At 61.6% G+C, this 57,671-nt stretch carries 45 protein-coding genes (1 of these 45 running past the window's edge); 31 read left to right on the top strand and 14 right to left on the bottom strand.

The window, feature by feature from the left end:
* From VJS46_RS03685 to VJS46_RS03645, 9 genes are all read left to right on the top strand, one after another.
* Window positions 1-33 carry the 3' end of a CHAT domain-containing protein gene (locus tag VJS46_RS03685; RefSeq protein WP_324057993.1) on the top strand. It extends 3,033 nt beyond the left edge of the window, so the window shows 33 of its 3,066 coding nt (coding positions 3,034-3,066); the start codon falls outside the window, past its left edge; its stop codon occupies window positions 31-33.
* Window positions 30-2,012, top strand: a complete 1,983-nt coding sequence (locus VJS46_RS03680) for an adenylate/guanylate cyclase domain-containing protein (protein WP_324057992.1) — start codon at window positions 30-32, stop codon at window positions 2,010-2,012. The genes VJS46_RS03685 and VJS46_RS03680 overlap by 4 nt, the downstream gene beginning before the upstream one ends.
* Complete coding sequence (locus VJS46_RS03675; protein ID WP_324057991.1) at window positions 1,999-2,769, top strand: hypothetical protein; 771 nt, start codon at window positions 1,999-2,001, stop codon at window positions 2,767-2,769. Before VJS46_RS03680 ends, VJS46_RS03675 begins: the two co-directional genes overlap by 14 nt.
* 224 nt (window positions 2,770-2,993) lie before the next feature.
* On the top strand, window positions 2,994-4,727 hold the full coding sequence (locus VJS46_RS03670; protein ID WP_324057990.1) for a ShlB/FhaC/HecB family hemolysin secretion/activation protein: 1,734 nt from the start codon (window positions 2,994-2,996) through the stop codon (window positions 4,725-4,727).
* The gene (locus VJS46_RS03665; protein ID WP_324057989.1) at window positions 4,727-8,983 is read left to right on the top strand and encodes a hypothetical protein; all 4,257 of its coding nucleotides are present in this window, start codon (window positions 4,727-4,729) and stop codon (window positions 8,981-8,983) included. Before VJS46_RS03670 ends, VJS46_RS03665 begins: the two co-directional genes overlap by 1 nt.
* Before the next feature lie 160 nt (window positions 8,984-9,143).
* Complete coding sequence (locus VJS46_RS03660) at window positions 9,144-10,505, top strand: multiheme c-type cytochrome (protein WP_324057988.1); 1,362 nt, start codon at window positions 9,144-9,146, stop codon at window positions 10,503-10,505.
* Complete coding sequence (locus VJS46_RS03655; protein ID WP_324057987.1) at window positions 10,505-12,472, top strand: heme-binding protein; 1,968 nt, start codon at window positions 10,505-10,507, stop codon at window positions 12,470-12,472. The genes VJS46_RS03660 and VJS46_RS03655 overlap by 1 nt, the downstream gene beginning before the upstream one ends.
* A complete protein-coding gene (locus VJS46_RS03650) occupies window positions 12,472-14,421 on the top strand; it encodes a hypothetical protein (RefSeq protein WP_324057986.1) in 1,950 nt (649 codons plus the stop codon). The genes VJS46_RS03655 and VJS46_RS03650 overlap by 1 nt, the downstream gene beginning before the upstream one ends.
* Window positions 14,422-14,534: 113 nt before the next feature.
* Window positions 14,535-18,497 carry a hypothetical protein gene (locus tag VJS46_RS03645; RefSeq protein WP_324057985.1) on the top strand — a complete coding sequence of 1,321 codons (3,963 nt, stop codon included), beginning with the start codon at window positions 14,535-14,537 and terminating at the stop codon, window positions 18,495-18,497.
* Window positions 18,498-18,535: 38 nt separating this feature from the next.
* Here the strand turns inward: VJS46_RS03645 and VJS46_RS03640 are convergent, their stop codons facing one another.
* The 6 genes from VJS46_RS03640 to pabB all read right to left on the bottom strand — a co-directional run bounded on the left by VJS46_RS03640 (window position 18,536) and on the right by pabB (window position 23,583).
* Window positions 18,536-18,997: a DUF192 domain-containing protein gene (locus VJS46_RS03640; protein ID WP_324057984.1), complete on the bottom strand. Its 462-nt coding sequence runs from the start codon at window positions 18,995-18,997 to the stop codon at window positions 18,536-18,538.
* Window positions 18,998-19,167: 170 nt separating this feature from the next.
* Window positions 19,168-19,965: a DUF72 domain-containing protein gene (locus VJS46_RS03635; protein ID WP_324057983.1), complete on the bottom strand. Its 798-nt coding sequence runs from the start codon at window positions 19,963-19,965 to the stop codon at window positions 19,168-19,170.
* Window positions 19,966-19,967: 2 nt separating this feature from the next.
* Complete coding sequence (locus tag VJS46_RS03630) at window positions 19,968-20,315, bottom strand: GFA family protein (protein ID WP_324057982.1); 348 nt, start codon at window positions 20,313-20,315, stop codon at window positions 19,968-19,970.
* A gap of 177 nt (window positions 20,316-20,492) precedes the next feature.
* On the bottom strand, window positions 20,493-21,695 hold the full coding sequence (locus VJS46_RS03625) for a pyridoxal phosphate-dependent aminotransferase (protein ID WP_324057981.1): 1,203 nt from the start codon (window positions 21,693-21,695) through the stop codon (window positions 20,493-20,495).
* 65 nt (window positions 21,696-21,760) lie between these two features.
* Window positions 21,761-22,393, bottom strand: coding sequence for an aminotransferase class IV (locus tag VJS46_RS03620; protein ID WP_324057980.1), 633 nt, complete (start codon window positions 22,391-22,393; stop codon window positions 21,761-21,763).
* 32 nt (window positions 22,394-22,425) lie between these two features.
* The gene (gene pabB / locus VJS46_RS03615) at window positions 22,426-23,583 is read right to left on the bottom strand and encodes an aminodeoxychorismate synthase component I (protein WP_324057979.1); all 1,158 of its coding nucleotides are present in this window, start codon (window positions 23,581-23,583) and stop codon (window positions 22,426-22,428) included.
* Window positions 23,584-23,956: 373 nt separating this feature from the next.
* On the opposite strand from pabB, the gene rpsM reads away from it, so the two are divergent.
* The 5 genes from rpsM to VJS46_RS03590 all read left to right on the top strand — a co-directional run bounded on the left by rpsM (window position 23,957) and on the right by VJS46_RS03590 (window position 29,011).
* On the top strand, window positions 23,957-24,325 hold the full coding sequence (rpsM, locus tag VJS46_RS03610) for a 30S ribosomal protein S13 (protein WP_317083809.1): 369 nt from the start codon (window positions 23,957-23,959) through the stop codon (window positions 24,323-24,325).
* 115 nt (window positions 24,326-24,440) lie between these two features.
* Complete coding sequence (rpsK, locus tag VJS46_RS03605; RefSeq protein ID WP_184052493.1) at window positions 24,441-24,830, top strand: 30S ribosomal protein S11; 390 nt, start codon at window positions 24,441-24,443, stop codon at window positions 24,828-24,830.
* A 96-nt stretch (window positions 24,831-24,926) separates the two neighbouring features.
* Window positions 24,927-25,988: a DNA-directed RNA polymerase subunit alpha gene (locus VJS46_RS03600; RefSeq protein ID WP_324057978.1), complete on the top strand. Its 1,062-nt coding sequence runs from the start codon at window positions 24,927-24,929 to the stop codon at window positions 25,986-25,988.
* A gap of 174 nt (window positions 25,989-26,162) precedes the next feature.
* Window positions 26,163-26,588, top strand: a complete 426-nt coding sequence (rplQ, locus tag VJS46_RS03595) for a 50S ribosomal protein L17 (protein ID WP_324057977.1) — start codon at window positions 26,163-26,165, stop codon at window positions 26,586-26,588.
* 245 nt (window positions 26,589-26,833) lie between these two features.
* Window positions 26,834-29,011, top strand: a complete 2,178-nt coding sequence (locus VJS46_RS03590; RefSeq protein WP_324057976.1) for a prolyl oligopeptidase family serine peptidase — start codon at window positions 26,834-26,836, stop codon at window positions 29,009-29,011.
* A gap of 54 nt (window positions 29,012-29,065) precedes the next feature.
* On the opposite strand, the gene ppc is transcribed toward VJS46_RS03590, so the two are convergent.
* Both ppc and pyk read right to left on the bottom strand, forming a co-directional pair.
* Window positions 29,066-31,750 (bottom strand): phosphoenolpyruvate carboxylase, encoded by a 2,685-nt coding sequence (gene ppc / locus VJS46_RS03585; protein WP_324057975.1) that lies wholly within the window; start codon window positions 31,748-31,750, stop codon window positions 29,066-29,068.
* A 55-nt stretch (window positions 31,751-31,805) separates the two neighbouring features.
* The gene (pyk, locus tag VJS46_RS03580) at window positions 31,806-33,269 is read right to left on the bottom strand and encodes a pyruvate kinase (RefSeq protein ID WP_324057974.1); all 1,464 of its coding nucleotides are present in this window, start codon (window positions 33,267-33,269) and stop codon (window positions 31,806-31,808) included.
* Window positions 33,270-33,375: 106 nt separating this feature from the next.
* On the opposite strand from pyk, the gene VJS46_RS03575 reads away from it, so the two are divergent.
* The 14 genes from VJS46_RS03575 to pal all read left to right on the top strand — a co-directional run bounded on the left by VJS46_RS03575 (window position 33,376) and on the right by pal (window position 42,544).
* Entirely contained in the window at window positions 33,376-33,660 is a 285-nt protein-coding gene (locus tag VJS46_RS03575) for a DUF1244 domain-containing protein (protein WP_414707962.1), read from the top strand.
* A 62-nt stretch (window positions 33,661-33,722) separates the two neighbouring features.
* Window positions 33,723-33,965, top strand: a complete 243-nt coding sequence (locus tag VJS46_RS03570) for a DUF2312 domain-containing protein (protein ID WP_324057972.1) — start codon at window positions 33,723-33,725, stop codon at window positions 33,963-33,965.
* 137 nt (window positions 33,966-34,102) lie between these two features.
* Window positions 34,103-34,846 (top strand): YebC/PmpR family DNA-binding transcriptional regulator, encoded by a 744-nt coding sequence (locus VJS46_RS03565; RefSeq protein WP_324057971.1) that lies wholly within the window; start codon window positions 34,103-34,105, stop codon window positions 34,844-34,846.
* Between the two features lie 96 nt (window positions 34,847-34,942).
* Window positions 34,943-35,434, top strand: a complete 492-nt coding sequence (gene ruvC, locus VJS46_RS03560) for a crossover junction endodeoxyribonuclease RuvC (RefSeq protein ID WP_324057970.1) — start codon at window positions 34,943-34,945, stop codon at window positions 35,432-35,434.
* Complete coding sequence (ruvA, locus tag VJS46_RS03555) at window positions 35,431-36,036, top strand: Holliday junction branch migration protein RuvA (RefSeq protein WP_324057969.1); 606 nt, start codon at window positions 35,431-35,433, stop codon at window positions 36,034-36,036. Before ruvC ends, ruvA begins: the two co-directional genes overlap by 4 nt.
* 41 nt (window positions 36,037-36,077) lie before the next feature.
* Window positions 36,078-36,329, top strand: a complete 252-nt coding sequence (locus VJS46_RS03550; RefSeq protein WP_324057968.1) for a type II toxin-antitoxin system ParD family antitoxin — start codon at window positions 36,078-36,080, stop codon at window positions 36,327-36,329.
* On the top strand, window positions 36,322-36,627 hold the full coding sequence (locus VJS46_RS03545) for a type II toxin-antitoxin system RelE/ParE family toxin (protein ID WP_324057967.1): 306 nt from the start codon (window positions 36,322-36,324) through the stop codon (window positions 36,625-36,627). The genes VJS46_RS03550 and VJS46_RS03545 overlap by 8 nt, the downstream gene beginning before the upstream one ends.
* 61 nt (window positions 36,628-36,688) lie before the next feature.
* Window positions 36,689-37,714: a Holliday junction branch migration DNA helicase RuvB gene (ruvB, locus tag VJS46_RS03540; RefSeq protein WP_324057966.1), complete on the top strand. Its 1,026-nt coding sequence runs from the start codon at window positions 36,689-36,691 to the stop codon at window positions 37,712-37,714.
* Between the two features lie 325 nt (window positions 37,715-38,039).
* Complete coding sequence (locus VJS46_RS03535) at window positions 38,040-38,507, top strand: YbgC/FadM family acyl-CoA thioesterase (RefSeq protein ID WP_414707960.1); 468 nt, start codon at window positions 38,040-38,042, stop codon at window positions 38,505-38,507.
* Complete coding sequence (gene tolQ / locus VJS46_RS03530; protein WP_324057964.1) at window positions 38,504-39,211, top strand: protein TolQ; 708 nt, start codon at window positions 38,504-38,506, stop codon at window positions 39,209-39,211. Before VJS46_RS03535 ends, tolQ begins: the two co-directional genes overlap by 4 nt.
* 115 nt (window positions 39,212-39,326) lie before the next feature.
* The gene (gene tolR, locus VJS46_RS03525) at window positions 39,327-39,773 is read left to right on the top strand and encodes a protein TolR (RefSeq protein WP_324057963.1); all 447 of its coding nucleotides are present in this window, start codon (window positions 39,327-39,329) and stop codon (window positions 39,771-39,773) included.
* 12 nt (window positions 39,774-39,785) lie between these two features.
* Entirely contained in the window at window positions 39,786-40,607 is an 822-nt protein-coding gene (locus VJS46_RS03520; protein ID WP_324057962.1) for a cell envelope biogenesis protein TolA, read from the top strand.
* Window positions 40,607-41,935 (top strand): Tol-Pal system beta propeller repeat protein TolB, encoded by a 1,329-nt coding sequence (tolB, locus tag VJS46_RS03515; protein WP_414707961.1) that lies wholly within the window; start codon window positions 40,607-40,609, stop codon window positions 41,933-41,935. Before VJS46_RS03520 ends, tolB begins: the two co-directional genes overlap by 1 nt.
* Window positions 41,936-42,034: 99 nt before the next feature.
* Entirely contained in the window at window positions 42,035-42,544 is a 510-nt protein-coding gene (gene pal, locus VJS46_RS03510) for a peptidoglycan-associated lipoprotein Pal (protein ID WP_324057961.1), read from the top strand.
* A 443-nt stretch (window positions 42,545-42,987) separates the two neighbouring features.
* Here the strand turns inward: pal and VJS46_RS03505 are convergent, their stop codons facing one another.
* Window positions 42,988-43,290: a hypothetical protein gene (locus tag VJS46_RS03505; RefSeq protein WP_324058075.1), complete on the bottom strand. Its 303-nt coding sequence runs from the start codon at window positions 43,288-43,290 to the stop codon at window positions 42,988-42,990.
* The gene (locus tag VJS46_RS03500; protein WP_324057960.1) at window positions 43,290-46,184 is read right to left on the bottom strand and encodes a pitrilysin family protein; all 2,895 of its coding nucleotides are present in this window, start codon (window positions 46,182-46,184) and stop codon (window positions 43,290-43,292) included. The genes VJS46_RS03505 and VJS46_RS03500 overlap by 1 nt, the downstream gene beginning before the upstream one ends.
* A gap of 184 nt (window positions 46,185-46,368) precedes the next feature.
* Here VJS46_RS03500 and clpB point away from each other — a divergent pair, with 184 nt between their 5' ends.
* A complete protein-coding gene (gene clpB / locus VJS46_RS03495) occupies window positions 46,369-48,948 on the top strand; it encodes an ATP-dependent chaperone ClpB (RefSeq protein ID WP_324057959.1) in 2,580 nt (859 codons plus the stop codon).
* A 54-nt stretch (window positions 48,949-49,002) separates the two neighbouring features.
* On the opposite strand, the gene VJS46_RS03490 is transcribed toward clpB, so the two are convergent.
* From VJS46_RS03490 to xseA, 3 genes are all read right to left on the bottom strand, one after another.
* Window positions 49,003-51,927, bottom strand: a complete 2,925-nt coding sequence (locus tag VJS46_RS03490) for a TonB-dependent receptor plug domain-containing protein (protein WP_324057958.1) — start codon at window positions 51,925-51,927, stop codon at window positions 49,003-49,005.
* Between the two features lie 734 nt (window positions 51,928-52,661).
* The gene (locus tag VJS46_RS03485; RefSeq protein ID WP_324058074.1) at window positions 52,662-52,871 is read right to left on the bottom strand and encodes a DUF2093 domain-containing protein; all 210 of its coding nucleotides are present in this window, start codon (window positions 52,869-52,871) and stop codon (window positions 52,662-52,664) included.
* A 40-nt stretch (window positions 52,872-52,911) separates the two neighbouring features.
* Window positions 52,912-54,414, bottom strand: coding sequence for an exodeoxyribonuclease VII large subunit (xseA, locus tag VJS46_RS03480; RefSeq protein WP_324057957.1), 1,503 nt, complete (start codon window positions 54,412-54,414; stop codon window positions 52,912-52,914).
* On the opposite strand from xseA, the gene purD reads away from it, so the two are divergent.
* Window positions 54,413-55,693, top strand: a complete 1,281-nt coding sequence (purD, locus tag VJS46_RS03475) for a phosphoribosylamine--glycine ligase (RefSeq protein ID WP_324057956.1) — start codon at window positions 54,413-54,415, stop codon at window positions 55,691-55,693. The genes xseA and purD overlap by 2 nt on opposite strands.
* Window positions 55,694-55,720: 27 nt before the next feature.
* Window positions 55,721-56,203, top strand: coding sequence for a hypothetical protein (locus VJS46_RS03470; protein ID WP_324057955.1), 483 nt, complete (start codon window positions 55,721-55,723; stop codon window positions 56,201-56,203).
* A 48-nt stretch (window positions 56,204-56,251) separates the two neighbouring features.
* On the opposite strand, the gene VJS46_RS03465 is transcribed toward VJS46_RS03470, so the two are convergent.
* A complete protein-coding gene (locus tag VJS46_RS03465) occupies window positions 56,252-56,836 on the bottom strand; it encodes a GNAT family N-acetyltransferase (RefSeq protein ID WP_324057954.1) in 585 nt (194 codons plus the stop codon).
* Between the last annotated feature and the right edge of the window lie 835 nt (window positions 56,837-57,671).

The following is a 57,671-nucleotide window of genomic DNA, read 5'->3' as shown; positions in this document are numbered from 1 at the left end:
GGCGACGGCGCGCGTCCCCTGCTTTCGCGGTGAAATCCTTCCTCGCTCAGCCAGACAAGCTGCTGCGCAATATCGGCACTGTCCGGCTTGCGGGAACCTTGCTGTTCGTTCTGCTGGGCGTGCTGGTGGCGCGCTATAGCTGGTATCTGCCGCTTGTCGGCCAGGCGGAGCGCGCCTTCTACGACCTGCGCATGACGGCAACGGCTCCGCATGTCGAGCAGGACGACCGGATCGTGATGATCGTCTATACCGACGACACCCTCATCGAAACGAAGAAACGATCACCGCTCGACCGGGCGACCTTGGCGCGGGCGCTCGCGAATATCGATGCCATGGGTGCGAAAGCCATTGGTATCGATATTCTCATCGATCAGCCGCAGGATGAGGACCAGCAACTGCTATCCGCTTTCGCAGCGATGAAGACGCCGACCTTCCTCGCCTATGCCGATATCGCCACCAATGCGGGCAATATCGAATATCGCCAGCAGCAGTTCCTCGACGGGTTCATGCGCCGCCTCAAGGGCACCGGCGTCAAGGCTGCGAGCATCAGGCTGGAGGTAGACGGGGACGGCGTCGCGAGGAGCTGGCCAGTGCAGCCTGCTCACCTGCCGCCGTTGCTGGCGCTCGCCATGGCGGAAAATGGTGGAGGGTTTCAGGACTATACGGGTTCCATCCGTTACCGCCTGCCACTATCGCAGGACCGCCCCGTTATCGCCTCCTTCCCGATCGATCTGTTCGCCAATCCGGATACGGCCGCCGCCTTCGCCGATCAGGTACGGGGCCGCCATGTGCTCATCGGGGGCGATATTGTCGATCTCGACCAGTTCGAAACCCCAATGACAGCCATCACCGGCGAACGGATGATCGGCCTGGAGGTCCATGCCAATATCCTTGCCCAATATCTTGACGGCTACCGCCCCAATCAGACCTCGCCCTGGGCGCTATGGACCGCCGCCATTCTGGTGGCCGTGGCGGGCATCTTGACCAGCCTCATCGAAGGAAAGAACTGGAAAATTGCCCCGCTGATACTCGTCCAGCTCGCCTTTTTCATTGCCCTTCCCTTCTATCTCCAGGCCCATGGCACCGACACGCAGTTCCTGCCGGGCAGCGGCTGGGCGCTGGGCTGGTTTATCGCCTATGTCTCGGCCGGTTCGGCGGCGCGGGCGGTGGGGTCGGAACAGCGGAAATTCGCTCAGGCAGCGCTTGGCAAATATCTGCCCCGCGACATAGCGCAGGAAATATTGGAAGATCCCGACCGCCTCGCCCTGCATGGGGAAAAGCGCAATATCTTCGTAGTGTTCACCGATCTTGAAGGCTTCACCAAATTATCCCACGCCATTCCGCCTGAAATGGTGGCAAGCCTCCTCAATCGTTACCTCGACATGCTGAGCGATGTCGTGCTGGAATATGGCGGCACAATCGACAAATTTGTTGGCGATGCCGTCGTGGCTTTCTGGGGGGCACCGATCTCCCGCTCCGATGACGGGGAGCGCGCGGCAAGGGCCGCCTATGCCATGTGGCAGGCGGGCGAAGCCTTCCGCCAGGACATTCCCGAGGGCGTTCCCCCGATTGGCCGCACCCGGGTCGGCCTGCACTATGGCGAAGCGATTGTCGGCAATTTCGGCGGAGAGGGCCGCATCCAGTACACCGCGCTGGGCGACAGCATGAACACCGCCGCCCGGCTGGAGGCCGCCAACAAGCAGCTCGGCTCCTGCGTCATCGCAAGCCGGGAGGCGGCGGAACGTTCAGGGCTCGATTGGTGGCGGCCGATGGGGCGGGTCGTGCTTCGCGGCCGAGCGACGCCCGTCGACATTTTTGAACCCAGACCCGATCTCGACACAAGTGACCTGCATCACATACGGGACATGGTGAATCAGTTATCAACCAATAGGGGTAGCGCCGTTGCAGCCCTTTCGGCCTATGCCGGCAGGCATAGCAATGACGCTGCCCTCGCCAATCTGCTATACCGCCTGGAAAATGGCGGGGCTGGAGGGGAATATGTTCTTGACTAGGAAGTTCCGCATCAACGCCTTCAAATCCGCGGCAATGGCGATGGCCGTGCTAACTGTCCCCGCTGCGCTTGCCGAAACCATCGTCGTAAGGTCGGGCGGCCCCTCGGCGGGCAGCTATCCTCCGGGCAGGAAGATAGCGGACAACAGCGTCCTGACCTTGCAGGCAGGCGACGTGCTGACCATCCTTGACGGACGCGGCACGCGTACATTGAAAGGGCCGGGGCGCTTCAATACAAGCGCCGCCTCTTCCGGTGTCAGCGACACGCGCAACAGCCTTTCCGGGCTTCTTGGAACGCAGCGAGTCCGGCGGGCCCGAACGGGGGCCGTACGTGGTGGAGCGGACGAAGGCCGGATGCCGCGCAGCCCCAATCTTTGGTATGTCGACATCAGCCAAAGCTCCAACGTCTGCATAGCGGACACCAATAATGTGCAGCTTTGGCGGCCTGATCTTACCCAGGCGCTGACGGTCACCGCCCGCGACGAGAAGAGCGGCAAGAGCGCGGCCATTCCCTTTGAAAAGGGACAGTTTCGCGCGACCTGGCCAGCGGCGTTGCCGGTGACGGAGGGAAGCAGCTACACTTTAAGCTGGCCGGGGCTTCAAAGACCGGTGAAGATCGCCTTTTCGATCATGAACGCCACTGACGAGGGCCTGGAGAGCATGGCCTCCATGCTGATCAGCCGCAAATGCGATGCGCAGCTCAACCTTCTGGTGGACACGGTCGCGTTGCCCGATCCGCAGCCCGCGCCAGAGGGGTAGGTGCATCAAGACTTTGCGCATGAAAAAGCAATGGAATTCAGCCTCCTTGCTTGCACCAGAGGGGCATCGCTGATAGCAGGCGGGAAATAGAAAAGACCGTACGGAAGCGGTAACTCCAAAGTCGAAAACTGATTGCAAAGATCAATTATCATCCTCCTTTCGCGGGAGGATTCGGGGGCATAGGTCCGGCCGCAAAAATGCGGCGGGCAACAAGGGGACGGAAGATGGGCTTTGGCCGGGCGTTGGCATTTGTTCTGATGGGCTCAGCGCTGCTGCCCGCCAATCTTATGGCGCAGACAACCGGTGCGCCGACCCGTGAAGAAATCGAACGCGGCCGTGCTCCCGTCACTGAACCGCAGCGCCCCACGCGGCTCACGGTGGAGGGCGATGTGGAGCGCGCGCCCTGCCCCCTCGCGGACCCGCAATATGCCAATCTGACCGTTTCGATTTCCGCCGTTCAATTCGAAGGACTGCAGGGCCTCTCGCCCGAGTTGCTCCGCCCCGCCTGGGAAGGCCATGTTGGCCGTGACATGCCCATCGCCGAGCTATGCGAGATCCGGGACAATGCGGCGACGATCTTGCGCCGCGAAGGCTATCTGGCTGCCGTTCAGGTTCCCCCGCAGCGGATCGAAAAGGGCGGCACGGTCCGTTTCGACGTGCTGCTTGCAAAGCTCGTCGCTGTTCAGGTGCGGGGCGATGCGGGGCGGAGCGAGGAACTGATCGCGGCCCATCTGGAAGCGATCAAGGACCGGCCGCTCTTCAACATATATGAGGCGGAGCGTCATTTGCTGCTTGCCGGGGATCTTCCCGGCTATGATGTGCGGCTGACCCTGCGTCCCGCCAATGCCGCGCCGGGCGAAGTCATCGGCGAGGTTCGCGTCACCCGCCAGCAATTCCAGGTCGATGCCAATATTCAGAATTACGGATCACGGGACACCGGCCGCTGGGGCGGGCTGGCGCGGGTGCAGATCAATGATCTGACCGGGCTTGGCGACATGACGACGCTCAGCCTGTTCAACACCGCCGAAATTTCGGAGCAGACGGTGCTACAAGCCGGCCACAGCTTCGCCATCGGCCATGACGGCCTGCGCTTGGCAGGCGACTTCACCTATGCCTGGACCCGGCCAGACATCGGCATCGACCTTGATTCGGCCACATTGATCGCGAGCCTTGCCGCCAGCTATCCCCTGATCCGCAGGCAGTCGCAGAATTTGCTCGGCACGGTCGGTTTCGAGCTGGTCGATCAGAAAGTGGATTTCGGTGCGGTGACGCTGAGCGAGGACAAGCTGCGCGTCCTCTATGCCCGTGTCGACTATGACATGATCGACCGCGCCAGTCTGGGCAGCACGATCGGCTATAGCGGCGCCGAACCGCGCTGGCGCTTGGGCGGATCGGTGGAAGCACGCCATGGCCTCTCCATTTTCGGCGCCAGCAATAGCGGCGACCGCATCAGCAAGCTGGAGGCAGACCCCACGGCGCTGGTCTTGAGGGCGGCGGCATATGGCGAATTCCGTCCAATACCCAAGATCACCTTCAGCCTTTCGCCCCGCTTCCAGTACAGTTCCGACCCGCTGCTCAGCTATGAGGAGATGTCGGCGGGCAATTACAGCTTCGGGCGCGGCTATGATCCCGGCACGATCATTGGCGACAGTGGCGTCGGCTTTCAAGCGGAGGTCCACTATGGCAGCATCATGCCGAAGGGCGCGAACGCGATTGCGGTGCAGCCTTTCCTGTTTTTCGACGGCGGCTGGCTCTGGAATGAAGACAGCGCCTTTGTGGGCCTTGACCCGCAGAAGCTTTTTTCGGCGGGCGCCGGCATTCGGGGGGCCTGGGGCAATCACGCTCGGGTGGACCTGACCCTCGCCGTTCCGATGGAGCGCGCGGGTTTCCTCAACCGAAGGGGCGACCCCCGGCTGCTGCTGTCCCTGACCACCAAGCTTGTTCCGTGGAGGCAGTGATGATGAAGTCCAGCATTCACAACGCCCCTCGCCTCAAAACACCGCTGCTTCAGGGATGCGCCCTTATTGCCATCGTGCTCGCCGCGGCGGCGCAGGTCCCGCAGGCCGGAGCAAGCGGTTTCCAGGGCACCGGCGCTGTCGTCTCCGGCTCCGGCTCGGCCTCCATCGTCCAGGGCGCGACCAGCGATACCATTACGGTGGATACGAGCGAGGTGGTCATCGACTGGACACCAACCGATACCGGCGGCACCGGCACCATCGATTTCCTGCCGACAACCAATTCGGTCCTTTATGTGGACAATTCTTCTGCCGGGCTTTCGGGCTATACCGTATTGAACCGTATCCTGCCGGTCGACGGCAGCGGCAATCCCGTGACAAGCCGCCCGGTCGCCTTCAACGGAACTGTGACGACGCAGCTTGGCGCCAATAATTTCCCTGTCGGCAATGTGTGGTTCTATTCGCCCGGCGGCATCATCGCAGGACCGACGGCCGTTTTCGACGTCGGCTCACTTGTCCTGACCAGCAGCGACATCGACGACACAGCTGGTTTTGGCTCCAGCGGGAGCATCAATTTCACCGGGACGCCCAACAGCTCTTCGCACGTCACCATCCAGCCTGGCGCGCAGATCAATGTCAGTGCGCCGGGAAGCTATGTCGCCCTCGTCGCCCCCTCGATACAGCAATTCGGTACGGTCAACGTCAACGGCTCTGTCGCCTATGTGGGTGCGGAGGCAGCGACGATCACGATCAATAGCGGCCTTTTCGACATCGCCATCACCACCGGCACCGACGACGCCAATGGTGTGGTCCATACTGGCACGACCAACCTGACGCCCGACGCCGGGCCGCAGCGCGCCTTCCTTGCGGCTGTGCCGAAGAACAGCGCACTTACCATGCTTCTTTCGGGGGATTTCGGCTATACTCCCGCAGCGGTCGCCGCGACGCAGGACAGTGCGGTCATATTGTCCGCCGGGCACGACATCCTCTCTGGGCAGTCGCTGGGCACGCCCAATAGCAGCACCAGCGCAGCAGCCAATATTTCCATCGGTAATGTGAGCGACACCGGCTTCGTTTCTGCCGTAGATGGTCGTGCAACAGGGTCGATCACGATCAATCCGGTGCCTTCGGGAACCGTCACCTTCAATCAGAACGCGAACTTCAAGGCGGCAACGTCGATCACCGTCGGCGCCGACAATGGCGAAACCATTGATGCCGATGCCAACCTGTCGCTCGATGCAGGGCTTGGCGCCATCGGCGGAATCGCGGCCCTCTATGCCGATGGTTCGGGCCAGGTCACCGTCGGCGGCGCCTTGACGGTCGGCGCCAGCGCTGTGGGCCTCGACAATTTCACCGCCGGAGGAACCGGCGGCAGCGCAACCGGCGGCACCGCTGAAATCCGCACCAATGGCGGCAGCATCTCGGCGGGAAACATAGAGCTGTTCTCGACCGCGAGGGCGGGCCTTGGCGGTCTCAGCTCAGGAACCGCGAGCGGCGGCACGGTTCGCATCGCCATGACCGGCGGCAGCATCACCACCAGCGACATCCAAATGGATGTGTCGGCAGGGCAGCAATTCTCGACCTCCATCACCTCTCTCAACGGCGGCAACGCCACAGGCGGAAATGCTGAGATCAGCGTCAATGGCGGCACCCTCAGCTCAGGTACAATGTTCATCAACGCTGAGGCCAGCGGCGGCGATGCCGATACCAGCGGCACTTCCGGAAACGCCACGGGGGGCACGGTCAATATCGCGGTAAGCGGACTGGGCCAGTTCGCTCTCACCGGCTGCGCGAACGGAACTTGCGATATCTCCGCCAATGCAAGGGGCGGCCAGGGCTTTGTCGGCGGAAGAGGCATCGGCGGCACGATCACGATGACGGCCCAGGACGGAATATTCGCATCGGACGGCGACTTGTTCCTATCGGCCGATGGCTTTGGCGGGTATGAGATGACCGGCGGCATGGCGGGTGATGGGACCGGCGGCACGGTCCTGCTTCAGCTATTGCCGGGCACCGCCAACAGCGCCGCGATGACCTTCGGCAATCTCGACGTCCACGCCGATGGCTATGGCTTGCCCATTCCCGGCGATTATTTCGGCAGTGGCAATGGCGGCACCGGCAGGGGCGGCTCTGTCCGTGCCGATGTGCTGGGTGGTCTGCTGAGTGCACAATCGATCATGCTTGGCGCGGTCGGTCTGGGCGGAGAGGGCGGGGAAAGCACCGGCGCCACCGCCTTTACCGCAGGCGACGGGTTTGGCGGGACGGCCACCTTCAACGTCAATGGCGGATTTGCGGATGTCACGGGCATGCTCGCCCTTTCGACACTGGGCACCGGCGGCTTCGCAAGATCGCCGAGCAGCCCCGGCAACCTCATGGCCGCTGGCGGAAATGGCACAGGCGGAACGTCGCAACTGATGGTAGCCAGCGGCACGCTGAATGCGGGAGACATTTTCGTCCACGCCTATGGCCTTGGCGGGGACACGGATCAGGTGTCAGACAGCGATGCGACATCGGGAGGCAATGGATTTGGCGGCACAGCGGCTGTTGCCCTGAATGCCGGCGCCAGCGTCACTGCAACTTCCCTGGAAATTCTCGCCAGTGGCGAAGGCGGCGCCGGCGGCGACAGCTTCGGCTTTGGCAATGCGGGGTCCGGCGGCGACGGCACGGGCGGTTCAGCGGCGTTCGACGCGCAGGGTGCGAGCTATGACTTCCCCACCTTGTCCCTGGAAGCGCAGGGCATTGGCGGCGCGGCAGGCGCGGCAGGCAGCGGCCTCGCCGGGACGGTTGGCAACGGGACTGGCGGCACTACGCGGTTCAGCAACGGCGGCACGGCCGCTCCCACAGGTGCGCGCAGCGTGGGAAATCTGAGCTTCAACGTCAGCGGCACAGGCACCACCATTCGTTCCGGCCGCATGGAAGTCAGCGACACGGCCGGTTCCGGGGGCGGATTGGCCATTTCCGGCAGTTTGACCGGCACAGGCTTTGGACCCGCCGCCAACGCTTCATCCGGTTTTTATTACACCAGCCTTGGCGACGTGAAGGTCACGACTGTTACGGCTCCGGTCATTGACATCAATGCCATGGGCGCCGTTACGGTCGACGGACTGCTTAGCGGCACCAACATCGCCATTGCCTCAAACGATCTCATTATCGGATCGGGAGGGCAGATCGGTTCCCGGTCAGGCACAGTGACGCTGGAACTGACGAACAATGACGACAGCCGCCGGACCTATATCGGCGGGACCGGCAATAGCAGCGGTTACAGCTTGTCAGCAGCCGAAATCCTGCAACTATTCTCGAACCTGATCAGCATAACCGGTCCGCAACTTGCCTCTCAAAGCACCGCCTCCGTGGGGTCTTCCAGAGCCCCGGACGTGATCGTCGACAGCTTCACGTTAGGTGCGGGCAGCGGCGGCAATCTCGGCCCCAGCGGCATCCTGTCAATCTCCACTCCGGGCAAGTTGCGGGTCATTGGCGCTGTCACGCTTAACGATTTCAATGCCGGGAACCTGTTCGACATCAGTGCGGGCGACGCACTTGAAGTCATAGCTGGTCAAGGCAGTGTCGACATGCGCAATGCCAATGGCGCGCTTACCGGAACGCTGCGGCTGGCCTCGGATGATGTGATCGTCGCAACAGCCGCCGCCATAGCCGATGTAGCAGGAGCCGCCGGTATCGGAGCCATTAATCAGCGGCTTTCCCTGAATGACGGGATAATCCTGGATGAAGGGGCGTTGAGGGCCGGCACGATCAGCTTTGACGTGGTAAACGGTCTTTATGTGCAGAATCTCGGCGCATCGGATGCGGTATCCGACAGACGTGGCTTTACCGCCAACACCTTGGACATCACCACGGCCAGCGACACGGCACGTATCGCCATCAATGGCCGTCTGGTGGGAGGGGGCAGCTTCATAACAGGCGCGGATGTGATCCCGCTGGCCACGACGGACGGGAGTTACGATCCTCGCTCAACGATTAACGGCTGTTTTATCGCCAATCCATCGCTTTGCGGGCCCGTCACCTTTGTCGACGACGGCCTTAGCCCACCGCCTCATGACGAGATCCTGGAACCCCTGGAGGCGGGCGAAAGCGGCACCGGGTCGGACCTTTTCCCGACCATGGTGGTGGAATTGAAGGACTTCGAACCCTTCGGTTATCCACCGCTGATCGATGAGCCCGTAACGGGCGCCGGCAATGACGATCTGTGGATGCCGGCCTGCGAAACCGGCGGCGAGGCGGCGGGCTGCGCGGAACCCTGACAGGTTTGACCTTAGGGAAAGGCCAAAAGGCTTGAAAGCAATGGCTTGGCCCGGCAATAGGCACTCACAAGGGGCCGATAAGCACAACGCAGCGGTCAGGGGGGATCAACGAACAATGCCATGGGGAAGAGACACAGCCAAGCATCGCACCTTATGGGCGGTGGCTGTCATTCTCCTCGTCCTGGCGGGTTTCATCCTGTTCTCCGGGGCTTCTCCCACCACCGCGCCGGTTGATGCGGCGACTTCAGGCGACAGGAATATTCATCTGGGCGTCGCCTCCTGCGCGGGGACGACCTGCCATGGCCGCATGGAAGCCGACGGCAGGATTGTGCGCCAGGATGAACTGATGCGCTGGCAGGAGCCGTCCACCCCGGGCGGCGCGCATAGCCGGGCCTTTGCGGTGCTTTCCAACATGCGCAGCCGCCAGATCGCCCGCAATCTCGGCATCGGAAACGCAAGCACGTCCCCCCTGTGCCTTGGCTGCCATGCCGATCCCGCGCCCGCCGGAAAGCGAGGCGCCCGGTTCCAGCTCTCCGACGGCGTCGGCTGCGAAAGCTGCCATGGCGGGGCTTCCGAATGGATTTCCAGCCATTATGCGGTGGGCACAACCCATGCAGCCAATATCGCAAAAGGCATGATCCCGCTGGATGATCCCCGCGCGCGGGCTTCGGTCTGTCTCGACTGCCATTTTGGCAGCGCCAATGGCGGGCAGTTCGTCACGCACCGCATCATGGCGGCGGGGCATCCGCGGATCAGCTTTGAACTCGATCTCTTTTCCACGCTGCAGCAGCATCATAATGAGGATGGCGATTATGCCCGGAGAAAGGGGCGGACGAACAATGTGAAGCTCTGGGCAGTCGGGCAGAGCATGGCGCTCCAGCGCTCACTAGCGCTCTATACCGACCATGACACGGGCAATGACGGGGTCTTTCCTGAATTCTACTTCTTCGATTGCCACAGTTGCCACCGGCGCATCTATGACAGCGATGAGGCGGTGCGGACGTTCGAGAGCAATCCGGCGCGGTCCATTCCGGGCGGAATGCCGCCCTATAATGACGAGAACATGATCATGCTTTCGGCCGCGGCAAAGATAGCCGCCCCGGCACTGGCCGCCCGTTTCGATGCCGACAGCCAGGCTTTCCATGCAGCCCTGGCGAAGGACCGCGCGGCGGCTGTCGGCGCCGCCAGCAAGCTGCGGCAATCGGCGGCCGCACTGACCGATGCCTTTGGGTCTGCCGCCTTCGGCCGGGATCGGACATTCGCCATTATCGACACGCTTGCCGGAAGCGCCGTTGCGCCGCGTTTTACCGACTATGAGGGCTCGGTGCAGGCAGTGATGGCGGTGGACACGCTGCTCAATGCGCTCGTCAGTTCCGGCGAAGTGACGGTGGGCGCAGCGGCGAGCATCCGGGCCAATATCAACCGCGCCTATGCGGCGGTGAAGGACCCCAATGGCTATCGTCCCGGCGAGTTCAGGGCAGCGCTGGGCAGCGCGGCGGCAAGCATAAGGGCGCTGCGCTGATGGGGTGCCTGGCCTTAAATCGCTTTTGCGCGAATGGCGGGAAAAGGTGGCTCACCACTTTCCTCACGGGAGCCGCCTTCCTCCTCTCCTCCTGCGGCGGAGGCGGCTCGGATAGCGGCGGAACGTCCGCGCCGACACCCGCACCTACGCCTTCCCAGCTTTACACCGCGCCTGCGCAGGAGGCGCTATCAGTCGCCAATGTGGAGCAGATTATCGCTAATGCCGCCGCCGAAGCGAGTGCGCGGAATCTGCCAGCCGTCATCGCAGTGACCGACCGGGTCGGCAATGTGCTCGCCGTTTTCCGCATGCCCGGAGCGCGGGCGAATGCCACCACCAGCGCCGCGCCCAACGGCGCCAATATGGACGCGCAGAATGCCAGCTTTCCCGCCGAAGCAGGCGCAATCGCCAAGGCGATCACGGGGGCATATCTGTCGAGCGGCGGCAATGCCTTTTCCACTCGCACGGCCAGCATGATCGTGCAGGAGCATTTCCCGCCCGCACCGGGAACGGCGGGATTGGAAAGCGGCCCCCTTTTCGGAGTGCAGTTCAGTCAGCTTCCCTGCTCCGACCTTGCCGCGCGCCATGTATCGGCGGGCACAGGCGCATTGATTGGTCCCAAGCGCTCTCCGCTGGGGCTCGCTGGCGATCCGGGTGGGTTCCCCCTCTATAAAAATGGCGTGCTGGTAGGCGGCATCGGCGTGATGGCCGATGGTGATTATGGTGTCGACAGCGATATCACGGATACCGACAGCGATCCGGAAGAATTTATAGCGCTTGCCGGAACGCTTGGCTTTGCAGCGCCCGAAAGCATCCGCGCCAACCGCATTACCGTCGATGGAACGGCGCTCCGTTACGCGGATGCCAGCTATTCGGCGCTCCTGACCAGCGGCAATGCCAGCTACGCCGCAACCTCAGGATCGCTGGTGGCGGTGACCGGCTATTATGGCACCCCTACCCCAGCAGTGATCGCAGGCACCCCTTATGGCAGCGAGGCGTCCGGCATCCGCGCGTCGACCTCCGCCGAGTTCAGCAACCGCGACGCCTTTGTCCTGACTGACGGCTCGGGCGCCAACCGCTATCCCATCCGCGCCGGGACCGATGCCGTTGCCCAGCCCCTCTCCGCCGCCGAAGTCCGCGCGCTGCTGGAGGAAGCCTTCTCCACCATGAGCCGCGCCCGCGCCCAGATCCGTCAGCCGCTCGACAGCCGCGCGCAAGTGAGCATCTCGGTAGTGGACACCAACGGCGCGGTGTTGGGTATCGTCCGCTCGCCCGACGCACCAATCTTCGGCACAGACGTTTCGCTGCAAAAGGCGCGCACGGCGGCTTTCTTCTCCGGTCCCAACGCCGCGAGCGACCTCCAGGCCAATCCGAGCAGCGACGTAGGGAATTTTATTCAGGCGATGCGCACGTTTCTTGATGACCAGACGGCGCTCAATGGCAATACCGCCTTTGCTGATCGCTCCATCGGCAATCTGGCCCGCCCATATTTCCCTGATGGTGAAGTGGGTCAGCCCAACGGGCCGCTGTCGCGCCCCATCGCACAGTTCAACCCCTTCTCCACCGGCCTCCAGTCGGCACTCATCGCCGGCAATCTGGTCGAGCATCTGAATTTCGTGGTTGGTGCGAGTGCCACAGACACGCCGCAAGCCTGCACCGCAACACCTGGGACTAACCGGCTTGCCAACGGCATTCAGATATTTCCCGGCTCAGTGCCTATCTATCGGGGCAATGTGCTGGTCGGTGCGATTGGCGTTTCGGGCGACGGCATTGATCAGGACGACATGATCAGCTTCCTTGGCGCCCACAATGCCGGAGCGCGGTTAGGAGGCATCGGCAACGCGCCCAAAGAGATCAGGGCGGATCAGATCGTGGTGGATGTGGGGGCAGGGGTACGGCTGCGCTATGTGAGCTGCCCCTTTGCGCCCTTCCTCGACAGCACGCAGCAGAATGTGTGTGACGGTCTGTGATGTTGGGCGTCTCGCTTCTGGCACTGGCGGCTCACGAAATCCTCCCCGGCACGGGGAGGGGAACCGCGTCGCATGGCGGCGTGGTGGAGGATATCCCCTTCATAGGCGCTGCGCCAGGACGATTTCCCACTCCACCATGCTTCGCATGGTCCCCCTCCCCATCCCGGGAAGGCTTCAAAGCATCCTTCGCCCCTGACGAACAAACCCAAGCTCCATCGACTGCCGACGAAGCCCTGATAGAAGGCCGCAAACGCCCCGGCCATCAGCGCACCCTGCCGGAGCGGGTCACTCAGGACAATGAAGACGCAGTCCGCCCGCCGCCGCCCGAGGCCTTTCCGACCGACCAGTTCCCCATCCCCGACCGCTGGCGGCTCATCGAATCCCTTGGCGTGGTGAAGGAACGCTGGTTCGATCCCTATCACCAGAACACCCTGAAAGGCGACCGCCCCATCGACCGCGCCAAGGTCCCCTGGCTCCCCATCAAGGGCGACGACTGGTTCTTCGTCGTGAACGCAGTCAGCGACACGGTGATAGAGCCGCGTACCTTCCCCATTCCAGTCGGCGTGCAAACGACTGAGCGGCCCGGCAGTCTTGACGTATTCGGCAAGGATGCGAGCTATGTCCTGTCGCAAACCTTCATCGGCGGCGTGGCTCTCATCAAGGGCTCAACCGCCTTCAAGCCGCCGGAAATCGAATATCGCCTGACGCTGGCCTACAACATCAATCATGTGAATGTGCCCGAACGGCGCGTACTGTCCGTCAAGCCGTCGCGGCCGAGCCACCGAACCGACCATTTTCTGGGCGTGCAGGAAGCCTTTGTGGATTATCACCTGCGCAACAGCTCCGACCGTTATGATTTTGAATCCATCCGCGCCGGTATCCAGCCTTTCCAGAGCGATTTCCGCGGCTTCTTGTTCAATGATCAGCAACTCGGGATTCGCTTCTTCGGCAACCGTGACAATAACCGCTTTCAGTTCAACCTTGCGGCCTTTTGGCGGTTGGAGAAGGACACCAATAGCGGCCTCAACAGCGTTGTCCAAAGCCCTCGCGATGATTTCATCTTCCTCGCCAATCTTTACCGGCAGGACCTTCCCTTTCCCGGCCTTACCAGCCAGCTAACGGCGGTCTACAACCGCAATCGGGAGGGGAATGACATCGAAGTCGATGATAATGGGTTCCCGGTGCGCCCGGCGCTCTTGGGCGACTTGCGCGGGCGGGACTATGACGTCCTTTATCTCGGCTATAACGCTGATGGGCGCATCGGCCGCCTGAACCTCACCGCGTCCCTTTATGGCGCTTTGGGCGAGGACCGGAACAGCTTCTTCACCAGCGAGCAAGCAAAGATCCGCGCCTTTTTCGCCGCTGCGGAACTCAGTTATGATCATGACTGGATGCGCTTCCGTGCCTCCGGTCTCTATGCCAGCGGCGATGGCGATCCATATGACAATCACGAAAACGGCTATGATGCCATTTTCGAAAACCCGATCTTCGCCGGCGCGGATACCAGCTACTGGATCCGCCAAACCATCCCCTTTGCGGGGGGTGGGCGAGCCGTCAGCGTCAACGGCCGCAACGGAATCCTGAACAGCCTGCGTTCCTCCAAGGAACAGGGGCAGAGCAATTTCAACAATCCCGGCACCATGCTGCTTGGTGCCGGCGCGGACTTCGACCTGACGCCCACTTTGCGGCTGTCAGGAAACGCCAATCATCTCTGGTTCGAGAACACGGCAGTGCTCCAAGCGCTGCGCAATGAGGGCAGCATTCCGGGCGACATCGGCTGGGACCTCAGCGCCGCCGCGATCTGGCGTCCTAAAGCGACGCAGAATCTGGTCTTCCGCCTGTCTGCAGCGACGCTAGTCGCGGGCGACGGCTTCAAAGACCTTTTCGACAACAGCGCGGGAAAGGATGCCTATTATTCCATTCTCGCCAATGCCATCGTGAGCTTCTGATGGGCTGGGCGCGCCTTTTCTCTTTCTCGTCATCCCCGCGAAGGCGGGGATCCAACGCGCCGCAATATCCAGCGTTGAGACAAGAGGATAGATGGATTCCTGCTTTCGCGGGAATGACGAAGGGGTGGATTTTCCTCGCCCTCTTCCTCCTCATCCCTCTCACCGCCACCCTGGCCAGCGACGAGGAAAAGCCGGTCCAGCGCAGCTACGCCGTCGCCCCGCCCGCGCCGATGAGCCAGACGGACGAGGAGGTCGCCGCCAAATCCTCCGGCTGCTATAGCTGCCATGTCGAAACCGACCAGCCGAGCATGCACGCCACGCCCGCCGTGAAACTGGGCTGCGTCGATTGCCATGGCGGCGACGCCACTGTCCGGGGCAATGCCGATCTGCCCCATGACGACCCCGCCTATATTGCGGCCCGCAACAAGGCGCATGTGCTGCCGATGTACCCGGAAAGCTGGCACTTCCCCTCCTCGGCCAATCCCAAGCGCAGCTATGCCCTGCTCAACAAGGAAGCACCGCAATTCGTCCGTTTCGTCAATCCCAGCGACTATCGCGTCGCCCGCGAAGCCTGCGGCGCCTGCCATATCGAGGTGATCGAGGCCGCAGAGCGTTCGCTGATGGCGTCAGGCGCGATGCTCTGGGGCGGTGCGGCTTATAATAACGGCATAGTTCCCTTCAAGAACTACATCTTCGGCGAAGCCTATACCAAGGACGGTGAGCCAGCGAAGATCGTCTCTCCCGGCACGCCTCCGGGCACGGTGACGGAAGAACAGAAGAAGCGCGGAGCACTCGCCGAGCTTTATCCCCTCCCCACCTGGCAAGTGATCCCGCCCGGCGACATCTTCCGCGTGTTCGAACGCGGCGGGCGCAACATCAACACCCAGTTCCCGGAAATCGGCCTCCCCAATCCCACTGGCTCAATCCAGCGGCTGGAAGAGCCGGGGCGGCCGGACCTCAAGCAGTCCAATCGCGGTCCAGGCACGGGCCTGCGCGTCGCGATTCCGGTGCTCAATATCCATAAGACCCGTCTCAACGACCCATTCACCTGGTTCATGGGCACCAATGACCAGCCCGGCGACTACCGCCATTCCGGCTGCGCCTCTTGCCACGTCATCTATGCCAATGACCGGGAGCCGAGGCATAGCCTCACTTACGCCCCATATGGGCGGGATGGTCAGTCCCTCACTGCCGATCCGACGATCAAGGACAAGATGGAGGGCGGACACGATGACGGTCATGGCGGCGGCCATGGGGCTCTCAAGAAGCCGGGCATGAAGGAAAAGGGGCACCCGCTGCGCCACGCCTTCACGCGCGCCATTCCGACCGCGCAGTGCATGAACTGTCACATGCACCAGCCCAATATCTTCCTGAACAGCTATCTCGGCTACACCATGTGGGACTATGAGTCCGACGCGCCTTTCATGTGGCCGGAACGCCAGAAATATCCGACCGCCGAGGAAGTGCACAAGGTTCTGGAACGCAACCCGGAGGGGGCGGCGCCGCGCGGAAAATGGGCTGACCTTGATTTCCTGCGCAATGTCTATGACCTCAATCCCAAGCTCAAGGATACGCAGTTCGCCGACTATCACGGGCACGGCTGGAACTTCCGGGGCATTTTCAAGCGCGACCGCGAAGGCAATCTGCTCGATGCCGACGGCAAGATTGTCGCCAATGACGATCCCGAAAAATGGCGCAAGGCAGGCGAAGGCAAGTTCGTCCCCCCCGGTGTCAATCCGGGAAAGACGGTCCACATGATGGACATCCACGCCGAAAAGGGCCTGCAATGCGCCGACTGCCATTTCGCACAGGACAGCCATGGCAATGGCCTCATCTATGGCGAGGTCGCCAATGCGGTGGAGATAGGCTGCAAGGACTGCCATGGCACAGCCGACGCTTATCCGACGCTGCTGACGTCCGGTCCTGCGGCGCGGCCGCAGGGCAATAATCTAGCCCTGCTCCGCAATGCCGATGGCAAGCGGCGCTTCGAGTGGATCTATGACAGCGCGGGCAACCGCAAGCTCATCCAGCGGTCCATTGTCGACCCGCACCTCGAATGGGAAGTGAGCCTCGTCAAGGACAGCGTTACGCGCGGCAATCCCCATTTCAATGCGAAGGCCGCCCGGGCGAAGCTGATGAGCAGGTCAGGCGCGGAGGACGGGACCTATGCCTTCGGTCCGGGCGTCGCAAAAGCCGACCGCGCCCATAATGACGAGGAAATGGCCTGCTTCACCTGTCATCTCTCATGGACTACGAGCTGCGGCGGCTGCCATCTTCCCATCGAAGCCAATTGGAAGTCGAAGACGCACCATTATGATGGCGAGGAAACGCGCAATTTCGCCACTTATAACCCGCAGGTGGCGCGTGAGGACATGTTCCAGCTCGGCCGTCACATGACCACCAAGGGCAATCAGATCGCGCCGGTCCGCTCCACCTCGGCGCTGGTGCTGTCCTCAACCAACATCAACCGGGAGCGGATCTATATCCAGCAGCCGCCCATTAGCGGCATTGGCTTCTCCAGCCAGGCCTTTGCGCCGCATTTCCCGCATACGGTGCGCAAGACCGAGACCAAACAGTGCAGCGACTGCCATCTGTCGGCGGCGAATGACAACAACGCCATCATGGCGCAGCTCCTGCTGCTCGGAACCAATTATGTGAATTTCGTCGGTCTCCATGCCTGGACGGGACTTGAGGCCGGCTTCGAAGCGGTGCGCGTCACCGAATGGGACGAACCGCAGGCGGTGATCGGCTCCTATCTCCAGAAATATGCCTATCCCGATTATTGGAAGCTGCATGTCGAGCAGAACAAGCGCGAGCTCAAAAACTGGGTGCGCGGCAAAAGGTTCGACAAGAAGCTGTCGGGCGAAACCCAACCGCTCGAGGAATTCGCCAATATCACGCAGGGCACCAGGGGCCGTGTCGGCTGCCTGCAACTGCGCGGCGAATATATGTTCGTAGCCGAAGGCAAGGGTGGCTTCCGTGTCTATGACGTGGCGTCGGTCGGCAACAAGGGCTTTTCCGAACGGATCGTCTCAGCGCCCTTCTCCGCGCTCGGCCATGACACGAGAGTGAAGACAAAGAACGCCACCTGCATGGCGCTCGCCACCAACCAGCCCATTAACCCGCTGCGCAACACACCAGAGCTGCGGAAGATCAATCAGGAACAGCCCTTCCATCCCATCTACAATTACGCTTTCATCACCGACAGCGAGGAGGGGCTGGTCCTTGTCGACATCAACACCATGGCCGATGGGGAATTCCGCAATAACTTCCTGAAACGCGCCCTCACCTGGAACGGAGGCGGCGTGCTGAAGGGCGCGCGGCACATCACGCTTGCCGGGCATTATGCCTATATCACAGCGGACAAGGGGCTGGTCGTTATCGATCTCGACAATCCGCTGAAACCCCGGCTCGCCGCTGTCCGTCCGCTCGCAGACGCCCGCGCCTCTGCCATCCAGTTCCGCTATCTCTGGGTAACGGACCGGGAAGGGGTGAAGCTGTTCGACGTGACCAAGCTCAGCGATCCGGTCGCTGTTCCTTCCGGCACTATCCCGCTCGCCAATGCCCAGCGCCTTTATGTGGCGCGGACCTATGCTTATGTGGCGGCGAAGCAGGATGGACTGGTCATCGTCAACGTCACCAATCCGGAGGTCCCGCGCCTCTATGCCAAGGAAAGCTTTGGCGGCCGGATGAACGATGTCGAGGATGTGATCGTCGCGAGCACCAATGCCTCCCTCTTCGCCTATGTCGCCGATGGCCGGAATGGCCTCAAGGTCGTGCAACTCACCAGTCCCGGCAGCCAACCCAATTTCTATGGCTTTTCCCCCGCACCAAAGCCGGAACTGATCGCCTGGGCGAAAACGCCGAGCGCCGCTTTGTCGCTTTCCAAGGGCCTGGACCGTGACCGGGCGGTGGACGAGACCGGCGGGCAGATGGCGGTGTTCGGGCGGCTGGGTTCGCGGCCCTTCACGAGAGCCGAGATGGAACGGCTGTTCCTCAATTCACGCGGCATTCCCTACAAGGTCAGGGATGAGGTGGACATGAGCGCCTGGCGGCCACCCCTGCTGCTGCCGTAGCGTCCGCCCGAGCTCAACCCGAACCGGTTGGCAAATTTCTATCTCCACCGCACCACATCATCTTCCTTGATCCCGAGTTCCGCAGCGCGGCCACCCGCAATTTCCAGAACGGCGCTGTTGATCTGGCCGGATGAGACCGGGACCAGTGAATAGGGCTCGGTATTGGCCGCGATATGGGCGATGGTGCCGTCCGGGCGGATGAAGATCATGTCGAGCGGGATGACCGTATTCTTCATCCAGAAACTCGCCACCTGGGGCGGGTCGAAGGGGAAAAGCATCCCCACGTCGGCTGGCAATTCCTTGCGGAACATCAGCCCCTTTGCCTGCTCCTCCGGTGTGCGGGCGACCTCCACCTTAAAGCGGTGGACCTTGGCCCCCGACCGGATGGTGAGGGGGATGCTCCGCGCGCTTTCCGTACCCTTCCCCGCTTCCTTTTCGACCGGCTTGGTTGCGCTGCAGGCAGCGAGGGCAAGGACGGCGAAAGTGAGAAACGGGCGCATGCCGCCTTCTCCGCCAGGGGCGGGTCTGTGTCAACGCCGGTTCGGTCTGGCTGTCTTGGGTCGGTCATTGAGGAAAAACTGAAGCGGGGTCCCTGCCCGCGCAGGGACGACGGAAATAAGGTCAAATGAAGTTCACCTAAACGGCAAAACGGCCATGATCCCGCCATCCCTCAAAGCCGTTGCAGCAATTCCATCGCCGCTGCCGGAGCGCGGACCTTGGCTCCGTTGATCATGAATATGAAGACATCCCGGTTCCGCTTTTCGGCCGGCTCTGCTGCGGCATATTCCAGATCCTGTGGGCTGTCTCCAGCGGCCCATTGCCCGGCAAGCTTCGCCCAGCCATCGAGTTCTTCAGGCGAATAGCCAGTGGGTTCCTCCTCCCGTGCGTCCTGCAGCCGGGCATAGACGAAATCGCCGGTAATATCGGCGATCTGCGGATATTTGGGCGTGTCGGCGAAGACGGTGGCGACACCGGCCTTTCGCACCAGATGGATGAAGCCAGCGTCGCGAAAGCTTTCGTGCCGCACTTCGACCGCGTGACGGAGCCGCACCCCGTCCTGCTTTTCCGGCAGCAACTTCAGGAAAGCACCGAAATCGTCTGGATCAAAGGCCTTGGTAGGCATGAATTGCCACAATATCGGCCCTAGCTTATCGCCAAGTTCAGTGAGGCCCTGGCCGACGAATTTTGTCACCGCCTCCCCCGCCTCGGCCAACACGCGGCGGTTGGTGCAGACGCGGGAAGCCTTCACTGTAAAGACAAAACCCTCCGGCGCGGCTTTGGCCCAGGCCGCGAAGCTTTCGGGCTTTTGCAGCCGGTAATAGGTACCGTTGATTTCGATCGAACTCAGCTTCGAGGCTGCAAATTCCAGCTCTTTCGCGTGCGGCAACCCCTTGGGATAGAAGGTGCCCCGCCATGGTTCAAAGGTCCAGCCGCCAATCCCTGCCCGGATCATGCCCGCCTTTGCCATGATCAGAAGCTCCGGCCATCGACTTCCTTGATCTTCAATGCCGACAGATCCTGATCCTCGGCGCAGCGCAGGTTGACGGCCACGGTCGGAGAACCATCGGGCATTTTGCCATCGGCATAGACCTGAACTCCACAGGTAGGGCAGAAGCGGTGCTGGATGACATGTTTGTTGAAGCTGTATGTCGAAACCTTGTCGGCACCCGATTCGATCTGCACCTGATCCGCCGGGAAGAAAGCCAGCAAGAAGCCCTTTCTGAAACAGTGCGAGCAGTTGCAGGACATGGCTTCGGCCGGCATCGCCGGAATGGTGAGGCGGACGTCGCCGCAGTGACAGCTTGCTGTTACGGTCATGATCTTTCTCTCCCAATGCGTTCGCACCCGAAAGGCCAGATTAACCTGTTGCAATGCCAGCGTCATCCCCAGCGCGACCAAATCACCGAAGGCACGTTCTTGCCTCTCCACGTGTCCACGAGAGCGGGCAAGGCGAATCCCCGCTTTCGCGGGGATGACGATGGAGAGAATTCTGCCTTATTTCAATGCAGCGCAAGCTTCCTGGATGAGCGTGCACGCCTTTTTCAGCACCTCTTCCGATGTCGCATAGCTGATGCGGAACGCAGGAGCGAGGCCGAAGGCTTCGCCATGGACGGCTGCAACGCGATAGTCATCGAGGAAATAGTTGATGAGATCCTCGTCGGTCGCGATCTTCACGCCCTTTGGCGTCGTCTTGCCGATGACGCCGCTGGCGTCGGGGTATACGTAGAAGGCGCCCTCCGGCAGCGGACAGGCAAGGCCCGGCGCGTCGTTCAGCATGGCGACCACCATGTCGCGGCGGCGCTTGAAGGCAACATTGCGCTCCTCAAGAAAGTCCTGCGGGCCGTTGAGCGCCGCAACCGCCGCGGCCTGGCTGATCGAGCAGGGGTTGGAGGTGGACTGGGATTGCAGCGCGCTCATCGCCTTGATGAGCCAGGCCGGACCGCCTGCATAGCCGATGCGCCAGCCGGTCATGGCATAAGCCTTTGAGCAGCCATTGACCGTCAGCGTGCGATCATAAAGATCCGGGCACACCTGCGCGATCGTGGCGAAGGGGGTCTCGGCGTACCAGACATGTTCATACATGTCGTCGGTCAGCACATAGACATGGGGATGCCGGAGCAGCACTTCGCCCAATGCCTTCAACTCTGCCGCGCTATAGGCAGCGCCCGTCGGGTTGGAAGGCGAGTTCAGCAGCACCCATTTGGTCTTGGGCGTGATCGCCGCATCAAGCTGTTCGGGCGTGATCTTGTAGTTCTGCGCCGCGCCCGCCGCCACGAACACAGGCGTACCGCCCGCGAAGTTCACAATGTCCGGATAGCTCACCCAATAAGGCGCCGGGATCACCACCTCGTCACCGAAATCGATAGTGGCGACCAGCGCGTTGAACAGGGTGTGCTTGCCGCCGCTGTTCACGCTCACCTGCGCCAGTGCGTAATCAAGGCCGTTGTCGCGGCGGAACTTGGCGGCAATCGCTTCCTTGAGCTCGGCCGTGCCGTCGACGGTCGTATATTTGGTCTGCCCGGCGCGGATGGCGGCGATGGCGGCGTCCTTCACGAAATCGGGCGTATCGAAATCGGGCTCGCCTGCCGAAAGGCCAATGACGTCAATGCCGGCGCGTTTCAGCTCATTGACCCGGCCGGTCATGGCGAGGGTGGCGCTGGGCTGGATGCGGCCAAGGGCGGCTGACGTCTGTGACATTTAGGCTTTCCTATCTGCTCTGAAAGGCGTCCGCGAGTCTGCGGACCGGCCGCTCAATAGACAGGTCAGGCGGCAGGTTCAACCAGAGTTGCGGCGACCAGACCGCGTGCTGCATTGCCGATGAAGAAACCATTTTCCAGATCTGGCATGCGCAGGTCCGCTTCGACCGCTTCGCCCATATCGATCAGACTTTGGCGCAAGACGCCGGGCAGCAGGCCGCGAGCAAGCGGCGGGGTCAGCAACTTGTCATCCTGTTCGACGAACAAGGAGGAAAAGCAGCCTTCGGTCAAATATCCGTCCTGATCGAAAAGCAACACCTCAAAAGTACCGCCCCGGCGCAGGCAATTGCTATAGAAATCGCGGTCCGTCGTCTTGTGCCGCAAGCGGAAATCCTCCGCCGGAACGGGACGCGCCACGGCGGAGACCCTCATCACGGCTTCCGGCCAGCTTTCATGCGGGCGGATTTCGATGGCCATTGCCCCCCGCCGCGACAGCAGCAGGCGGACGCGGCTAAGCTGGCGCAGCCGGAAGGTCGCAGCCTGAAGCTCGTTGCGGGCGGCGTGGCGGTTAAAGGCGAATCCAAGTGCATCTGCGCTCCGCATCATCCGCTCCAGATGATATTCAAGCAGCCGCACACCTTCGATGGGATCGAACGCCATCGTTTCCACCAAATCGAACCGGCCTTCTTCAGACGCCACTGACGCTTCCTGGTCTTTCCCTGCGTCCGGGGTCATCCCCCCAGAAATTTTCCCTTTTCCAGGCATTCATCCCATTCCGCCTGCAAGACGGAGTCTGCGACAATACCAGAGCCAAGGCCGAAACGCCCCGTGCTGCTTCCTTCATCGACCGAAATAGTACGAATGGCAACATTGAAGGACGCATTTCCGTCAGGAGAGATGCACCCCAGGGACCCGGTATAGGCTCCGCGTTCGCGCGCCTCCACCTCATGGATGATCTCCATTGCCCGGACCTTCGGCGCCCCGGTGATCGATCCGCAGGGGAAGATCGCGCGCAGCACATCCACCGGACCAAGACCAGAACGGAGCCTGGCGGTCACGGTTGAGGTCATCTGGTGGACGGTGGGATAAGTTTCGACCTCGAACAGCTTGGGCACCGCGACGCTACCTGGCGCGGCAACGCGAGAAAGATCGTTGCGCAGCAGGTCGACGATCATGAGATTTTCGGCCCGCTGCTTCGGATCAGCGCGGAGGGCGGCCATAGCGGCCGCGTCGGCGGCGCGTTCCTTGTGGCGAGGGGCGGTGCCCTTCATCGGGCGCGCGGTGAGCAGGCCGCCTTCCAGCGTGAAGAACAGCTCGGGCGAAAAGGAGAGCAGCCATTTGTCGCCGGTGAAGAGCACGCCTCCATGGCCTGCTCCGGCTCGGTCGCGGAGCGCCGCGTAGAGGGCGAGCGGGTCGCTCGGGACCGGGACAGCGCAGGGGAAGGTGAGGTTTGCCTGATAAATGTCGCCCGCTTCTATATAGGACTGGATGCGGGCGAAGGCGGCGGCATAATCCTGCCGTGTCACCATCGGGGCCGCCTTGCCGAGCGGACCTATTGGTGCGGGGAGAAGGCCCGGAACATCAGTAGGAGCGATCGGGGTGAAGCCGCGGAAAAGGCCGAACCACAATAATGGCGCTTTGCTTGCAATCGCGGCCGCTAGCGGGGCCAGCCGCTGTTCCAGCGCATGACCCGCTTCATAGGCGAGATAGCCCGCCATATGCAGCCCCTGGTGCTGGGCGGCTGCAAGACGTTCCAACGCCGGTTGAACCTCGCCTGCCGTATAAGCGGCGATCAAATCAACGGGATCCCGGTAGAGCCGCGCCCCGGCCGCGCCCGGAGCGCGGGCGTCATCAAGCAGGACGAAAGGCGCTGGACGGGAGGGAAGCATCGCGCCGCCTTACAGGGCGAGTGTTGCCTGGTCCAGCGGAGTCAATGATCACAATCGTCCGGATTGTGGCTTCTTCGCCGCCCCTGCGACGGCAGGCGCGGCGGGGTGCCATATCGATCGAAAGCTCTATTCCGGGCGCGCCAAATGAAGCTTTTCCGCGCCAGGGCGCCCTTGACACTCCGGCCCGACTCACCTAAAGGCCGCCAATCCCGGCACATTAGTCGCGCGGCAGCGCATTCCAGCGCTCGCCGTCCTTTTTGCGTCCTGGGACAACCCATTCGCCACAGCGACGGTCTTCGGACCCAGCCGTGGCAAGCGAAGCTTTGAGATAGGCTGTCCGCCAGACGGCCTGTGGAGCAGGAGAAAAGATTACATGGCACGTATTGCGGGCGTCAACATCCCGACCAACAAGCGCGTGATCATCGCGCTGACCTATATCCACGGCATCGGCCGCACCAAGGCCGTCGAGATCGCCGACAAGCTGGGCATCGATCACGCCCGCCGCGTTCAGGACCTTTCTGACGCCGAAGTGTTGCAGATCCGCGAAACCATCGACGCCGATCACACGGTGGAAGGCGACCTGCGCCGCGAAACCGCGATGAACATCAAGCGGCTGATGGACCTTGCCTGCTATCGCGGCCTGCGCCATCGCAAGGGCCTGCCCGTCCGCGGCCAGCGCACGCACACCAATGCGCGCACCCGCAAGGGCAAGGCGAAGCCGATCGCCGGCAAGAAGAAATAAGAGGGATTCAGGGATGGTCCGGGGGATCATTCCTTAATTCTTCTCCGCCGGAGGCGGTTCTCCTTTCGAGTGAGACCCTTCGAAGTCACGGAATTTGGAATAGGATAACAGCAATATGGCACGGGAACCCCAGCGGCTTCGCAGGCGCGAGCGCAAGAATATCTCGGCGGGCGTCGCGCATGTGAACGCCAGCTTCAACAACACCATGGTCACCATCACCGACGCGCAGGGCAATGCGATCAGCTGGTCCTCCGCCGGCATGATGGGTTTCAAGGGTTCGCGCAAATCGACCCCCTATGCCGCGCAGGTATGCGCGGAGGACGCAGGCCGCAAGGCTGCCGAACATGGCGTCCGCACCCTTGAAGTCGAAGTGAAGGGTCCGGGTTCTGGCCGTGAATCGGCCCTGCGCGCGCTGCAAGCGGTCGGCTTCACCATCACGTCGATCCGCGACGTGACGCCGATCCCGCACAATGGCGTGCGCCCTTCCAAGCGCCGGCGCGTTTAATCTCGGCTTGGGGCGGCGGACGCGCCGTCCCTTTATCTGTACCGGCCGGGGTCACCGTTAGCTGACACGCCCCCGCCCAAATCCCAGGGGAAATACATGACTGTCAACACCAAGAACTGGCAGGAATTGAAGAAGCCGAACAGCCTGGAAATCAAGGCGGGCGGCGATCCCAAGCGCAAGGCGACTTTCGTTGCCGAGCCGCTGGAGCGCGGCTTTGGCCTGACGCTCGGCAATGCGCTGCGCCGCGTGCTGCTCTCATCGCTTCAGGGCGCCGCGGTCACCTCGATCAAGATCGAGAATGTGCTGCATGAATTCTCCTCGCTTGCCGGCGTTCGCGAGGACATCACTGACATCGTCCTCAACGTGAAGCAGGTCGCGCTGAAGATGGAAGGCGAAGGACCCAAGCGGCTCCAGCTTTCCGCCACCGGCCCCGCCGAGGTGAAGGCCGGCGACATTGCCGTGTCCGGCGACATCGAAGTGATGAATCCCGGCCTGGTCATCTGCCATCTGGACGAGGGCGCGACGCTCAACATGGAACTGACCGCTGACGTGGGCAAGGGCTATGTTCCCGCCGTTGCCAACCGTCCGGCGGACGCGCCCATCGGCCTTATCCCCGTCGACTCGCTCTTTTCCCCGATCAAGCAGGTCGCCTACAAGGTCGAGAATACCCGCGTCGGGCAGGAGCTGGACTATGACCGCCTGTCGCTGACCATCGAAACCGATGGCACCGTGACGCCGGAGGACGCAATCGCCTATGCCGCGCGCATCCTGCAGGACCAGCTTCAGCTCTTCGTCCACTTCGAAGAGGCGCTTGCCGCCGCTGCGCCGACGGTCGGTGTGGCTGCCGCCGTGCCCGGCGAAGCGGAAAGCGATGCGAACCAGATCAACCGCTACCTGCTCAAGAAGGTGGACGAACTGGAACTGTCGGTCCGCAGCGCCAACTGCCTCAAGAACGACAACATCATCTATATTGGCGATCTTGTTCAAAAGACCGAGGCCGAGATGCTCCGCACGCCGAACTTCGGCCGCAAGTCGCTGAACGAGATCAAGGAAGTGCTCTCGTCCATGGGCCTGCGCCTTGGCATGGACATCCCCGGCTGGCCGCCCGAGAATATCGAGGAAATGGCCAAGAAGCTCGAACAGGAACTGTTGGGCTGATCCCTCATTGCCGTCATCCCCGCGAAGGGGGGGATCCAGCTCCCTTCGGTGAGCGGCGGTAGAGTAAAACTGGATCCCCGCCTTCGCGAGGATGACGTAAATTCAGGGCGGTCCGAACGTCGCCGCCTGGGCTGGGCTACCTAATACGGGCCCTGAACAAACGGAGTAAAAGACATGCGTCACAAGGTTGGCGGCCGCAAGCTGCAGCGTACCACGGGTCACCGGAACGCCCTGTTCCGCAACATGGCGGCCGCGCTCATCAAGCATGAGCAGATCACGACCACCACGGCCAAGGCGAAGGAGCTTCGCCCCTATGTGGAAAAGCTAATCACGCTTGCCAAGAAGGGCGGCCTTGCCAATCGCCGCTTGGCCCATGCGCGTTTGCTGGATGATACGCAGCTCAAGAAGCTGTTCGAGGTCCTGGCCGAGCGCTACAAGGACCGCAATGGCGGCTATACCCGCATCATCAAGGCGGGCTTCCGCGCGTCGGACGCCGCGCCGGTGGCAGTGATCGAACTGGTCGACCGCGATGTTTCCGCCAAGGGCCAGGATTCAGGTCCGGTGCAGGGCGCGGACGAAGAGGAAATGGAAGCGGCGTAAGGGCGGGTTTCGGGGGCTGTCTGCATGGCCCTCGCCAGCCGTCGTCCCGTGAAGGCAGGGACACCGCTTAATCTTGACAAGACAGCGGAAAAGCTGGGTCCCTGCCTTCGCAGGGACGACGTTTTCCTTGGTGCCATGTTTTTCCTTGGTGCCATGTATCGAAGAATTCGATAATCCCCAGTCACCTTCACAAACAGGCCGCGGCTTCCTAAGTTGCGGCCTGAATCATGTCCAAGAGCAGCAGAATGAAGAAATCCGCACTGGCCCTGCCTTTGGCGGCTATTGCCTTTTCGCCTTCAGCGGGTGAAGCCAACGCGGTCATGCCGGCTGACTCGTCCGCCGCAGTGGCGCGGCTTTCCTATCCTCCCACCATGCGGCTTGATCTGGTCGAGAAGCATTTCGGCGTAGAGGTCGCCGATCCCTATCGCTGGCTGGAGAATGACGTCCGCCAGGACAGGACGGTGCGCGACTGGGTAACGGCGCAGAACCAAGTCACGAACGCTTATTTGGAGACGCTTCCCGGCCGCGAAATCCTGAAGAAGCGGATGAAGGCGCTGATGGACCATGACCGCTTTGGTACGCCGCGCAAGGCCGGGCAGCGCCATTTCTACACCTATAATAGCGGGCTTCAGAACCAGTCGCCCCTCTATGTGCGGGAAGGGCTGACGGGAAGGCAAAGGCTGCTGCTTGATCCGAACGCCTTTTCAGCGGACGGGGCCACGGCGCTCGCGGAATGGGAGCCGTCCCCTGATGGCGCCCATCTGCTCTACGCCGTGCAGGATGGCGGATCGGACTGGCGCAGCCTGCATGTGCTGGATGTGGCGTCAGGAAAGACGCTTTCCGATGAAATCCGCTGGGTGAAATTCTCCGAGCTCGCCTGGGACAGGGAGGGCGTGGGCTTTTTCTATTCCCGCTTTGCCGCCCCCAGCGAGGGCGAGGCCTTTCAGTCCACCAATCTCAACCAGCAGGTCTATTATCACCGTCTGGGGACGCCGCAATCGGCCGACAAGCTGATCTATGCGACGCCTAAACGGCCGAAACTGGGCCACACGGCAAAGGTCAGCGACGATGGCCGATGGCTGCTCATCACATCGGCCCAAGGGACGGACGATAAATATGAGCTCACCATAGCCGACCTGGACGATCCGGCGCGAAAGCCCTGGACGCTGGTCAAGGGCCTTGATCATGATTGGCGGCTGATCGGCAATGTCGGCTCGAAGCTCTATTTCCTGACCAACAAGGCTGCGTCCCGGCTGCGGCTTGTGACGCTGGATGCACTCGATCCCGCTAGAGCTCCCGTCGAAATCGTGCCGGAACGCAAGGAGACATTGGCCGGGGGATCGATGATCGGGGACAAGATCATCCTCGCCTATCTGATCAACGCCCGGACCGTGGCGGAAATGGTCGATCTCGACGGCCGCCCGGCGGGAGATGTGCCGCTTCCGGGCATTGGAACCGCAGCGGGATTTGCGGGCAAAGCCGGTGATCCCGAAACATTCTTCGCCTTTTCGGGCTTCACCACGCCGACGGCCATCTACCGGTTCGACACGTCGACCGGCGAAATAAGCATCTTTGCAGAGCCAAGGGCCGACTTCGATCCAGCCCGCTATGTGACGCAGCAAGTCTTTTATCCGTCGAAGGACGGAACGCCCATCCCCATGTTCCTGGTCCGGCGCGCGGACGTGGCGCAAAGCGGAAAGCCCGCCCCGACGCTGCTCTATGGCTATGGCGGGTTCAATATCTCGCTGACGCCTGGCTTTTCAGCGACACGCCTCGCCTGGCTGGAACAGGGTGGCGCAGTGGCCATCGCCAACTTGCGCGGCGGAGGCGAGTTCGGCGCGGCCTGGCACGAGGCCGGACGGCTGCACAACAAGCAGAATGTCTTCGACGACTTCATCGCCGCCGGGGAATTTCTGATGGCGCAGGGAATCACCGGCAAGGGGCAGTTGGCGATCGAAGGGCGATCGAACGGCGGATTGCTGGTGGGCGCGGTGCTCAATCAGCGGCCCGACCTGTTTGCCGCCGCGCTGCCTGCGGTGGGCGTGATGGACATGCTCCGCTTCGACCGCTTCACCGCCGGCCGCTATTGGGTGGATGACTATGGCTATCCTTCAAGGAAGAGGGACTTCCGGAACTTGCTCCGCTATTCGCCCTATCACAATATCCGGACCGGGATGGATTACCCCGCGATCATGGTGGTGACGGCGGATACGGACGACCGTGTGGTGCCGGGCCACAGTTTCAAATATGTCTCCGCGCTTCAGCATGCGGATATTGGAAGCAAACCCCACCTCATCCGCATCGAAACACGGGCGGGTCACGGGTCCGGCAAGCCGACGGACAAGATCATCGAGGAATTTGCCGACATGTATGCGTTCATCGCAAAATGGACGGGCCTGAAGATCGGCGCCGTCGCAAATTGAATTATGCCGTCGTCCTGCCTTCGCAGGGACGACGGACTTACTCAGCCACGCTCCTCACCCGCTGTTGCGCAGCGCCGTGGCGATCGCGTTGATCGACAGCTCGATCCCCTCCCGGATGCGGGGATCATCCTCGCCGCTGCGGTGGCGCTTCAGCAGTTCGATCTGAAGCAGGTTCAAGGGCTCGATATAGGGCAAGCGCAGCCGGATCGAGCTATCGAGCGCCGGGTTCTTCTCCAGCAGACGTGACTGACCAGTGATCAGCAAAAGGCTATCGACCGTCTGCTGCCAGCCATCGCGGATGCGGGCGAAAATGACCTGCCCGCCTTCCTGATCCTCCACCAGTCCCGCATAGCGGGCGGCCAATGCCATATCCGACTTGGCCAGCACCATTTCCATATTGGCAAGCATCGCCTGAAAGAAGGGCCAGCTTTTTGCCATGTCGGTCAGCAGCGCCTTGTCGTCAAAGGCGGCGATCGCATGGCCGACCCCGAACCAGCCGGGCAGCATCACCCGCGCCTGCGCCCAACTGAATACCCAGGGGATGGCGCGCAGATCCTCGATACGGTCGCTTTTGGTACGGCTGGAGGGACGCGACCCGATCTTCAGGCCCGCAATTTCGGAAATGGGCGTCATCTGCCGGAAGAATGTGCGGAAACCCTCCGTCTCATAGACCAGCCCGCGATAAGCGGCAAAGGCGGTGGCGGACAGTTGGTCCATCGCCATGGAAAAGCGGGCAGTGTCCTCCTCCGACAAGGCTTCGGGCTCAAGGCTCGCAAGCAGCGTGGCGCTGGTCATCGCCTCCAGATTGGCCATCGCGCCGTCCCGCGTGCCGTATTTGGCGGCGATCACCTCGCCCTGTTCCGTGATGCGGATGCGGCCCTGCACCGTGCCGGGAGGCTGCGCCCTTATGGCGGCGAAAGACGAGCCTCCGCCCCGCCCCACCGCGCCGCCGCGGCCATGGAAAAGCTGCATCGCGGTCCCGGCACGGGCGAAAATTGGTTCCAGCGCTTTGCTGGCCTGGTGCAGAGCCCAGGTGGAGGTTAGATAGCCGCCATCCTTGTTGCTGTCGGAATAGCCAATCATCACTTCCTGATGCCCGCGCTCCGTCACCAGCGCATCGATCTCGGGCAGGCCGAAATAAGCGGCCATGATGTCGGGCGCATTTTCAAGGTCGGCAATCGTTTCGAACAGGGGCACCGCCATGATCGCCGCATGCGGCGCCTCCCCCTCCCCGGCGGCCCGCCACAAGCCCATTTCCTTCAGCAGGATGTTGACCTCAAGCAGGTCGGATACGCTTTCGGCCTTGCTGATATTATAGGCCGTGATGCTTTGCGGACCATAGATGCGGTGCGCCTCCGCCGCGGCATTGATGATTTCGAGCTCCGAAGAGGTTTCCTCAGAATATTCGGCAAAGCGGCTGCCCAGCGGCCGGTTGGTGGAAAGCTCCTTGCGGAGGAGCGCGATGCGGGCAAATTCGTCAAGGGCGCCATAGTCAGCCTCCACCCCGGCGATCTTCATAAGCTCCGCGACAACGCGCTCATGGACATCGCTATTCTGTCTCAGGTCCAATGTGGCGAGGTGGAAACCAAAGGTTTCCACCGCCCGGATGAGCCGTCCCAGCGCGCCACCTGTGGCCAGAGCACCGTCGCCCTTGCTCCTGAGACCCGCGGCAACCACGACAAGATCGCCACGCAGTTCCGCAGGGGAATCATAGGCTTGGGCAGAAAGGGCGCTGGGGCGCGGGGGAAGCTTGCCGCAGAGCTTTTCATGCGTGGCGGACAAGCGCGCATAAATGCCCGAGATGGCCCGGCGATAGGGTTCGTCCTTGCGGCTGGCGGCTATGTCGCCGCTCTTTTCGGCGAGCTCCAGCACCGCCTCAGGCACCTCGGCGATCTCGGTCGAGATGGAAAGCTCTGCGCCGAGCGCATGCAGGGCATCGAGATAATGGACGATGGTGGACTCGCACGCGCGCGAAAGGGCAAGCCGCAACGAATCCGCCTTCACATAGGGATTACCGTCGCGGTCGCCGCCGATCCAGCTTCCGGCGCGAAGAAAACTGGGAGGGCGATGGCCCAGCTCCCGCTCCCACCGCGCATAAAGGGCGGGCAGGACCGGCAGGAAAATCTCGCTGAAATAGGTGAGTGCATTTTCCACCTCGTCCGCCACAAAAAGCCTTTCGCGGCGCAGCGGACGAGTTTGCCAGAGAAGTGCGATCTGGCGGTAAATCGCCTCGTCAATATTGTCGCCCGCCTCTGACTCGGTGAGGCGGGCATCCTTCATGCGCATGAGTTCGGCAATGCGGTTCTTGTGGTCGATCATGCTCTTTCGCCGCACCTCGGTCGGGTGCGCAGTGAGCACGGGGACGATCAGCGCCTTGTCGAGCAGCGCCATCACCTGATCCGTGCCGATGCCATGCCTCTTGAGAAGCTTGAGCGCTGAAGCTACGTCCGCGCCCGGCTCCGCCGCCACGCCCTGCCGGTCCTCGGCCAGATTCGCCAGCATCGAAAAGAGCATGAAGCCGCGGACGAAATTGATGGTGTCGTCGAGGCTCAGAGCATCAAGACCAGGGTCGACGACATCCGCTCCAGCGACGCCGCGGGCGCGATCGACCGACGAGGAGCGGATATATTCCGTCCGGCGATAGAGCTTGTCCCCGCCATAAGCGCGGATCACATCCCCAAGCAGACGGCCGAGGAAACGGATGTCCGGGTTCTGCGTGACGGGTGGAGTTTTCGTCATGGATTGATGCTGCACCGCAACAGAGCGGGGGTCAAGGCTACACCGCGATCCCCAATCAATCCCCCTCCTCACGTCCCTTCAGCTCATCGCCTGTGATCGTCGCCACATGAAGGACATTGGTGGAACCGGGCGTACCGAAAGGAACCCCTGCCACCATGATGACCTTGTCTCCCGCCGCCGCGACGCCATGGCGCAGAGCCATGCGGCGGCCCTTGGCGATCATTTCCTCGAAACTGCCTATGTCCTTTGTGCGGACAGCGTGCACGCCCCAGATGAGACCCATGCGCCGGGCAGTGTCCAGCCGGGGCGTCAGCGTCAGGATGGGCGGGATGGGCCGCTCGCGCGATACCCGGCGCACCGTGCTGCCGGACGCCGTGAAACAGATGATGGCGCTTGCAGAAACAGTGCGGGTAATGCTGTCGCTTGCTTCGGCGAGGGCGTCGGCGGTGGTGGCGTCAGGCTTTGTCTCGGTGAAGTGCAGCCTTGCGAAATAGCCGGGGTCGCGTTCGACGCTGTGGGCGATGCTGTTCATGATCGTCACCGCCTCTTCGGGCCAATCGCCCGCTGCGGTCTCCGCCGAAAGCATGATCGTGTCCGCGCCGTCATAGACAGCGGTCGCAACGTCGGAAACCTCCGCGCGGGTGGGCGTGGGCGATTTGATCATCGATTCCAGCATCTGTGTCGCTACCACTACCGGTTTGCCGAGGCGGCGGGCGCTGGCGACAATATGCTTCTGCAGCGGCGGCACAGCCTGGGGCGGCAGCTCGACGCCGAGATCGCCGCGCGCCACCATCACCGCATCGCAGACCTCCAAAATCTCGTCGAGGCGCTGGACGGCGGCGGGCTTTTCTATCTTGGCGAGCAGCGCGCCATAGCCTCCCATCAGCCGGCGTGCCTCCGCCAAATCCTCTGGCCGCTGCACAAAGGACAGCGCGATCCAGTCGGCCTTCTGCTGCATGGCAAAGGCAAGGTCCCGCCGGTCCTTATCGGTCAGCGCGGCGAGCGGCACCACTACATCAGGGATGTTGACGCCCTTGCGGTTGGAAAGCGCGCCACCGACCTCCACAACCGTGTCGATGCGCTCCGGCGTGACGGATTTGACGCGAAGAACCAGCTTGCCATCGTCGAGCAGCAGGCGTGTTTCCGGCTCCAGCGCCTCATAGATTTCGGGATGCGGCAGGTTGACGCGGGTGGCGTTTCCAGGCGCTTCGTCGCGGTCGAGCCTGAACTTCGCCCCGGCCTTCAGCACCGCCACCCCTTCGGAGAAAGTGCCGACCCGAAGCTTTGGCCCCTGAAGGTCGGCCAATATCGTCGTGGGACGGCCAAATTCCTTTTCCAATGCGCGGATAGATTCGATCCGCGCGGCATGGTCCGCATGATCCCCATGGCTCATATTGATGCGGAAGGCGTCCGCCCCGGCCAGATACAGCTTGCGGATCATCTCGGGACTGTCGCTGGCGGGGCCCAGCGTCGCCAATATGCGAACCTTGCGCGATCTAGGACTGATTTTCTTGGTCACACCTGCTCCTGCACATTAAGGGCCGCGCCTATATGAGGACGGCCGATAAAAAGGTGGCTAATTTCCCAGCTGCACAACAAGGAGAACCGAATTGCCCAATAGCATAATGAATGATGCCGCCGCCGCAACGGCTTTCCGCCGATTGCTCGCACAATTGCAGCACCGCACCGACGCGCAGAATGTCGACCTCATGGGACTTGCGGGATTTTGCCGCAATTGCCTTGCCGACTGGCTGGCGGAAGCGGACGGATCGATGACCAGGGAAGAGGCGCGGGAAATCGTCTATGGCATGCCCTATTCCGAGTGGAAGGCGAAATATCAGGCCGAAGCCACGCCCGAACAGCTTGAACGGATGAAGGAAAGCGTGGCGAAGAACGCCGGAAGCCATTAGAGGCTTGGCGACTGATTCATCGGGGGGCCGGTCCCGGTCCTGCATATCTGACGGAGACCATAATGAGCGAAGGCAATGTCGCGGCCGACCAGCTGCGCCTGTTCATCGAGCGTATCGAACGCCTGGAAGAAGAAAAGAAAGGCATCGGCGACGACATCAAGGATGTCTATTCAGAGGCGAAGTCCAATGGCTATGACACCAAGACGATGCGCGCCATAGTCCGCCTGAGGAAGATGGAGGCCCATGCGCGGCAGGAAGCCGAAGCATTGCTGGAGACTTACAAGGCGGCCTTGGGTCTGGAGTGACGGTTCCCGTCCAGCTGGCGGGCGGCGGGCATACTCCCCGCCCTTGCTTGCTAGTCGGAGGAGATGTTGCAACCCTTCCCCGCCAAGGCTAGATAGCCCGATCATTTCACCCAAAGATAGCAGCAGGAGCGGGCCCGGTGGCCGGTCATAGTAAATTCAAGAACATCATGCATCGCAAGGGCGCTCAGGACAAGAAGCGCTCGGCCATGTTCTCCAAGCTCAGCCGCGAAATCACCGTGGCGGCCAAGATGGGCCTGTCCGATCCCGACATGAACCCGCGCCTGCGCCTTGCCATCAATGCGGCGAAGGCGCAGTCCATGCCAAAGGACAATATCCAGCGCGCCATTGACAAGGCAGCGGGCGGCGACGCTGAAAATTATGAGGAAATCCGCTATGAGGGCTATGGTCCGGGCGGAGTGGCGCTGATCGTCGAAGCGCTGACCGACAACCGCAACCGCACCGCCACCAATGTCCGCACGGCTTTTTCCAAAAATGGCGGCAATCTGGGCGCGAGCGGCGCAGTGAGCCACGGTTTCGACCGGATGGGCCTCATCACCTATCCCGCGCAGGCTGGCGACCCTGACAAGATTTTTGAAGCCGCCCTTGAGGCTGGCGCGGAAGACGTCGTGTCCAACGAAGACGAGCATGAAGTCTGGACGGCCATGGACTCGCTCCACGAAGTCGCCAAGGCGCTGGAAGGCGTGCTCGGCGAGGCCGAAAGCGCGAAGCTGGCATGGCGGCCGCAGACCACTGTCGAAGTGGACGAGGCGAATGCCGCAACGCTCCTCAAGCTCGTCGATGCGCTGGACGATGATGATGATGTGCAGACCGTCTGGGGCAATTACGAAGTGCCCGATGCCGTGATGGAGAAGCTGGGTTAAAACAGAGGGTGACATCCGTTCGTCCCTGGCGAAGTCGAGGGACGCTGGCCTGACACAAACGTGTCTCGACTTCGCTCGACACGAACGGATGTTCTCATGATAATTTTGGGTCTTGACCCCGGCCTTGGCACTACGGGCTGGGGCGTCATCGCAGCGGATGGCAACCGGCTGTCCCATATCGCCAATGGCCAGATCAAGACCGACAGCAAGATGCCGCTTGCCCGCCGCCTGCTGGCGCTGGACCTTGCCCTTTCGGACCTTTTGCTGGAGCATCGCCCGGACAGCGCCGCCGTGGAGGAGGTGTTCGTCAATGAGAACCCGCAATCGACGCTCAAGCTTGGACAGGCCCGTGGGGTTGTGCTGCTCGGCGCGTCGCGGTCTGGTCTGGATGTGGGCGAATATGCGGCGCGGCTTGTCAAGAAATCGGTCGTCGGCGTGGGCAATGCCGGCAAGGAGCAGGTGCACGCCATGGTCGCCCGGCTGCTGCCCGGCGCAAGAATAGCGGGCGCGGATGCGGCCGATGCTCTTGCGGTCGCGATCACCCATGCGCATCATGTAGCGAGCGCGCGGAGGATGGGGGGACGATGATCGCAAAACTCAAGGGTTTGCTGGACAGTACGGGGATCGATCATGCCGTGATCGATGTTCAGGGCGTGGGCTATCTGGTCGGCGCCTCCTCGCGCACTTTGGCGGCGCTGGGGCCCGTAGGGGAAGCCTGCACCGTCTATACCGAGATGCTGGTCAGCCAGGATTCCATTCGGCTGATGGGCTTTGCGAGCGCGGAGGAGCGGGACTGGTTCCGCCTCTTGACCGGCGTTCAGGGCGTCGGCGGACGGCTGGCCCTCGCGATCCTTTCCGCGCTGGAGCCGGGCGAGTTGCACCGCTCCGTCGCAACCGGCGACAAGGCGATGGTCGGCCGCGCCAATGGCGTCGGACCAAAGCTTGCCGCGCGGATCGTCAATGAACTCAAGGACAAGATCGGCGCTGCGGTGATCGGACCGGGCATGGCGGCAGGCTCGACCGCTGCGCCTGCGAGCAGCCATGCCGCCGATGCCGTTTCGGCGCTTCAGAACCTCGGCTTCCGTCCGGCTGAAGCAAGTGCCGCGGTGGCGGCGGCTGAGGAAGAATTGGGAAGGGATGCGACATTGGATGCGCTGGTCAGGTTGGCGCTGAAGAAGGCGGCGAAATAGCATCATATTGACAATTTCGCGCAGATTTCTATAAATATCCTATGGTTCAGCTCAATGTATCCGTGCCCCCAATCCTCAAGGACTGGGTTGACTCCCGCGTCGCCGAAGGGCGTTACAGCAGCGCCAGCGATTATGTTCGCGATTTGCTGCGCCGCGACCAGGATGCGGCGATGAGCGAAACAGAGTGGCTACGCGACATGATCGCTGAGGGCTTGGCGTCCGGGGTGCTGACGGACGATCCCAAGACAATTATTGAAGATATCATCGCCGAACGTCGCGCGCGACGTGGCTGAAATCAGCTTTACAGTTACCGCCAAAGCCGACCTGGCCGCGATCGACGAATATGGGGCCGAACAATTTGGCGATGACGTATCGGATGAATATTCGCGGGGGTTCGTCCAGGCGTTTGACTTACTACGCGATCATCCGCTTGCCGGCGCAGCACATCCGGAACTAGGCAAGAATATTCGCTGCCTGGTGCATCGCCGCCACCGTATATTCTATCGGGCTGACAACAATGTGGTGCTGGTCATCAGGATCATCCACCATGCCCGCGATGCAAAGCGGGAGCTCAGAAGGGCGAGGAAATGAAGCGCCAGCCGTGGGGAAATAATCCGTTCAGCCCGGCGGCGAAAGCGGCTAGGAACGGGTAATGACCGACGCCAACCGCCTTATCACCCCCGCCCGCCGCGCCGAAGATGCGGACGCAGCATTGCGGCCCAAGACGCTTGGCGAATTTGTGGGGCAGAAGGCGGCGCGGGAAAATTTGCGGATTTTCATTGAGGCCGCGAAAAGCCGGGGCGAGGCGCTGGATCATGTGCTGTTCTTTGGCCCACCCGGCCTTGGGAAAACCACGCTGGCGCAGATCGTGGCGAGGGAAATGGGCGTGGGCTTTCGCGCCACGTCGGGGCCTGTGATCGCCAAGTCAGGCGACCTTGCCGCGCTGCTCACCAATCTGGATGAGGGCGATGTCCTGTTCGTCGATGAGATCCACCGGCTCAATCCCGCCGTCGAGGAAGTGCTTTACCCTGCCATGGAGGACCGGGCGCTGGACCTGATGATCGGCGAGGGGCCGTCCGCCCGCTCGGTGCGCATCGACCTGCCCCACTTCACGCTCGTCGGCGCGACGACTCGCCAGGGATTGTTGACGACGCCTTTGCGGGACCGTTTCGGCATCCCGGTACGGCTCAATTTCTACACGGTCGAAGAACTGGAAATGGTGGTCCGCCGCGCAGCCGGGCTGCTGGACCTCGCCATCGCAGAGGACGGAGCGCACGAAATCGCCCGCCGCGCCCGCGGCACGCCGCGCATTGCCGGACGGCTGCTGCGGCGGGTGCGGGATTTTGCCAATGTGGCGGGCGCGGCCATTGTCGATGCGCAAACCGCAGACGCAGCGCTCAACCGGCTGGAGGTCGACAATCTGGGCCTGGACGCGATGGACCGCCGCTATCTCCACATGATCGCCGACATCTATCGCGGCGGCCCGGTGGGCGTGGAGACGCTGGCGGCCGGGCTGTCGGAGCCGCGCGACACGATCGAAGAGGTGATCGAGCCCTATCTGATCCAGCTTGGCCTTATTGCCAGGACGGCGCGGGGACGATGCCTTAATGGCCGGGGATGGAAACATCTGGGACTGGTCCCGCCCGCCGATCTGGATCAGGGCGGGTTGTTCGATTGATGGAAAGCAACTTGGGCTAGAGCATCGTGCGCAAAAGTGGGAACCGGTTTTGCGCGAAAAACGATGCGACAACAAAGAATTAGAGCGCCCGCCCGCGTCAGATTAAACGCAGCGCGCTCTAAGCCTTTCAAAGGCCCTTTCCATCTTCAAGAAAAGGCGTGGCCTTCGACAGGCTCCGGCCGAGCGGATTTTGGTGTGCAGGCCGCGCTTCTATCCTAATTCTTTCGGCTGAATGCCTCTTTCCTGCAAGACCGGCTGTTCGATTAACGCGCCGGAACGAACAATAATGCTTTGCGACGAGTCCCCCGCCCGCTAGTGAATGCGCATGCATGCACCCGTTCCTTTGAAGCCAGCAACCGGCCGGTTCCGGGACGGCATGCATGAGTTTCCAGTGCGCGTATATTTCGAGGATACCGACCTTTCCGGCCTTATCTACCATGCCAATTATCTGCGCTATATGGAGCGGGCGCGGTCGGACATGCTGCGTCTGGCGGGCATCGACCAGCGCGGCAGCCATGACCGGGGGGATGGCTTTTATGCCGTCACCGGCCTTACCATCAGCTACAAGCGCCCTGCCCGGCTGGACGATGAACTGATAATCGTCAGCAAGGTCATGGAAATCCGCCCCGCGAGCTGCCGCATTCATCAGACAGTCATGTGCGATGGCCAGATACTGACCGACGGTGAAGTGACCGTAGCCTATTTATCGCCCGGCGGCCGGCCGCAGCGGCAACCAAAAGCCTGGATCGACATTTTTACACGTCTTCAGAAAGGGGAAGATATCAGCTTATGAGTGCATCGCTTCCGTCAATATCCCTGATGACCGAGGCCGCGACGATATCGCCGCTCGCCTTGTTCATGCAGGCCGACGTGGTGGTGAAGCTGGTCATGCTGGGTCTGCTGTTCGCCAGCATCTGGACCTGGGCGATCATCCTGAGCTTTGCCGCCAAGCTGTCGAAGACGAAAAAGGCGTCGGACAAGTTCGAGCAGGATTTCTGGCGGACCGACGATATCGACCGTTTCTACGACCTGCATGACCGGTCGCATCTTCCAAGCGCGAAGGTATTTGCCGCAGGCGTCAAGGAATGGCGGCGGTCGACCAAGGGTCCGGCCGTCGACCGGGAGGGAACGCGTGACCGCCTGTCAACGGCAATGAGCGCGGCGGTGGCGTTCGAAGTGGATCACCTCTCCGACCGGCTGAACGTCCTTGCGACCGTAGGCAGCGTCGCGCCCTTTGTCGGCCTGTTCGGCACCGTCTGGGGCATCATGCGCAGCTTCACCTCGATCGCAGCGGAGAATAACAGCAGCCTTGCCGTCGTCGCCCCCGGCATCGCCGAGGCGCTGTTCGCCACGGCCATCGGCCTTTTCGCAGCGATTCCGGCGGTGGTGGCCTATAACCGCTTCAGCCATGGCATCAATCGCCTGGAAGCGCGGCTCAACCGCTTTGCCGATGGGTTCTACACGACGCTGAGCCGTGAACTGGAGGCGAGCCGGTGACAGTCCTTCCCTATCATTCCATTCGGGCTGAGCTTGTCGAAGCCCAATCCTTTTCTTCGCAGAAAAAAAGGCCCTTCGACAGGCGCAGGGCAAACGGATCGGAAGGTCGTCTCTAATGGTGATGGGCGGGCTTCCCTCCGGCCGTCATGGCCGCCGCCGCACGCCCATGGCGGACATCAATGTGACGCCATTGGTGGACGTCATGCTGGTGCTGCTCATCATCTTCATGGTGACGGCGCCGCTGCTGGTGACCGGCGTTCCGGTGAACCTGCCGGAGAACCGGGCCAAGGCGCTGGAGCAGAGCCAGGAGCCGGTCCAGGTGTCTCTCGATGCCGACGGGCGCGTCTATGTGAATGACGTCGAAACGCCCATGTCCGACCTTCCGCAGGTGCTGGAGCAGATCAAGCAGGAGAAAGGCAATGGCGGCGAGGCCCCGCAGGTCTACCTGCGCGCGGACCGGGTGCTGGATTATGGCCAGGTGATGCTGGTGATGGGCGAGCTCAACCGGGCGGGCCTTAACCGCGTCGCGCTTGTCAGCACTGATTCATCAGGCCAGAGCTAGAAAAAGCAGACGATGGAGCGCGCTGAGAAAATCGGCCTTGGCATCGCAACCGCGGGACATGTGCTCCTGTTCGGTGTGCTGTCGGTCGGCTTTCTTTCGACCCCCAATCCGCTGAAGCTTCGTACGCCGCCGATTGAGGTGACGCTGGTCGACAAGGTGGGCATGGAAATGGCCGCGCCGCAAATTTCCGAGGAGGAAATGCGCGCAAGTGAGGCCCCTGAACTGGGTCCGACCGAGGAGGCAGCGCCAGAGCCGAAGCCCTTGGCGGAACCCGAGCCCGTGCCTGCGCCTCCCAAAAAGGCGGAACCCGCCCCCGCGCCCAAGCCTGCGGAAAAGGTGAAGCCCAAACCCGCGCCTCCCAAAAAGTCGGAAGCCAAGCCCGAAGCGCCCAAGGCCAAGCCGAAGCCCGAAAAGCAGGCGCGGGGATCGCGCCTTGGCGATGATTTCCTGAAGGGTATTCAGACAGAAAGATCGACCGGCACCGCTGTCACGCCACCCGCGCAAAAGATGAGCAGCGCGCAGGTGGCGAGCCTCAACGCCGTGATCAGCAGCCAGATCTATCCTCATCTGCGCCTTCCTTCCGGCGCGGATGTGGAGAAACTGGTGGCGCTGCTGGACGTGAAGCTCGACCGTAACGGCGCTGTCGTCGGGACGCCGGAGGTCATCGATATCCAGGGCGAAACCGAAAACAACAGGCCGCAAGTTGCGCTCTACAAGGAACGGGCCGTGCAGGCGGTTCTGCAAGCCTCCCCATTCCGCAACCTGCCCGTTGAATATTACAACGAATGGCGTTGGCTCAGTCCACTTCGAGTTTATGCGAGGAAAGCACAATGATGATGAAGAAGCTGGCTGGTTCGCTTTTGGCAGGCGCGGTGTTGTTCACCGTCACATCCGCAAATGCGCAACTTTCTGTCGATGTGACAGGAGAGATCGATAGCGATCTCCGCATAGCCGTCCCGGCCATGCCCACTGACCAGAATGTCGAAACGCCCGCGGGGGCGACCACGGTGCTGGGGCGGCAGGTTGCGGAAGTCATTGCGTCCGACCTGCGCGGCAGCGGCCTGTTCCGGCCGATGGGCCCCGCGGGGGTCAAGCAGATCACCTTTCCCGAGGTCACTGCGCCGGACTTCCCGACCTGGACAAGCACCAATGCGGAAGCGCTGGTTCAGGGCTTTGTCCGCGCCAATCCCAATGGCGAGTTGACGGTCGGCTGCTATCTTTACGACGTGGCGCTGAAGCAGGAGCTGACCCGCGCCGGCTATGTCATCGCTCCACGCGAATGGCGGCGGGCGGCGCATAAGTGCGCGGATGCTATCTATGCGCGCCTGTCCGGGGAATCGCCCTTCTTCGACAGCCGCATTGCCTATATCGCTGAAAGCGGCCCCAAGGAGAACCGGACCAAGCGCCTTGCCATCATGGACAGCGACGGGGCCAATCACCGCTTCATCACCAACGGCCAGAGCATCGCGCTCACCCCGCGCTTTTCTCCCGATTATGGATCGATCGTCTATGTGAGCTATATCGGGAAACGGGTGCGCATCTATGTCTATAATATCGGCACCGGCAAGCAGCGGCTGGTAACCGAAAGCAGCAACCCGACCTTTGCACCGCGCTGGTCGCCCGACGGCAAGACCATTCTTTATTCCATGGCGGTGGCCGGAAATACCGATATCTACAAAGTTCCCGCCACCGGCGGCACGCCACAGCGCCTGACCAACACGCCCGGCATCGATGTGGGGGGCAGCTTTTCGCCTGACGGCAGCAAGATTGTGTTCGAAAGCGACCGTTCGGGATCGCAGCAAGTCTATGTGATGGACGCCAGCGGTTCAAACCAGCACCGCATCAGCTTTGGCGGGGGCCGCTACGCGACGCCAGAATGGAGCCCGCGCGGCGACCTGATCGCCTTCACCAAGATTGCGGGCAATTTCCGCATCGGCGTCATGTCGCCATCAGGCGGCGGGGAGCGGCTGCTGACCAATAGCTGGCAGGACGAGGCGCCCACCTGGTCACCCAATGGCCGCGTCATCCAGTTTTTCCGGACCAGCCAGGGACGGTCGGGCAAGTCCGAAATCTGGCAGGTGGACCTGACCGGCGTCAATGAACGCAAGCTGCCGACGCCGATCGACGGATCCGATCCGGCCTGGGGCCCGCTGCTGCCATGAGCGGCGGGAACCGATTCATCTTGACTGCGTAACAAATTGCATTGACCATCACCCCAATTTCCGGGGGGCGTTGTTCTTTTTTTAGTTCGAAGGGAGAAAATGATGACGAGAATAACCCGCCACATGTTGATTGCCACGTCCATCCTGGCGCTGGCAGCCTGCGCCAAGAAGGCGCCGCCCGAGCTTCCCCCTGCCCCGGCCCAGTCCGAGCAGGCCCCCTATACCCCGCCGGCCTCCGGTCCGGTCAAGGGCAGCCAGGAAGACTTCATGGCCAGCGTGTCGTCGGACCGGGTCTTCTTCGACACCGACAAATATGACATCGACGCCCAGGATCAGGCGACCTTGCAGAGCCAGGCGCAGTGGCTGCAGGCCAATGCCAATGTCCGCGTCACCATCGAGGGGCATGCCGACGAACGCGGCACCCGCGACTACAACCTGGCGCTCGGTGAGCGCCGCGCCAATGCGGCCAAAAATTATCTGGTGTCGCTCGGCATCCCCGAAGCGCGGATCAGCACCATCAGCTATGGCAAGGAACGGCCGGCCGCCACTGGATCGGACGAAAGCGCCTGGGCCCAGAACCGCCGCGCGGTGACCGTGACGGTGCAATAAATTCAGCCGTTGGCAAAAGGCCCGCCGGTCCAGGGATCGGCGGGCTTTTTTGTTACTGCGGACAGGAGACGCACTATCCGATCTTATTGCCGTCGTCCCTGCACAGGGGCGACGGTTATATTTGCTTCAATGTACGAGAAACCGACCCTGTGTTTTCCTCTCCAATGGGAGAGGATATGGAGGCTTGGCTGCTTTGCAACCTAGCCGGAGTTGGTGAGGGATTGTGCCCTACCAGTAGCGTGGAACCCCTCACCCAACTTCGCCTAAGACCGGCTGCGCCTGTCTAGAGCGCTGCGTTTAATCTGACGCGGGCGCGCGCTCTAATTCTTTGTTGTCGCATCGTTTTTCGCGCAAAACCGGTTCCCACTTTTGCGCACGATGCTCTAAGTCTCCGTATCCCTCTCCCACTGGAGAGGGGCTTTCGCTCTGACCAAAATTGTGCCTCAGCTCCGCCGCTTGCCCGTCATCGCCATCGCTCCAAAGGCGCCGGCCTGGATCGTGCCGGTCAGCGTATCGCCCTCGACCACGGCTTCGGCATCCAGGGTCATGGGCATGGGAACCACCATCTCCATCTTCCAGCGCAGCTTGTTGCCGTCGACCTTGCCTTCCTTGACGTCGAGCGAGCCCAGCGGCCCGGCATTGGTGCCATGGAAGCTGTCGCCATTGCTGATCACCGTGAAAACGGACGGCTGATCGCCCATGGGCGTCTTGGTGATACAGTCATAGGCGCCGTCTACTGTTGCCATCATTGGTCTCCTGCTGGCGAAGTTGCGGGTTGAGGTGCTGCGGGGGCCTCAACCACGGTGATGGGCATGCCGAGCTTTTCGAGCTGGCCCATGACCTTGGTCTTGTCCCCCACGACCACCCAGGTGAATTTATCGGGATCAATTGCGGCGCGGGCGGCGCTGTCAAGGTCCTTGGCGGTCATGGCGCGATATTTGCCGGCGAGCCCTTCGACATAATCGAACTGCCGGTCATAAAGCCGGTCGCGCTGCATCTGTCCGATCACATCCGCAGAGGTTTCATAGCTGCCGGGAAGCTCCCGGACGCTGCCGTTGACGGTGCGGGCGAGCTCGGCCGGGGTGACGCCCTTGGGACCCAGGAACTCCTTCATGTCCGTCTTCAACGCGGCGATGGCGGGGCCGGTCTGGTCCGCCTGCACCGGCGCGCTCAGGATATAGGGAACATTGTGCTGCACCCGGTTGATGCTGCCGCGAACGCCATAGGACCAGCCCTTGGTCTCGCGCAGGTCCATGTTCATCCGGGAAAGGAAATTGCCGCCGAGCACGTCATTTGCGGCGAGCAGCGTCACCAGCTCGTCCGTTCCCTTGGCGTCCAGCACCTTGCCGGCGAGGATCACCGACTGCGGCGATTGCGGGCGGTTGACGAGGATGATGCGCTGCTGGTCCGCAGGCGTTGGCAGATTGAAATTCTTGGTACCCTTCATGTCGCGCGTCATCCGCCAGAGGCCGAAATATTTCTCCAGCAGCGGCTTCAATTCGGCGAGGGTGGTATCGCCGACGGCAAAGATCTCCGCATTGTCGGCGCGGATCCATTTATTGTGAAATCCGGCAAGGTCGTTGCGGGTCAGCTTTTCCACCGCCGCCGGATCGCCTGTCCCGGTAAAGGGGACGCCATAGGGATGGTCCTTGCCGAACAGCAGCGGCGGCAGGGTGCGGAGCGCAATGCTCATCGGCTGCGTATTTTCGCTGGCGATCCTGGCAAGCTGGGTCGCGCGCATGCGCTCCAGCTCGCGCGGTTCAAAGGCCGGATTCTTGATGATGTCGGCCATCAGGTCGAGCGAGGGCGCAAGGTTCGGCGTCAGCGCGTACATGGAAACGCTGGTGCGGTCCATCGTCGCGCCAACGCTTATGCTGGCGCCCAGCCTTTCCTGCTCTTCGGCAATCTGGATGCTGTTGCGGCTGGTGGTGCCTTCCTTCAGCAGCGACAGCATCAGCGATTGCGTGCCAAGCTTGTCCCGGGGGTCGGCGGCATTGCCCGCATCGAAGACCACGGAAAGCTGGAGCGCCGGGATCGTGTCGCGGCGGGCAAAATGCACCCTTACGCCATTGGACAGCGTCGTGCTTTCCACCGCCGGGAAATCGACATTGGGAGTGGGTCCCACCTCCGGCAATTTGCTGCGGTCCACCGCTGCCAGCGGTTCCTTCACATCGGCAGAACCGGCGCTGTCGTCGCCGGGGGCCTTGTAGAAGGCCGGGGCAGAGAGCACGCCGGTGCGGCTGCCCTTCGAAGCCGCCGCCTCCTCATAAGCGCCCCGCTCCCCCGGCACCACACGCAGGGCATAGACCGGACGGCGCAGCCATTTCTGCATGGCGGCGGTCACCCTTTCAGGGGTCACCGTGGCGAGCGCGGCGAGGCGCTTCTTGTAGAATTCAGGGTCGTCGGAATAAAGCTCCCCTTCCGCCAGCGCCACTGCCTTGCCGGAAAAGCCGCCCACCTGCTCAAGGCCCGCAATGCGCCCGGACACCGTCTGCGTCGCGACGCGCTGCACCTCGTCCGCCGTCGGACCCTTGGCAATGAAGTCGGCAATGATCGCGTCCAGCCGTTTCGACACGGTTTCGACGCTGACGCCCGGCTTCACATCGGCGGTGATTTCCACCATCCCGAGCTGCGCAAATTCCTGAAGGTCCGCAGTCACGCGAACGGCGATCTGCTCATCGCGGACAAGGATATTGTCGAGCCGCGAACTTGCGAGGCCGCCCAGAACGCTCATCCCCACCTCGAGGGGGAGGGAATCAGGATCGTTGAGGCCGGGAACGATCCAGTTGCGATAAAGGCGGGCGGTTGCCACCCGATCCTTCATTTCCTCAGTCTTGGGGGCGGACAGGGTGGGGACCGGAGCAGCCACGGGCTGCACCGCCTTGCCCTTGGGGATATCGCCGAAATATTTCTCGACCAGCGGCTTTGCCTGCTTGTCGTCGATATCGCCCGCGAGCACCAGCACGGCATTGTTCGGCCCATAATGGTCGATGAACCACTGCTTCACATCGCCAAGACTCGCCTTGTCGAGATCGGCCATGGAACCGATCGTGCTGTGGCCATAAGGATGATCGGCCGGGAAAAGCGCGGCGAGTTGCGCATATTCGACCAGGCCATAAGGCTGATTATCGCCTTGGCGTTTCTCATTCTGGACCACGCCGCGCTGATTATCGAGCTTTTCCTGCGTCACCGCGCCCAGCAAATGGCCCATGCGGTCGCTTTCAAGGAACAGCGCCACGTCCAGCGCGGATGTCGGGACCGTTTCGAAATAATTGGTGCGGTCGAACCAGGTGGTGCCGTTGAAGTCGGTCGCGCCCACTTGCTGCAGCGGTTCGAAAAAGTCTCCCGGTGCGTTCTCCGACCCGTTGAACATCAAATGTTCGAACAGGTGCGCAAAGCCGGTCTTGCCCTCCGGCTCGTTCTTCGAGCCGACATTGTACCAGACGGAAACGGCGACGATAGGGGCCTTCCGATCCTCATGCACGATCACCCGCAGGCCATTGGATAAGGTGAATTCCTTATAGGGTATGTCGACCTGCGAAATTAGTTTCGCCACCGGTGCAGGCTCTTGCGCGGCGGCGACGGATGCCGACATTGCAAGAACTGAGGCGGCGAGTGCGAGGGTCAGAGGGCGAAGCATGTCAAATCCTTATATTGATCGAAACCATTGGTCCGGCAGGGATTTAGATGAGGACAATAGCGGCGGTCAGCCCCTGCGCAACCGCTATGTCAGCGGCATGATCCAGTTGCAGAACATTTTTCGCCCCCACTCTTGTGTTGCATAAATACAACATTATCTGGATGCGGAAAGGAACAGGGCTGTTATGAACCTCGAAAAATTCACCGACCGCGCCAAAGGCTTTCTCCAATCGGCACAGACCGTTGCGATCCGCCTCAACCATCAGCGCATTTCCCCTGAACATCTGCTGAAGGCCTTGCTTGAGGACGATCAGGGCATGGCATCCGGCCTCATCCGCGCGAGCGGCGGCGATGCCGTTGCGGCCATGCGGGAGACCGATGCAGCGCTCGCCAAGGTCCCGGCGGTCTCGGGCAGCGGCGCGCAGCAAACACCCGGCCTCGACAATGACAGCGTCCGCCTGCTCGATCAGGTCGAGCAGATCGCGCAAAAAGCCGGCGACAGCTATGTGACGGTCGAGCGGCTGCTGCTCGCGCTCACCCTCGCCACCACCACGGCGGCGGGCAAGGCGCTTGCCAGTGCGGGCGTCAAGGCCGAAGCGCTCAATGCCGCGATCAATGAGTTGCGCGGCGGCCGAACGGCGGACACCGCCAGCGCCGAAGATCGCTATGATGCGCTCAAGAAATTCGCGCGCGATCTCACCGCTACCGCGCGCGAGGGCAAGCTCGACCCGGTCATCGGCCGCGACGAGGAAATCCGCCGCACCATCCAGATCCTCGCCCGCCGCACCAAGAACAATCCCGTCCTGATCGGCGAACCCGGCGTCGGCAAGACCGCCATTGCGGAGGGCCTTGCCCTGCGCATCGCCAATGGCGACGTTCCAGATTCCCTCAAGGACCGCGCGCTGATGGCGCTCGACATGGGCAGCCTGATCGCGGGCGCCAAATATCGCGGCGAGTTCGAGGAGCGCCTTAAGGGCGTACTTGACGAGGTGAAGGCGGGCGAAGGCGATATCATCCTCTTCATCGACGAGATGCACACCCTGATCGGCGCGGGGAAGAGCGAGGGCGCGATGGACGCGTCCAATCTGCTCAAGCCCGCTTTGGCACGCGGCGAGTTGCACTGCATCGGCGCGACCACGCTCGACGAATATCGCAAATATGTGGAGAAGGACCCGGCCCTTCAGCGGCGCTTCCAGCCTGTCTTCGTGGGCGAACCGACGGTCGAGGACACCGTCTCCATCCTGCGGGGCCTGAAGGAGAAGTATGAACTTCACCATGGCGTGCGGATCACCGACGGCGCGATCGTTTCCGCCGCAACGCTGTCCCACCGTTACATCACTGACCGTTTCCTGCCCGACAAGGCCATCGACCTGATGGACGAGGCAGCCAGCCGCCTGCGCATGGAGGTGGAGAGCAAGCCCGAGGAGATCGAGACGCTCGACCGGCGGATCATCCAGTTGAAGATCGAGCGGGAGGCGCTCAAGAAGGAAACCGACCGCGCTTCAAAGGACCGGCTGGAGGCGCTGGAGGAGGACCTCGCCAATCTGGAGCAGCAATCATCCGGGCTGACGCAGCGCTGGCAGGCGGAAAAGGATAAGATCGCGGGCGAAGCCAAGCTCAAGGAACAGCTTGACGCTGCCCGCATCGAACTGGAGCAGGCGCAGCGCACCGGTGACCTCGCCCGCGCGGGCGAACTCAGCTACGGCACCATTCCGCAGCTCGAGCGCCAGCTTGCCGAGGCGCAGGGCGCCGCGCAGGGCGCGATGCTGCGCGAGGAAGTGACGAGCGAGGATATCGCCTCCGTCGTTTCCCGCTGGACCGGCATCCCCGTCGACAAGATGATGGAAGGCGAGCGCGAAAAGCTGCTCAACATGGAGGATGAGCTTGGCAAGCGCGTGATCGGGCAGGAGGATGCCGTGCGCGCCGTCTCCACCGCCGTCCGCCGCAGCCGCGCGGGGTTGCAGGACCCCAATCGGCCGCTCGGCTCTTTCCTGTTCCTTGGCCCCACCGGCGTCGGCAAGACCGAGCTGACCAAGGCGCTCGCCGAATTCCTGTTCGACGACAGCAACGCCATGGTCCGTATCGACATGAGCGAATTCATGGAAAAGCACTCGGTTGCCCGCCTGATCGGCGCGCCGCCGGGCTATGTCGGCTATGAGGAAGGCGGGGTTTTGACCGAAGCCGTGCGGCGGCGGCCCTATCAGGTCGTCCTGTTCGACGAGGTCGAAAAGGCGCATGGCGACGTGTTCAACGTGCTCCTTCAGGTGCTCGACGACGGCCGCCTGACCGATGGGCAGGGCCGCACGGTGGATTTCAGCAACACGCTGATCATCCTGACATCCAACCTTGGCAGCCAATTTCTTTCGAACCTGAGCGATGGGCAGAAGGTGGAGGATGTCGAGCCGCAAGTGATGGAAATCGTCCGCGCCCATTTCAGGCCGGAATTCCTCAATCGCCTCGACGAGATCATCCTGTTCCATCGCCTAGGCGCCGAACATATGGGGCCGATCGTCGACATCCAGGTCGGCCGCGTGCAGAAGCTGCTCAAGGACCGCAAGGTGAAGCTCGACCTGACCGAAGCGGCTCGCAACTGGCTCGGCCGCGTCGGATATGACCCGGTCTATGGCGCAAGGCCGCTCAAGCGCGCGGTGCAGAAATATCTGCAAGACCCGCTAGCCGACCTCATCCTGCGCGGCGAAGTGCCGGACGGCACGACCGTTACGGTGGAGGAAGGCGACGGGGCGCTGGTGCTGGGGGTGGGGTGAGGTAAAAATGAGGGCGGACCGTTTTATGGGTCCGCCCTTTGCCAATGGGTCAAATCAGAACTTGACGTTTACCCCAGCGTAAATGAACCGGCCAATAGTATCATATTCTTGAGCTGTTTCTCCGCCTATTAGGCCAGCAGATGTGAGCCCGTTGGGCAGGAATGGCGGTTTCCGGTCAAACAAATTGTCGACGCCGATGTAAAAGACCTTTTGGTTTTCCTGGTCCAGAGTATAGCGGAACTGGACATCATGATAAAAGACATCGCCGACATTATTAAATTCGTCGGGAGGTGCGGTAGAAGGGTCCTTTGTGTCCTTGATTTTCCCGAAATAACGGACGGTCCAGTTCAAAAGGAAGGGCCCCGTTTCATAGATTGTATCCAGCGTAAAGCGGTTTTTGAACCCTGACCCAAGACGTTCGCCATTCACGTCTTGCAACTGGCCAAGTTCATTGATGGCTTCAGCCCCGGTGAAGGGAATACGCTTATGCTTCAACAAGCGGGTGTAATTCAGTTGGAAGTTCAGATCTCCCGCTGAGCCCAGTTCCTGCTTATAGTTAGCCACCACGTCGATGCCGCTGGTAAGGAATCCACCAGTATTGATATTGATCGCATCAATGCGGGTCAATTTGCCATTGGCAAGGCGGGTCACGAGACCTCCGCAAGCGGCGGAATTGGGGTCAACCAGACATGCCTTAACCGTGTCTTCGCGTGGTTGAGTATTGACGGCATCGGTGATCTTGATGCGATACCAGTCGACGGTCATGGTAAAATTGCGAAGGAACTGGGGCGTAAGTACTACACCAGCGGTCCAGGTCTTGGCGGTTTCCTCCTTAAGATTAGGATTGCCCCCGTCAAATCCGTTTATGCTTTGAATTTCCGCCGGGGCATAGGTGAAGGTGCCGCCACCGGCAACTGCCGCAGCAATTCCAGGAATAGCCCGGCAGGCGTCGTCAAATTCATTGTTCCGGGTGGCTGTCACACCGTTGCAGGGGTCGAGGGTAGTAGTTCCTGGGAAAGTTTCCTGCTGCGATGAGAATAGTTCGCTAATGTTCGGCGCACGGTTGGCTTCTGCATACATGGCACGGAATCTTACGTCGCGCGTTGGCGCCCATTCTGCCCCCGCTTTCCATGAGAAGACGCCGCCGACCGTGGAATAATCGTCATAACGTGCAGCACCTTCTACATGGAGATCTTGGGCCAGCGGAACTTCGGACAGAATGGGGACATAGAGCTCGCCAAACACATCCTTCACGTCAAACTTACCTTTGGTGTCCGGCGTGAAATTACCCAGAGTGTTGCCGACATTCGTGTCGGCGTCCCAGTCGTCCGAGCTTTTCTCATGACGGTATTCGGCGCCGAATGCCACCTTCACGTCCCCGGCCGGCAGTTTGAAAAGGCTGCCGCTTACACTTGCCGTAGCGACATGTTGTTCAATCGTGCTCAATAACGACGTGACCACAGTCCCGCCCCTGCGGATATAATCAATCGCCCCTTGGGAGGCTGTATTTGCGCCAAAAATATTGAGCGGCTGACACCCCTCAGCTCGGGCCGAGGCGCTTCGGCAGACAATCTGTCCTCCCAGATTGACCGCATCCAGGGCATTGGAGAAGCGATCGGTAGGGACGGCTTCTGAAGACGTGAAATCCCGCGTTCTTCCGTATACATATGAGACGTCCCAAGACCAATTCTGAGCAAATTGGCCTTTGACCCCCGCCGCTATCCGGTAAATTTTTCGGTTGTTGCGATTGCTTCGGTCGAAAATGTCCGAAAGGCGGCGCCGAAAAGCGATGAAACTGACATCATTATCGGCGATGCCATCGGAGTTGCGCGCCGTAATTTCCGCAAGTATCGGAGCCGGCATGAATGCATTATCGATGGCCAATCCTCCGGCGACATCGATAGATCCCGCGCCGTCCACATCAGGATCACCGCCCGCTGCCGGATAGGGCTCCAGCTTGGAAGCAGATTTGGTCTGACCGTACATTCCTTCGGCATAAAAGGTGATGTCGTCCGCGATGTCGAACTTCAGCCCTGCATTGAAGAGATAACGCTTAATCGGCACCGTAAGGCGCCTAAAGCTGTTGCGATTGAACCCGTCTACATTCTGGATGAAGCCCTGCTTCAGATTTCCGGCTTGGTCGAAAGTATAGTCATTTCCGTAGATCGCACCCAGTGTGTCATCAAGTTCCGTGATATCGAATATTGATCCATTGAGGTTGAAGGAACCCTGAGGAGCAAAGGAGCTGCGTCCAAAAAAATCCGTGGCGGAACGGCTGCGTTTGGCTGAAAGCAACCCGTCATCCTGGTCATAAACGGCGTTCACCCAGACATTACCCCGGTCGTCAGCAAAGTTGGTCCCGAAAGTGCCGCTCACTCTGTATTTTGCACTGTCCCCGCGACTGCTGATGCCTGACTGGGCTCTCAATTCCAGACCTTCAAAACGGTCTTTGAGAATGAAGTTCACCACACCTGCCACTGCATCCGATCCGTACACCGCCGATGCGCCGCCAGTGATTACCTCCACTCTTTCAAGCAGATCGGTGGGGATCATGTTTATGTCGACGGCAGAGGTGCCTCCAAGTCCTGCAACGACGCGCCGACCATTCAGCAACACCAGCGTCCGGCTGGTACCCAAGCCGCGCAAATCCAAGAGATTAAGGCCATTTCCGGCTGTATTGAAATTGCTGTTGCCCTGACTGATCCCGGTGGAGAAAATTGGCTGGCGACGCAGAATTTCCGAGGCATTGGTTTGACCGGTTCGAGAAATTTCATCGCTGCTGACGACAGCGATAGGGGTGGCGGCCTGCAGTTCCGGGCGGGCGATGCGCGTGCCCGTGACGATGATGGCCTGACCTTCCGTCTCGACGGCGTCTTCCGCCGCCTCTTGCCCGTACGCGTTCGTGGAAAGCAGCGCCACGCCGAGGATCATGGGCGCAACGCCTGCGCGCAGATGCGCGAAATTCGATGTCTTGATCACGGTTCCAGTCCCTTATCTCTGGATAAGGCGAGATGTGGAGCACCCGCCCATATTCTGTCCCCAAGACGAACTGTTCCGGTTCTCTGCCGGATTAGACCTTGAAGAGCAGGGGCGATGTTGCGCAGTTGTTATACAACTGTAAAGTCGAACATGCTGGGGAGCTGTAGCTTTTCAGGGACCGTGTAGCGAATTTGCAACATTCCGCCTTAGGGAAATCGGTATGAAAATAACATGCCTTCCCACCCCCAAACGAAGCTGTCGCTTAGGGATTCAGGAAGGATTATGGGGAACGCTTAACATTACGGATTCGTTCCACTTTTTCAAAGGAAATGGAAATTTCATGGGATTCTCCACCTCCCGGGACAGCTTCATGCTGTTCCCCCGCCTCTTTGGAGAAAATTTTTCCAAAGGAAGGTATGCCCGTTCAGCGGCGTCCGGCGGACGAAGCCAGTCCCATGTCAAAATCGTACCCTATATTCTATTCTTGCAATTGCCGCCCGCGCCGATGGCGACGAGCGGCTGTCTCTGACAAGCCGCGCACCGCTGCTCATCAGTCCCTCAAGATACAAGAAATGACCGCGCTTCCACTGAAGGGGGAATTTTTCGGCAGCCCGCGGCCCAGGGCGGCGGAGCGCACGGCAAAGCACCTCCCGCCCGGCTGAGGGCGTGCGGAGCAGGAGGCGACAAGGTCCGCCTAGATCAAATATGGCGCGGGAACCGGCCCCGCGCGAGCCTTATGCCGTCCGGTCTTTGAGGGCCGCCTGAACGGAAATTTCTGCGGAGGCATAGGCCTCCTGCTTTTCCACGCTCCAATAGCGCAGGTCATCAAGGCGGATCTTTTCACCCGTGATTGCGCAGACCACATGGTCGCCAGGCGACAGCATCCGGAAATTATAGGCCATATAATGAAGCTTGGCCGGACGGTCGCGGTTCGACATCAACATCGACATATACCCTGTTTTTTCTCACTCAAGGCGGGGGACATCATGAGAAGAGATCCTGCTGCCGCCGCGCAGAGTCCTCATTCTTGCTTGCGCCCGGCCTTTTACCCGATGGCCTAGATGTAGCAGTTCCTGCCTGTTTCTCAAGGGTTGGGGAAATATCGGCGCCGACATCCGCATCGGCGAACTTCAAGGTGACATGCCCCGCCGCGCAGGCAGCGGCCGCCGTGGACACCAGTGTGTCGCCGTGCATGACCAGTGCATAGCCCTTCGATAATGGCCGCTTGGGGTCGAGCGACAGCGCCAGCCTCCACATCCGGTCAAATGCCGTTGCGGAGTCATCCAGCCTGCGCCGGAGCAGTTCCGGGCGCAGACGGACGGCGTCCAATCTCGCGCTTTCCCTCACGAGGCGCTGGCTGAGGAGCGCTGGCCGCAGCGCGCCCGATGCATCGGCGAGATCATGCCGGGCGTCGCTCAACCGGTGAGAGAGGCCACGGCGCAACCGTTCCGCGAGGTCGTCCGTGCGCTGACGCTGCGGCTGAAGCAAATCCTCCAGGCGCGGCATCAGCCGGACCTGAGCGGTCAGCCGTTCCCGGGCGCGTTCATGATAACGCCTGGCGCACCGGCCAGCCCGCAGGCCAAGTTCAGTCACCGCGGCCATCAGCTCCGCCCGGACGGGGACCGCGATCTCCGCCGCCGCCGTGGGGGTTGGCGCGCGGACATCGGCCGCATAATCGCAAAGCGTCGTATCCGTCTCATGCCCTACGGCGGAAATGACCGGAATGCGGCAATCGGCAACGGCGCGAATGACGGGCTCCTCATTGAAAGCCCACAGGTCCTCGATCGAACCGCCGCCGCGCGCGACGATCAGCAGGTCGGGGCGCGGAATGGCGTCCCCCGGACCGATCGCGTCAAAGCCCCTGATCGCGCGAGCGACCTGCAACGCCGCCCCTTCGCCCTGGACCAGCACCGGCCAAAGGATGACCCGCGTTGGACAGCGATCCTCCAGACGATGCAGAATATCGCGGATCACCGCCCCTGTCGGAGAGGTCACGACGCCGATCACCCGGGGCATATAGGGAAGCGGCTTCTTGCGGGCGGTTTCGAACAGCCCCTCGGCAGCGAGCTTCTGCTTCAGCCGCTCGAAAAGCTGCATCAGCGCCCCTTCGCCGGCCAGCTCCATCCGCTCTATGACGATCTGATATTTGGACCGGCCGGGATAAGTGGTGATTTTTCCCGTCACCACCACTTCAATGCCGTCCTCGGGCCGGAAAGCGAGCCGCTGGACTCCGGTCTTCCACATGACCCCGTCTATGACAGCATTCTCGTCCTTCAGGCACAGATAGACATGGCCCGACGCCGCCCGCTTGAAACCGGAAATCTCGCCGCGCAGTTTCACATGGCCGAAGCGATCCTCCACCGTCCGCTTGAGCAATGCGGAAATTTCGCTGATGCTGAGCGCGGGCGCGTTGTCCCCGGCGACATCCTCCGCTAACAGCCTGCCGGAAGGGTCGAACGGATCATATTGGGAAGGCGTATCGGGCATGAACATCCTGTTGTTGGGCAGCGGCGGCCGGGAACATGCGCTGGCATGGAAGCTGGCGCAATCGCCCAGGCTCGAAAAACTTTATGCCGCGCCCGGCAATCCCGGAATAGCCGAACATGCCGAACTGGTCGAGCTTGATGCCGCCGATCATGGCGCCGTAGCGGCTTTCTGTGCGGAAAAGGCCATAGGCTTGGTCGTGATCGGCCCGGAAGCGCCGCTGGTGGATGGCCTTGCCGACAGCCTGCGGGCGGCGGGGGTGCCGGTGTTCGGTCCCTCCCGACTGGCCGCGCAACTGGAAGGATCCAAGGGCTTCACCAAGGATCTGTGCCAGAGGGCAGGCATCCCGACGGCGGGTTACGTCCGCGCGCGCAGCGAGGCAGAGGCGCTCGCGGCGCTGGCCGATTTTTCATTGCCGGTGGTGATCAAGGCGGACGGCCTTGCGGCGGGCAAGGGCGTCGTCATCGCGATGAGCGAACAGGAGGCGCGGGACGCAGTCAGTAACATGTTCTCCGGCGGTTTCGGAGAGGCTGGCGCAGAAGTGGTGATCGAGGAATTTCTGACCGGCGAGGAGGCAAGCTTCTTTGCCCTGACCGACGGCAAGACAGTCCTGCCATTCGGATCGGCACAGGACCACAAACGGGTGGGCGACGGCGATACAGGCCCCAATACCGGGGGCATGGGTGCCTATAGCCCCGCCCCCGTGCTGACCCCGCGGCTGGAGCAGCAAGCCATGGAGCTGATCGTCCGGCCCACGGTGACAGCAATGGCGCAAGAGGGCATGCCCTATGTGGGCGTGCTCTATGCAGGGTTGATGCTGACGCCGCAGGGTCCCAAGCTCATTGAATATAATGCCCGTTTCGGGGACCCGGAGTGCCAGGTCCTGATGATGCGCCTTGATGAAGACCTGATGCCGCTGTTGCTGGCGACGGCAGAGGGACGGCTGGCCGAGCATGGTGCAGTGAAGCTTTCGCCGGACACGGCGCTGACCGTTGTCATGGCGGCCAAGGGCTACCCCGGAACTCCGGACAAGGGCGGCGCCATTGGCAGCGTTACCGAGGCCGAAAAATATGGAGCGAAGGTGTTCCATGCAGGAACCGCGCTGAAGGACGGCCAATTGGTGGCGGCAGGCGGCCGGGTGCTCAACGTGACGGGCAAGGGCGGCAATGTGACGCAGGCCCAGGCCGCCGCCTATGGCGCGGTGCGGGCGATCGACTTTCCGACGGGCTTCTGCCGCAGCGACATTGGCTGGCGGGAAGTGGCGCGGGAAGCAAAGGCATAGCGAAACTGAGGCGGAAGGAGAGGCAAGATGCAGGATTTTATCGCCACTTACGGGCTTTGGATCTTAATCATTCTGGCGCTGGTCGCGATCGTCGCCTTTCTGGTGCGCGGCAAAAGTCGGGACAAGAGCATCGCCGCTTCCCCCTCGCCGGTCGTGTCGCCGCGTGAGGTTCCGGTAGCGGAGCCGGTCCCTGCCCCTTCGCCGGCCGTCCAGCCAGCGGCCGTGACCGAGGCAGAAGCGCCTGCGCCCAGCACCCCTGTTGCGGCGGGAGAACCGGACAATCTGTTGAAGATCAAGGGCATCGGCCCCAAGGTGAATGGGATACTCAACGGGCTCGGCATCACCCGCTTCGAACAAATCGCCGCCTGGACCCCCGCCGACATCGCGAGAATCGACGGCCATCTAGGCAATTTCGCTGGCCGGGCGGTCCGCGACCAATGGGTCGACCAGGCGGGTTATCTGGCGCGGGGGGATATTGCAGGGTTTGAGGCGAAGTACGGGAAGCTTTGAAAAGGGGGTGGCGGTCTGCCCGCTCCATGAAGCAGAAAGCCGCCCCTACTAGAAGCGTTTACGCAGGAAAAAGCGCCGGTGGCCGACAGGGTGATCTTTGAGCGACCCGAACACTTCAAATCCCAGCTTTTCGTAAAAGCCCCGTGCTTGAAACTCGTAAGTATCAAGCCAAATACCGACGCAGCCGTTAGCGCGCGCAATTCTTTCTGCCTCTAGCATCAGAGCAGTTCCGAAATTTCGTCCTCGATATTCTTCGGCCACGGCCAGGAGTTCTACGAAAAGCCAGTCATAGACTGTCTTTCCCCAAAGACCGCCGACTTCATTCTCATTCTCATCGATTAACAGAATGGCTACCGGGCGGAGGCCCGGATCACCTGCTTTGCTGATGTTGTAGGCACGCAGAGGAGCCATAACCGCATCGCGATCAGCGTCAGATGGGGTTTCAGGAACGGTTATACGAAGTGCCACTCCACGCACATAATAGATCCCCGGCTGATAGTATAGCTGGCGAAACGACCTGCCGCCTTCCTGACGACCGCTGATTTTTTGGCCAGAGTCACGCCATGATGACCCGCAAGGTTGTTGACGGATCGCGGGCGATTTCGGCTGCCAGGGACGCAAGCGGCACGTCACACTCACTCCTTCTTCAGCGCAACGCCGGCATCGTTAGGAACAGCAACTGGTCCACCTTCCAATGTGACGAATTCAATGCCGGGAACTGGACAGCGGACGCATCATTAGTGAACATGGCAGCATGACAGAGACTATCGCCCGCCGGCACATCGCGCTGGCCGATACCGATCCTCTGATCTTACGCAGGGGCGACCTGCATGTCGAAGGTAGCCCGAAAATGCTGCATGATGTCATTTAGCGGGCTATGGGATAGCTCGATTACCACCTTTGGGAATTCGAGCTGGAAGGTAGACGGTACGGCATTCCAAATCCAGAATGGCCGGATGACAGCCTGTTTGCGGCCAAGAACGCCAAGCCCTTCTTGAGGCCATCTGCGAACCCCAGCATCCTGAACATCAGGAAGCCACCGATTGGCATTTCGACGGTTATGGGCAAGCGTTCGAGCCTGATGCCCCAGACCTGCTTGCCGCAAAGCGGAGAATAGGCAATATCGCCAAGCGCCGCGCCGCAGAGGCTGGAAGGGAAACGCCCTCCCCGTCCCGCGATTCTGCGTGAATATTTGATAAGGCCGTGTCTGCGGGATTTCGTCGTCCCTGCGCAGGCAGGGACCCCGCTGCCTTGGGGGCTCTTGCCCCGCGCGAACGTGTCTCGACTTCAGCGAAAGCTGAGGATCCCGAGCGCCTGCCTTGCAAGCAGTCGAGGGACTCGGGACGAACGGAATGCGATGTCTTTCCTAGCCGGACGCAAATGCCAAGTGCTCAGACGCACAAAACCCCCGCCGAGGCAGGGGTCTGTGAGTTTGGTTGCGGGAGCAGGATTTGAACCTGCGACCTTC

The organism is Rhizorhapis sp., assembly GCF_035276005.1.
GTDB lineage: Bacteria > Pseudomonadota > Alphaproteobacteria > Sphingomonadales > Sphingomonadaceae > Rhizorhapis.
This window is presented reverse-complemented; position numbering and strand designations above follow the sequence as displayed.

Coding starts and splice junctions, on each gene's coding strand:
- VJS46_RS03675 (WP_324057991.1), top strand. CDS start 1,999: ATGTTCTTGACTAGGAAGTTCCGCATCAACGCCTTCAAATCCGCGGCA.
- VJS46_RS03670 (WP_324057990.1), top strand. CDS start 2,994: ATGGGCTTTGGCCGGGCGTTGGCATTTGTTCTGATGGGCTCAGCGCTG.
- VJS46_RS03665 (WP_324057989.1), top strand. CDS start 4,727: ATGATGAAGTCCAGCATTCACAACGCCCCTCGCCTCAAAACACCGCTG.
- VJS46_RS03655 (WP_324057987.1), top strand. CDS start 10,505: ATGGGGTGCCTGGCCTTAAATCGCTTTTGCGCGAATGGCGGGAAAAGG.
- VJS46_RS03650 (WP_324057986.1), top strand. CDS start 12,472: ATGTTGGGCGTCTCGCTTCTGGCACTGGCGGCTCACGAAATCCTCCCC.
- VJS46_RS03645 (WP_324057985.1), top strand. CDS start 14,535: ATGACGAAGGGGTGGATTTTCCTCGCCCTCTTCCTCCTCATCCCTCTC.
- VJS46_RS03640 (WP_324057984.1), bottom strand. CDS start 18,997: ATGCGCCCGTTTCTCACTTTCGCCGTCCTTGCCCTCGCTGCCTGCAGC.
- VJS46_RS03635 (WP_324057983.1), bottom strand. CDS start 19,965: ATGGCAAAGGCGGGCATGATCCGGGCAGGGATTGGCGGCTGGACCTTT.
- VJS46_RS03630 (WP_324057982.1), bottom strand. CDS start 20,315: ATGACCGTAACAGCAAGCTGTCACTGCGGCGACGTCCGCCTCACCATT.
- VJS46_RS03625 (WP_324057981.1), bottom strand. CDS start 21,695: ATGTCACAGACGTCAGCCGCCCTTGGCCGCATCCAGCCCAGCGCCACC.
- pabB (WP_324057979.1), bottom strand. CDS start 23,583: ATGCTTCCCTCCCGTCCAGCGCCTTTCGTCCTGCTTGATGACGCCCGC.
- rpsM (WP_317083809.1), top strand. CDS start 23,957: ATGGCACGTATTGCGGGCGTCAACATCCCGACCAACAAGCGCGTGATC.
- rpsK (WP_184052493.1), top strand. CDS start 24,441: ATGGCACGGGAACCCCAGCGGCTTCGCAGGCGCGAGCGCAAGAATATC.
- VJS46_RS03600 (WP_324057978.1), top strand. CDS start 24,927: ATGACTGTCAACACCAAGAACTGGCAGGAATTGAAGAAGCCGAACAGC.
- rplQ (WP_324057977.1), top strand. CDS start 26,163: ATGCGTCACAAGGTTGGCGGCCGCAAGCTGCAGCGTACCACGGGTCAC.
- VJS46_RS03590 (WP_324057976.1), top strand. CDS start 26,834: ATGAAGAAATCCGCACTGGCCCTGCCTTTGGCGGCTATTGCCTTTTCG.
- ppc (WP_324057975.1), bottom strand. CDS start 31,750: ATGACGAAAACTCCACCCGTCACGCAGAACCCGGACATCCGTTTCCTC.
- VJS46_RS03575 (WP_414707962.1), top strand. CDS start 33,376: ATGAATGATGCCGCCGCCGCAACGGCTTTCCGCCGATTGCTCGCACAA.
- VJS46_RS03570 (WP_324057972.1), top strand. CDS start 33,723: ATGAGCGAAGGCAATGTCGCGGCCGACCAGCTGCGCCTGTTCATCGAG.
- ruvC (WP_324057970.1), top strand. CDS start 34,943: ATGATAATTTTGGGTCTTGACCCCGGCCTTGGCACTACGGGCTGGGGC.
- ruvA (WP_324057969.1), top strand. CDS start 35,431: ATGATCGCAAAACTCAAGGGTTTGCTGGACAGTACGGGGATCGATCAT.
- VJS46_RS03550 (WP_324057968.1), top strand. CDS start 36,078: ATGGTTCAGCTCAATGTATCCGTGCCCCCAATCCTCAAGGACTGGGTT.
- ruvB (WP_324057966.1), top strand. CDS start 36,689: ATGACCGACGCCAACCGCCTTATCACCCCCGCCCGCCGCGCCGAAGAT.
- VJS46_RS03535 (WP_414707960.1), top strand. CDS start 38,040: ATGCATGCACCCGTTCCTTTGAAGCCAGCAACCGGCCGGTTCCGGGAC.
- tolQ (WP_324057964.1), top strand. CDS start 38,504: ATGAGTGCATCGCTTCCGTCAATATCCCTGATGACCGAGGCCGCGACG.
- tolR (WP_324057963.1), top strand. CDS start 39,327: ATGGTGATGGGCGGGCTTCCCTCCGGCCGTCATGGCCGCCGCCGCACG.
- VJS46_RS03520 (WP_324057962.1), top strand. CDS start 39,786: ATGGAGCGCGCTGAGAAAATCGGCCTTGGCATCGCAACCGCGGGACAT.
- tolB (WP_414707961.1), top strand. CDS start 40,607: ATGATGAAGAAGCTGGCTGGTTCGCTTTTGGCAGGCGCGGTGTTGTTC.
- pal (WP_324057961.1), top strand. CDS start 42,035: ATGATGACGAGAATAACCCGCCACATGTTGATTGCCACGTCCATCCTG.
- VJS46_RS03505 (WP_324058075.1), bottom strand. CDS start 43,290: ATGGCAACAGTAGACGGCGCCTATGACTGTATCACCAAGACGCCCATG.
- VJS46_RS03500 (WP_324057960.1), bottom strand. CDS start 46,184: ATGCTTCGCCCTCTGACCCTCGCACTCGCCGCCTCAGTTCTTGCAATG.
- clpB (WP_324057959.1), top strand. CDS start 46,369: ATGAACCTCGAAAAATTCACCGACCGCGCCAAAGGCTTTCTCCAATCG.
- VJS46_RS03485 (WP_324058074.1), bottom strand. CDS start 52,871: ATGTTGATGTCGAACCGCGACCGTCCGGCCAAGCTTCATTATATGGCC.
- purD (WP_324057956.1), top strand. CDS start 54,413: ATGAACATCCTGTTGTTGGGCAGCGGCGGCCGGGAACATGCGCTGGCA.
- xseA (WP_324057957.1), bottom strand. CDS start 54,414: ATGCCCGATACGCCTTCCCAATATGATCCGTTCGACCCTTCCGGCAGG.
- VJS46_RS03470 (WP_324057955.1), top strand. CDS start 55,721: ATGCAGGATTTTATCGCCACTTACGGGCTTTGGATCTTAATCATTCTG.